Origin of the sequence: Mycobacterium lehmannii (assembly GCF_002245535.1) — a bacterium.
In the GTDB taxonomy this organism is placed as follows: domain Bacteria; phylum Actinomycetota; class Actinomycetes; order Mycobacteriales; family Mycobacteriaceae; genus Mycobacterium; species Mycobacterium lehmannii.
The window spans coordinates 1-57,671 of the sequence record NZ_NKCN01000009.1 but is presented as its reverse complement, the minus strand read 5'-3'; the positions used below and the strand labels follow the sequence as shown (position 1 = coordinate 57,671).

Here is a 57,671-nt window from a genome sequence, read left to right as displayed (position 1 = left end):
ATGGGAGTGTCCAGCAGCCGGCCCAGGCCGCGCTGGCCAAGTCGGCCTGCTGCGGTCGCGATGAGCACCAGGCCATGAGGGTCGATGGGCCTTTGGGCTTGGTGGCGGGCGAGGTAGGCCAGGGCCGCCATTCCGCCCATGGAGTGGCCGACGAAAGTTACTGCCCCGGCGACGTCCAGCGCGGAAAGTATGGCGGCGAGGTCGGCGCCGAGCTGCTCGACCGTGTAGCTGCGGATGGCTGCGCTGTCTGATGCGCCATGGCCGCGGTGGTCGTAGCTGATGACCCGTAGTGTGTCTCCGCAGCGCCTTCGCAGGTATTCGATTTGCCGCGACATCGATGCACCGGTCAGGCACAACCCGTGCAGGAAAACCACCGTGCGGTCTGCGCAGCGGTCACCGTAGTCGTGCACCGCCAGTTCGACGTCGTCACCGGCGGTGACCCGCAGTCGAACGTCTGCGGGGTGGTCATCGTGGCCAGCCCGTAGCCGATGCGGCAGGGCCCGATCTGACCCGGGACGGGGCGTGGCCGTGGTGGCGGCGAGGCTGGTCATTGTCGGCCCTCGGCGGGGCGCGCAGGTCGCGCTGTGTTCACCGGGCGGCCGGCGGGCTGATGATCAGCGGCGGCGCGTGGCGAAACGACGATCGCTTTGCGCAGCAGGTGCATGAAGTGGTGTCGCCTACTGGCCGGTGCAGCTGCTGAGGTTCGGGGCCGACGTCTTAGCCGCAGTATGTGGGGAGTGTGTAAGCGAAGCGCCGGAAGCGCCCGACAGATCTGCGCGGTGCTCGGCGGGGTGCCGGCGCTGATCATCAGCGCGGCGGTCCTGGCTTGACGCGATCGCTGTCGAGGCCCGCCGTGGTGGTTGTCCATGGTCGGACTGCCCCGGTCAGTCGTCGGTGTCGGGCTCGTCGCTGACGGTGAAGCCGCCGTGTGTGGCCAGTGATCGCAGTTGGCGCAGGGCGAACTTGCGGCCTCGGCCTTCTTTGGGGATGTTGACCCCCGACCACATACCCTCCGCGCCGGGTGTGTCGAGCGCGTCTTTGGCGCACTGCCAGCGGCGTGGGCAGCCGCGGCACAATGCCTTCAATTCGGGATCGTTGCCGCCGGCGGCCCAGCGATCGGGGTCCGCAACGCAGGGCTGGGCGCTGATGCCTACTGTCGGTCGCTCGAATGTCACTGTCACCGTCGCTCCTCCCACTGAGCTGATCAGAATGACCCGAACTTTAGCACCTAAATTAAGCGCCGCACTATCTAGCGCTAAATTTCAACGGTGAAGTTTTGCGCTTCCTTATCGCGGTGTCGGGCTGGGATCGTTAGCGCTGGGTTCACTGGATTTGAGCCGCGATGGGTGTCGCGATGTTCCGAAATGGTGATAACCGCTGGTTACACTGACGCAGTGCAGGACGGCGAATTAGACGACGGGATTGCCCGTGCCGGCGCCGCCGTCGCAGCTCGCCGACGAGAGTTGGGCATTTCTCAGCGCGAACTGGCTCGCCAAGGGATCATCACCGCCCCTGCCCTGATCCACTTTGAGAAAGGCCGCTCCTGGCCGCGCGAGCGCACAAGAGACACTCTTGAGAAAGTTTTGCAGTGGCCGGCCGGAACGATAGCGCGGATCCGCGCCGGGGGTTCGGCCGCTGAAGTCGTTACCGGCCCGGCCGAAAGCTCCGATGATGCAGTGCTGGTGGCCGACGCGCTCAGATTGGCGCTGAACCGGTTCGAGACCGCGATCGATGATCTGCCCACCGCATCGTCGCCGGACTTCGTCAAACGGGCGTCGTCCATCCTGGCCGACCTGCGCAAGTTGGAGGCGCTCGCGGTGCGCGCGATGCGCCACAGCCATGGGGCGCCGACGGAGGTGGTCAAGTCGCTGGGGCTGATTCGGGGCCGCTACGACGTGCTGATGCTGCAGACGGCGGCGCACCCGGCGGCCACGCTCGGCCAACGGCTGTATGCGGCGCGGCGGCGGGCGAACTTGAGTGCCGGTGAAGCCGCCACGCTGGGTGGGCTGGCTGCTGAGCTGGTCGAGGCTGCCGAAGCAGGACAGTTCGTCGACGCCGGCAGTGCTGCCCGTATCGAAGCGCTGATCGCCGAGTTGGTGGGGGAGTGAGGCCGCAGTATTTGTGCATGGTGTGCCTGCGCGCCGCGCGAAAATGGGTGAATGAGAACAACTTCGGTGGCCGCGGTGGGGGTGGTGTTGATGGTGATCGCACCTGTGTCGGCCTGTGCAGCTCCGGTCGATTCCGCACCTGCCACGGCTACGGTCCTGCGTGTGGTCGACGCCGACACCGTCGATGTCGACGATGATGTGCGTGGCCGATTGCGGGTGCGTGTGATCGACACTCCGGAGACCAAACGCCCGGGCTACACCGAGGCGGGCTGGGACCAGCAGGCCAGCGACTTCGCCGCCGCCACTTTGCTCGATCAGCGGGTGGCATTGGTCACCGATCCCACCCAGGATCTTCACGACCGCACGCTGGCTTACATCCAGACTGCCGGCGGTGATTTCTCGGTCCTGGCGGCGGGCGCCGTCGCGGGCCGCTCCTACATTTTCGACCCGTCGCGTCCGCCGCAGCGCGCCGCTGAGATTGCGGCCGCGGAGGCCTCGGCCCGCCAGGCCGGGCGCGGCTTCTGGGGCCCGCCGTGCTTCGGCCACACCGAATCCCAACCGCGATAACGCCGTTCAGCGCGGCCAAAATTGTGTCTGGGGGTTAGTGCGGGGTCGCTGATACTGGTTTCGTGTCGGTTGGCGCGGTGGTGGCTCAGGTCGGTGAGGTGCTGGGCCGCGCGCACGCGTTGTTCGGTGATCCGCCGGCATCGGGGCAGGGCCCGGCTTCGGGCGCGGTGGTCAAACTGTCGGGCGCCGGGCAGCTGGTGCGTTCCGGGCAAGAACGGATGGCTCCGCTGTCGGGGCAGCTGGCCACCAACTACGGCACCTTCGCTGGCGGCGCCGGGCCGGCCCTGGATTCGCTGGCCGGCAACGATCGTGCGTTGAGCACTCAACTGGATGAGGCCGCGCGCTCCGATCGCGCCGGGCGCTCCAACTCCGGCGGGGTGGTCAAGGGTGCAGCGGCCGACACTAACGGGCTGGCACCGTTAACGAACACCCCGGCCGGGCAGAAAGCGCTGCTGGCCGCGCTGCGCAACCGGGTGGCCCAACAACAACAAGTCGTACAGGCCTACAAAGCACGCGACGCGCAGCTGGCGGCCATGCTGCGGTCGATGGCCTACGGTGGGCGCGGCGCAGGGGGCGGGGGCAGCGCCGCGCCGATGAGCGGGCTCGGGGGCTTGTCGATGCCGCAGAGCGGCGGCGGCGGCGGTTTCGGACTTCCGTTGGGCGGCAGCGGGTTTGGAGGGCTGGGCTCGGGCAAGCACGGTTCGGGGGCAATCCGGGGCGGCCCAAGCCCCAGCATCGTGACCGGCCGGGGTATTCCGCCGGGGCGGGCTGGTGCAGCGGTGAAGGCCGCGTTGTCCAAGCTTGGTCGGCCCTATGTGTGGGGTGCTGAGGGGCCATCGTCGTTTGACTGCTCAGGCCTAACGGAGTGGGCGTGGCGCCACGGAGGTGTCCAGCTGGGCGACGACACCTACGCCCAGGTCAAACAGGGTGTGGCGGTGGCACCGAGTGAGGTGCGCGCCGGCGATCTGATCTTCCCGAAGTCGTCGTATGACAGCCGCGGCCCGGGCCATGTGATGCTGGCGATTTCAGCGACCCAGGTTGTGCACGCTCCCCAGACCGGGGACGTGGTGCGCATCGCGCCGATGCCATCTGGTTTTGTGGCCCGCCGACCGGTTGCCCTCGACTAAGCGCCGTGCTCGTCCCGCGAAAATCGTGCACGGCGGGCTATCTGGGCGGCATTAGGCTCGGTTTGAGCCGTTGAGGAAAGGATCTGGCCCGTGGAGTCTGGGTTGCAGCAACAAGCCAGCGAGATTTTGGATCTCGTGTCGCGAGCCAAGAAGGTGTTCGGCGGTGACTCGGTGCCTGAGCGGCCGCCGGCGTTCGCCCCGCCGGGTGACCTCGAGGAAGCAATTTCGCGTGACTGCTTCTGATTTCGCCGCCGCGATCAGTGTGTTGCATCGAATCCGACTGGGGCAGAAGGGGTTGAACCAGTGACCGATACCCGCAAGTTCGAGGAGCTGGTGTCCTGGCACGCCAAACCCGTGGCCGGGTTCGGCATGGGCTGGGATCCGGGGTGGCGCCCGAACGGGGGAGCGTTCACCCACAACATCAGTCCCTCGGACCCCTACTGGGGCGAGGTGCTGGAAAAGGCGCAGGCCGCCTACGGCGATCCGGGTATGCGGTTCAACACCTCCGATCCCACCGAGGATCGGTATCTGATGTTCAGCGATGGGACCCGGGTGCCCACGGATGGGTCGCTGGCCTACCGCGACAACGGCAACACCTATGTGCTCAACGACGACGGCTCGGTCTCGCTGTTAGGTGGTGGGGGTGAGACGGGGCAACCCTTCTTCCCGGAGTTCCGCCGCAACGATGCTGGGCAGTACGTGCCTGTCGATTCGCAGGGCCGGCAGGTGGCGCCGATGGCATCGTCCTACGTCGACGATCCCGCGACAGGCAAGCGCACCTACTACAACGCCGACGGCGACGTTGTGGGTGTTGAGCCGCAGCCGCGCAACGGCGCCCCTGCGGGCAGCGCGGCCGGCGTTGAGACCGACGAGCAGCAGTCGGGACGCACCGCAGAGGCGGTGCGCAAGCTGCACGAGGAGATGAAGGACCGCTACAGCAACCTCAGCGAGGCCGAGGGCAGGCTGAGCGAGGTGATGCTGACCGCGCGGACCACGACCGCGGAGGGCCAGCAGAAACTCAACGACATTCAGCAAAAGATCGTCGAGGCGGTCAACAATCCGGCGATGTCGTTGGACACCCCGGCCGGCGAGCAGGCGTTCTTGAAGTTCCTGCGCAGTCAGGTCGCCGCGATCGGTGAGGTGCTCAATTCGGGCACGCTGACGTCGCAGGATCATGCCAAAGCCGCCGGCGCTTTGGCCGAGCTGTACAGGTTGGACCATGGCGGCGCCCCCAATGAGAACGGAAACGCTGATCCTGCCGGTGAACCCGATGGCGCCGCGCCTGCTGCGCCGGCAGTGAGCGATCCCGGTTTCATCGACCCCGCTCTTGCCGAGGCCGCTCTGGGGCCGATGGAACCGATGCCCGATCCGTTGACGGACCTGGGAATGGGCGGCCCGCTGGGTCCAGATCCGCTGGCCGGGTTGGCCTCAGCGCTACCCGCCGCGATGAGCGCTTTCCCGCCGGGTGGGGGACTGGGCGGTGGCAGCCCGCTCGACGCGCTCACCGGCGCGGCGGCCCCGCTGGCGGGGCTGGCCTCACAGCTGGGCGAGCAGGCGGCCCGCCAGGAGCCAGACCCCGGCGTGGAGCCGGACGAGAACGAAGACGACGGACTCGACGACGAGGACCAGAGCGACTCCGTGGACGCCGAGCCGCCGCCGGCGACGTCGCCGCAGTCAGATACACCGCCAGAACCCGTGCCTGCGGACACCCCCGGCGACACGGCCCCGCCTGCCGCGCCGGGCCCTCCTCCGCCGCCGCCGCCGACCACGATTGCGCTGCCCGACGGGTCGACGGCCAACGCCCGCACCCCGGAGCTGGCGCAGGCTGTCAAGGCCCACCTGGAGGGCACGCCGCTGGAGGAGGCCTACCGCGCGCAGCACCTCGAGCTGCCTCCACCGGGCACGCCGGTCACCAACCCGGTGGACCCGTCACGTCTGTCGGCGGGAATGCTGGCGGTGTTCAACGATCACTTCGCAGTTGCGCTGAGCTCGGTGAAGGCGCTGGAAGACGGCCAGGTGGTGCCGGCATCGTCGATCGCGTCCCTCCCGGGTTTTTTGGGCTGGCTGGACCCCACCGCGGTCGGGGCGCCCGCGCCGACCCCGGCACCAGTCCCGCCGCCGACACCCATGCAGGCGCCTGCGGCCACGACCATGCCGACAGAGCCGGTGCCCACACCGACCGGATAGCTGCGCGCCGCATGACGGCGCGGGTGAAAATCGCGACAATAGCCAGATCGAAGGAGCCACACAGAGATGACCGACCCGATCCACATCGACCCCGAGGTGATGCGCACCGTCGCCAACCAGCACGACGACATCGCCGACCAGATCGTCCCGGCCCGCGAGGCCAGCGCCGAGATCCTCGCCGCGGTCAACACCTTCGGGCCGATCATGCACCAGTTCAAAGCCGCGGTGTCGGACCTGATGGTCAACCGCGACGCAGCATTGCTCGACCACGAACACACCCACCGCAACGCGGCGATCGGGCTGCGCCGCGAAGCGACCAACTTCGTCGCACGCGACGAAACCATTGCGGAGAACCTGCGAATTGAACACCCGTGATGTGCCGCTGAGCGAGCAAGCATTCATCGCCCGAACCCCCGACGATGCGGTCCTGGTCAGAGTCGCGGTGAAGGGCTGCATTCTGGGTGTTCAACTCGAACCCAAGGCGATGCGCTACAACATGAACGAGTTAGCTCAGCGCATCATGGCGTGTGCCGACGTGGCGTATCTTCAGGGGCAGGTGGCGCTGCGCGAGCAGATGGAGCAGGCCGAGCTCGACCCCGTCTGCTACGCAGACTTCCCCACCGAACGAGATCTCGCCGCCGCACGCGACCGACTGAGGATGCTGTAGACCGATGTTTGCTGTTGACCCGAGCGGGCTGGCCTCGGCGGCGCAACGGATCACCGCCGCGCTCTCAGAGGTCTCTGCAGCCAACCCTGAGCATCCGCCGCTGGCGGCCGACTCGGCCTCGGTGGGCGCAGCGACCCGGCTAACGACTGCGGGCTCGACGTTGGCCAGCGTGCTTGCCGAGCAGGCGGCCGGCCTGGCAACGACGGCCGAGCAGCTGGTCAACATCGCATCCGGTTTCACCGCCAAGGACAGCGCCAACGCTGCCAAGATCACCAGCCTGGACACCGGCAGCGACGGCGCCTCCGTTTCGGGCTGGGCGCCGTCCTCGCCGCCGGTGCCTCCTGACGCGCGGCCCATCCTGGTTCCGCCGCCGCCCGGTCCTGCCGAGGCGATCTCGCAGGCGGTGCACTCCGGGGCCGGCTCCGGCAATGAAGCGTTCATCGCCGGGTGGCGGCAGGTGGCGGGCTCGACTCGCGATGCCTCGGCGGTGGTGCGCCTGATTGCCGACAACTTGCCCGACAGCTGGGAAAGCCCAGTGGCCACCGAGAAAGTGCGAAGCCATCTGATCGGCTACGCCGACGCGCTGGAAACCTCGGGTCAGCGTGCCGACACCATGGCCGACCAGGCCAATCGACACGCCCAGGAGGTCACCCAGGCTCGCCGCGACATCCCGTCACCTGACGAGTTCGCAGCGATGAATCACCGGCTGCAGACCCTAGCTCAGGCCAACATTCAGACCGGCGGCCGGTTCGCGGTGCCGCTGGCCAATGCCTGGGAGGAAAAGGCGCAGATGGAGGGGCGGACTGCGCAAGGATTCGGTGGCTACTACACCGCGACTGAGGCCACGACGTCCGGTGAGATCGATCTCGACGGTGACGGCATCCCCGATGTTCCCGCCGACGATGCCGCCGCCGCGGTTGGCGAGGGGACCGGGTTGGCTGATGAGGCGGCGGAGGCGGGACTGCCGGGGTCACCGGATATGGCCGGCCAGCTCGCCTCGATGCTTCCGAGCATGATCCCCACCGTTATGGGCGCAGCTGGGGGGTTGCTAGGTGGAGTGGTGTCGTCGATGTTGAAGGGCCCCGAGTCTCTGATTCAGGCCGGCACCCAGGCGGTCGGGGCTGCCACTCAGGGCCTTTCTGGGCTGACGCAGCCCAACCTCGACGACGTCGGCGGGGAGGACCTCGGCCTGGACGACGCCCCTTTCGACGAGATGAGCGGCCTCGGCGGTGGTGCCGGCGCCACCTCGCCGGCGGCCGGTGGCGCCCCGTCGCTGCCGCCGGTGACTCCGTCCACCGGACCCAACCCCACCCCGCCGACCCTGCCCGCGGGTGGGTCCTTGCCGCCTCCGGTGACGCCCTCGGCGGGGCCCGGTGGGGCCGGATATATGCCGATGGGCATGCCGCTGGCGGGCTTGGCCGGCGCCGGCGGGCAAGGCGGCGCGAACGAGGAACGCAAGGGCAAGCCGAAACAGGTTGTGGCACGCGACATTCCGCACACAGAGTCGGTCACCGGTAAGGTCACCGAGGATCGGATCGCGGTGTCGGCGACAGCACCCAAAGAGCAGGCCGACGACCCGCCGCCTGGTAACGATGATCCGCCTCCGCGCAGCGAGGGCGCCCCGCTGATCCGCCGGATTACCACAGTCGGGCCCAAGGACGGCTCGTAGTGCTTGGCGGTGTGAGTTTCGATGACCTCGGCGACGCGGAGAAAGTCAAGTTCTCCGAAGCTGAGCAGGCGGCGACTCTGGAGCGCCTTGACAAAATGATCGCCCAACTGGGGGCGCTGCGCACGGAGGTTGAAGACCCTGATGGGTTGGTGCGTTTCACCCTCGGCGACGACGGCCGCCTACTTGAGTTGTTCATCCACGAAGCAGCCCGCACATCGCTGACCAACTTGGCGCTGGAGAAGAAGCTCAACGAACTTCTCAGTGCTGCCAACGAGGCAATGCTTCTGTCGCGCAAAGAATTCTGGGACCACTACAGCATCAACGACGTCTGAAATTCACAAGCGGGTGGTGTAATAGCACCGCGCCGCAACACATTTCGGGCCAATGGTGGACCCGCCGCAGCAGACGTAACCGTCGGCGAATCGGGTTGCGGGCTGATTGGCCAAGCGATCAGCTCGCAGGTACGCGCTCATCCCAGACGCGGTACAGCACAGTCAATCTCACGTCACTGGGAAGGTGAAGGGCCCGACCAAAGGGTGGGAGGAGTCGGGCCCCTCGGCTCCGATCGCAAGGGGCGCGACCGCAACAATGGGAACGCTACCGCACCCCCACAGACGCACCATGCACGAAATTTGCGTCGGTTCAGGTCCCAAGCGGCGCTTACCGTTGATACGTGACAGTAGGTGAGAATTATCAGGGTGGCCCCGGACAGCGCTACGCCATCTCGGCAACGCGTGGCCAACGGGCGCGTACGGTGCTCACTACCGTGAGCAGCCTCCTAGCTGTCGTGCTGGCCGCAGCGGCCCTTGTCGTGGCGCTGACCAACCGCAGTGGGGGTGAATCGAGCACGGTTGCCGCGTCTGCCGACGACCCCGACACATCTTCAACGCCTGCTTCTACAGAGAAGGCTGACCGCGCGCTCTGCACCGCGATCGCGCCGCTGATGGCCGAGTATGACAACACCTCGACCGCGTGGTTCGGACTTGGTCAGCCAGGAACGCCAGCGCGGGATAGCGCTCTGCCCGAGTTCGTCGATGACACCAAGGACTGGGTTAACCGCGTCGAGACGGTCATGAACGAGCATCCAGGTGTGCAGCCGCGCTTTACACGCACTCTGCAGCCCCATCTTGATGACCTGTGGCTCCTCGTAAACAACGTCGCCCCGGGCCCTGAGCGAATCTACGACAGCGCAGCGTGGGTTGACAGCCTGGTCGCTTACGGCGGACCACAATCCATCTGCAATGACGTAGGTATCAGCTGGTAGAACGTCAGGGAGGCTGATGCCAGTCTCAGGAGCTGGCCGCGTCGCGTTCCGAATTTAGCGGTGCCAGTCACTGGTGCTGACCTTTACCCTGGATACATGACTGCGGGTGGGAAGACCGACGCATATGTGCCGCCGGCGAACGGTGACCGGCTGCCGCCACCGCCGCCTGGTTACGGCCCACCTGGGTACACACCCCCGCCGAGCCCGCCGGTGTTTGCACCGCCCCGGCCGCGCCGGGCACGCACGGTGCTCGCGGCTGCCGGCATAGTCTTAGCGGTTGTTCTGGCTGCATCAGCCCTGGTAGTGGCACTTACCGGCCGCAATGGGGGTGAATCGGGAACAGCGCCCGCAGCGACTGGACCAGCCGCATCTTCAAACCCTGCTTCCACTGAGGAAGCTGACCGCGCGCTCTGCACAGCGATCGCGCCGCTGATGACCGACTTCGGTACGACGGCAAAGGAGTGGTTCGCGCTCGGCCAGCCAGGAACGCCTGCTAGAGACGCCGCACTGCCCAAGTTCATCAACGACACGGAGGACTGGATCGCCCGCGTTGAGACGGTCATGAACGAGCATCCAGGTGTGCAGCCGCGCTTTGAGCGAACGATGCGGCGTTACCTCGATGATCTATGGCTTTTCGTGAACAATGTTGAGCCCGGGCCCGAGCGAACCTATGACGGCGCGGCGTGGACGGACAGTCTTATTGCCTACGGTGGCCCACAGTCGATCTGCGATGACCTCGGGGCTGGGTGGTAAGCGGGTGGAGCGCACTATCTGATGCCGGCCTCAGCAGCTGTCGCCGCCGGCCCGGGAATGCCGGCGCGCCTTTACTCCCAGCGCATCCTTGGCGGCGTCTGGCCTACAACGTCGCCGGAATCCTGGTCGGAAACCGCGAGTGCTCTCAATCAGAAGAGCGCCGACTTGAGCTCGTCGGCATCGGCGATCCGAGGGGCTGCCGACACTCTGGGCACGCAGAACTCAGGGCAGACGATCGAGGCTATGTGCGAGCGCTCCTACCGCACCGCGCAAACGGTGATCAACCAATCCGACATGTACGGCGACATGTCGAAAGCGGTCAAGGAGACCGCCGAGCTGATCTGGCACGCCCGTGGTCGGCTCGACGAAATCGACCGTAAAGCCCACGAAGAGATCGACCGTCTCAAACAGCAGCTTCAGTCGGTGCGTGGCATAGGCGCAGGCGTGGCAATGGCGGCGATCCACGCGCAAATCGAAGAGGTGATCGCCCAGGCCCAAGCCCAAGCACATGCGGTAGGTACAGATACCGCCGCCGCGATCGCCGAGCAGGCAGCAAACATCGGCGGCCAAACTTCGACTCAAGCCACATCAGGCGGGCACATCCAACCAGCGGACCACGTCACCGGAAACGGCGGGACAGGTGACGACACCATGGCCCTGGACAACCCCGCAGGGTCAGGAAGCGCAGCGCCTCAGTCGCCAGTTGACAAACTCGTCGAATGGGGCGAAACAGATCAGGTCCCGGGTGACGAGATGCCAGGCGGTGGCATTACTGAACCTCAGCCTGGAGATATTCCAGGCGCACATGAACCGGGGCAGACACCTGGTGAGGGAGGAACGGCTTCGGGTAGACCTGGCGCCGAAGGAGGGACGCCCGGCAACCCAGTCAACTCCGCCGATCCACTGAAGGGTCCCGCGGGCGACATCCCGGAATGGGGTTCGTCGAGCCCCGGGGCAGTGGCTCCTCCTATCGCTCCTGTTTCGTCCCCTGGCAGTGGTGGTGGGGGATCGTCGTTGTCGTCCCTGGGTGGTGGTGTTAAGCCGCCGTCTGGGTCGGGCCTGTCGTCGGCTGGTGCGGGTGGGTTGTCGTCGGGTGCGCTTTCGCCTGGTAGCGGGTTGTCGTCGGCGCCGTCGGTGTCGCCTGCTTCGGGGTTGCCGTCTGCGGGTGGGGGTTCGCCGGCGGCGGCGACGCCGTCTGATTTCTCGCGGGGGTTCAATGCCGGTATGGGTGCTGGTGGCGCGGGTTCTGTGTTGCCTCCGCCTGTGGCTCCTCCGTCGGCGTCGCAGCCGCCGAGTTCGATGACCGGTGCGTACGGGCCGCCGGTGTCGTCGGGGCCGGCCCCGGTTTCTGCGGCGGGCGGCCCGGCTCATGCCGGCTCGGCGGCTTCTGCGCCGGCACCGATGCCGGCTGCGGGTGCGATGGGAGCTATGGGTGCTCCGATGATGGCGGCGCCTGCTGGTTCGGGGGGTCCGTTGCCGCCGTTCAATTCCGATATTCCGCCGCGGCAGGTGGCGCCCGCGTCGGCGGGTGCACCGCCTCCGGCTGCTGCACCCCCGCCGCCGGCCGGTTCTGGGCATGCGGCGCCGCTTCCTCCGGGGGTGGTGGCATCTGGTGTGGGTGCTACCGGGGTCGGTGCGGTGGCGGGGGCGCGTTCTGCGGCGCCGGATCCGTTGTTGGATCAGGCTTCTGAACTGGTTTATGAGCTGATGCACGCCTCGCGGGTGTATGGGTGCATCGATTGGTGTGTGGGGATGTTCAAGACACCTGGGCCTCCGCAGGCCTGGGTGGTCAGCAGCGAGGGCAGCGGGTTTATACCGCCGGGGGTGTTCTTGCCACAGTCTGCGCACCTGGTTTTCTCAGATCCGGGTTTGGATAAGGATTTTCACGCGCGGTGGTTCGGGTGGGTCAATCCCGCTCAGACGATGTTGGCTTACGGCCAGCTGGTCATGGAAAGCAACCCGAACGTTGAGTTGTGGGCGTTGGCGGTGTCAACTGATTATGGCGGCACCGCGGCGCCTGCGCTCAACGCCGGGTTGGTTCAGGTCGAAAACTGTTCTTTGGCAACGTCTCCGATCAAGGCCGAGGCGGCGCCGCCACCGTTGGACCAGTCACGCATGCATCGTTTGGAGACGATGGACCGCGCCGAGTACCTACGGTTGACTAGTGGGGGGGTGGACCGCTCGCAGTTGTGGGCGTTGACGGTTGCGGCTGTGCGTACAGCGTTGTCGAGAGCTTCTGAGCTGCTTGGTTTTCAGGTGCCTCCGGCTATTCGCCAGGTCGCTACGGCGGTTGAGAATGGGGAGCCTGTTTCCGAGGAGTTGTGGGATGAGCTCGAACTTGCTCGGCTCAACGCGATCTTGGATAGCGCTAGCCAGCGCCCGGGAAGGGTTGTCTCCGATGTGGGACCGTCGCCGTATGCGCGCTGTTTCCATAATGTGGCGCGGGCCGCGGAGTTGTTGTGTTGGTGGCGTGGCAGTACGCCGGAGTATGTCGAAATCGCCTACACGGCAAGGCAGATCGCTAAGGAAGCTGAACTATGGCCGACGATGGCCGCGTAGAGGGAGTTGACTGATGCCAGCAGTTCCAGGGGCAGCCAAACCGATCGAGGTCGTACCGGCCGAGGTGTCGGGGACGGCTCAGAGTATCGCCGGCGAGGTGACTCGTGCTGCGCAGCCGGGCGCGGTCCCGATGCCCGGTGTTGGGTCGACGATCGACGTGGCCGCCAATAGTGTCGCCGTGGCGGTGGCCAAGAACATCGCGCAGGCCTCGGCGACGCTGGCTCCTGAGCCGGTGGAGGGGGTGCAGAAGGCCGAGACTGCGATGACGGAGTTCAGGGGGCAGGACGTCGAGAGCGCCGCTGATATCAAGTCGGTGTCGCAGGGTATGGAGGCGATGCCGCCGGTCGGTGCGAGCGGCTCCCCAGGCATCGGCAGCGTTCGGCCCGCCGGGTTCAGTCCGAGCAGTGTGCCGGAGGGTCCGTGGGGGTTGGACGACGACGAATGGGAGCTCGATGAGTGGGGGACTCCACAGCCGATATGGCCGGGCGGCGACGGCGGTGGCGGAGCTGCTGGGGGCGGCGTCGGCGGGGTCGCCCCTATCTAGAAACCAGCATGTCGGGGCCGGTGAAATTGGTGCCGATATGTGGTTTGGGGCCGGGTTAGGGTTGGGTTCGTGACGACGCAACCTTTCAAGCGGCCCGGTCCGATCGCGCGCCCTCCAGCATTGGAGGGCGGCAAGATCGCTATTGATCCGCCGATCCCGGCGCCGATCCCGCCGCCGCGCAGCGTGTGGGGGATCGTGCTGCCGATCGCCCTCATTGTGGGTGTGGTCGGGTTCATTATCGCGATGTACGTGTCCGGAATGCGTAGTTTCGCATCGGGTTTCGGCATTTTCGGCATCATGATGCTGATCGGGATGGCGGGCATGCTGTTCCGCGGCCGCGGGGCCGCGCAGAAGATGTCGTGGGGTGAGTTACGCCAGTACCGCGCCAACTATTTCGCCCGCCAGGATGAGGTTCGTGATGAGATCGGGGTGCAGCGGCGCGCGCAGTTTGAGCGTCGCGAGCATTTCCATTGGGATCCGGGCAGGCTCGTGGCTGCGGTGGGCACCGAGCGTATGTGGGAACGCACGCCGGGGTCTGATCCGTCGACTGATGTGTTCGGTGAGGTCCGCGTCGGCATCGGCAAGGTGAAGCTGGCGATGCAGATCGAGAAACCGAAGATCCCTGAGGCCTCGCAGATCGAACCGGCTACCGGGCACGCTCTGCGCAAGTTCTTGCTGGAGCAGGAATACATCGACGACATGGCCAAGGTGATATGGCTGCCGCGTTTCGCCGGGGTGTCGATTGTCGGTGACATGGATCGGGTGCGTTCGCTGGTGCGGGCGATGATGTGTCAGCTCGCGGCGTTTCATAGCCCGTCTGATTTGCAGCTTCTGGTGGTCAGTGATGCGCCGGCGGTGTGGGATTGGGCGAAGTGGCTGCCGCATATGCAGCACCCGAGCAAGCGTGACGGCTGTGGTGAGCGGCGGCTGTTGTTTTCTTCGCCGGCCCGCCTCGAGGAGTTTCTCGATGAGGCGGAGATGCAGCGCAGCGAGTGGACGCCGCCGACGAGTGGTCTGCACGGCGCGGGATCTGTGACCGCGCTGCCGTTTCGGGTGATCATCGACGATCACTGCGGGACACCGGAGGATTGGGCGGGGCTGACGGGTAGCGCGGGTTATGCCGGTACCTGCTTTGTGCGGTTGGCACCTTCGGTGCCGTCGTCGCCGCAGGATGCTTTCGGCTCTAAGAGTTGGGTCGGGTTCTCTCCGGAGACGACGTACCGGCTGGTCGACGGCGCGTTGCGTAAGACGTTGCCGCCTGAGGATCTCACGGCGCACGGCGGTGTTCAGCATTTGTCGTCAGACGAGCTCGACGACGTGTTCTACGCCCAGGCCGATCAGATGACGGTGGCCGCGGCAGAACGGTTCGCCCGAGCGATGGCCCGCCACCGCGCCGGCGGGGCGCTGACCGTCACGGTCAGTGAGTCAAATCCGCAGCGGCGCACCCTGCTTGACGCGTTGTCTGTGCGCGATCCGCGCAACTTGGATGTCGACCGGTTGTGGTCGCCGCGGCGCAGCCAGGGCCCGGACTGGATGCGGTTCCCGGTGGGGTTGGATGAAAGCGGCCAAGTGGTGGAGCTGGATCTGAAAGAGGGCAGCCAGCAGGGCATGGGGATGCACTCGTTGTTCATCGGCACCACCGGCGCCGGCAAGTCCGAGGGCATCATCACTGAGGTGGCCTCGATGGCGCTGACGCACTCACCTGAGGTTGCGAATGTGGTGTTCTTTGACTTCAAGTTGAAGTCGGCGGCCGGGGTGCTCGATCAGTTCCCCCACGTGGTGGCCAGCGTCAGCAACCTGGGCGACGAGCGCCACCTGGTGGGACGCATGTATGAGGCGTTGGAGGGTGAACTGGATCGCCGGGGCGCGTTGTGCAACGCGGCCGGACCTGACGTGGTGGACCTGACGGTTTATAACCAGCGCCGCCTCACTGACCCGTCCCTGCCACCGGTTCCGGTGTTGTGGGTCATCGCTGACGAGTACCAGGAGCTGCTCAACGATACGGACTGGGGCGATAAGTTCCGCAGCCTGTTTTGGCGGATCATGCGCCAGGGCCGCGCTTATCACATGTTTCTTCAGTTGGTCGGCCAGACCGTCGATACGCAGAAGTTGCGTGACATCCGAAAGCTGTTGGGCTTCACCATCGCCGGGCGTACCGGCACTGAGGAGGATTCACGCGAGGCGATCGGCTCGACCATCGCGGCCAAGATCGACGAGAAGGGCGCCGAGGGAACCGCGTATCTTCGTGTGGCACAACGCCAGCCGCGTCAGTTCCGGTTCTTTTACTCGTCGGCCGACTTTGTGCCGCAGACCGGCCCGGATGAGAGCCGAGCGGTTGAGGCCGGCACGTGGTTTGAGCCCAGGCCGTTTACGGCCGAGCAGGCCCGCGACATTGACGGCCTGCTCGCCGAGCCCGTCGAGCACGACACCGCGACACCTGCACCGGCCGCTGAAGCGAGCGTGAAGATCGTCGACGCGGTGATCGGTTCGCTGCAGGCCACGGGGGCCGCCCCGCCACGGCAGCTGTGGCTGCCACCGCTGGGTGAGCCGCCGGCGGCCGATGATTTGGTGGCCCGCCTGCGCGGCAAGCCGTGGGATGTCGACTACGGCAACAATCCGGGGCTGGTGTTGCCGGTGGCCTTGGAGGACCGTCCACGCGAGCACCGCCAGGATGTGTGCTACCTGAACATGCTGGAAAGCAACGCGCTGGTCATTGGTGCCCCGCGCACGGGGCACACGACGGCGGTGATGACGATGATCACCGCCGGAGCGCTGATGTATCGCCCCGAGCGGGTGCAGTTCTACTGCATCGCCGGCAGCGGGCCCCAGTTGGCGTCGCTGAATGACTTGCCGCATGTGGCCGGGGTGGCCGCGCTGCACGATACCGAGGGGGTTTCTCGTCTGCTGGCGACGGTGCGCAACATCGTCGATGAACGCGAGCGGCTGTTCGCTGCGCGCGGGTTGGACATGAATCAGGTCCGAGAGGCCAAGTTCGGCCCGAACCCTAGCGACATCGGCGTGCCGGGGGGCGATGTCATTGTGGTCGTCGATGGCTGGGCCAACTTCAGCGACGCCTTCCCGAAGCAGGTTGAGCAGTTCAACTATCTGATGCGTGCGGGTAACTATGGGGTGCGCACGATCGTCACCCACACCAGCTACCTGTCGAAGATCGGAACACCGGTGAAAAACCTGTCCACCGAGCGGATTGAGCTGCGGATGACCGATGTCCGCGAGTCCGAGCTGGGCCGGCGTGATCCGACGGTTAACCGCGGTAAAGAGGTGCCGGTGACACCCGGGCACGGCCTTAGCGCCGCTGGATTTCACATCATGGTCGGAGAGCCGGCGCTGGCCAACGGTCCCACGGGCCGCATCGACGTGCGCGGCGTGGGTGCAGTGGTGCGGCAGGTGGCCGGGGTAGAGAAGTTCGCCGAGGTCAAGAGGCTGCCTCAAAAGGTGACGCTGGCCGAGGTGTTATATCAGCTCAATGGCGGTTCTCAGCGCGACCTGGTGCCGTTCGGGCTCTCGGAGGCCGATCTTGGTCCAGCGTTCATCGATTTCGCTGAGAACCCGCATGTCGTGGTGGTGGGGCGCGCGCAGTCGGGCAGGTCGGCGTTTTTGCGCACGATGATGCACAGCATCATGGCTCACTACACCCCTGACGAGGCGACGATCGCGCTGATCGATCCTCGCCGCCGCCATTTGGGGGTGGTGCCCGAGGACACGTGGCTGTCGCGCTATGCCTATACCCGCGGCGATATCGCGTTGGCCGCCGACGAGTTGGCGCAGCTGTTCGATAAGCGCACCCCGCCGCCGGGCACCAGCCCATCGGAGATGCTGAGCCGCCAGTTCTGGACCGGCCGCAAAATCTTCTTGGTGATCGACGACATCACGTCGTGGACGTCGGCGGAGAACCCGCTGTCGAAGTTGTCGGCCTATGTCGAGCAGGCCGACCAGTTGGGCCTGCACATCATCGCCGCGGCCGACATCAAGATGTGGAGCTTTCAGTCGGCGGGCTCGAGTGTGTTGGGCAGAATCGTCGGTGGACTGCAGCCGACGATCATTCTCGATGGCCGCCGCGAGAACGGGCCCATCATCAGCGGCGTCTACGCCGAGCCGCAGCGGCAGGGCAAGGGCATTTTCGTGCAGCCCGGCGGCACCGACGGCGTGCTGGTGGCCTGGACCCCCGAGCCTGCTCGGTTAACACCTGGGCGCCATTCCACAATCACACCGAACCCGTGACCAGCGATTACACGCAGAAAGCGCAGGCCAGCAGCAAATAGCAAGAGGCGTCAGAAGTTGGTGCGGCAAGCACCTGTGAGCGGCTCTAAACTAAGACACGATCACCAACGACAATCGGGGAGAACAACCATGACTGTGCCAATTGGCATCGATCCCGCGTTGCTGGGCATGCTGTCGGCGGCCGAGAGCGCCGGCGCGGCGACGATGGCCGCCGGAGCCTCGGGGGCGGCAGCTCCCATGACCGCGGTGTTGCCGCCGGGCAGCGATCCGGCGTCGATGGCTGCGGCGTCGGCGCTCAATGCCCGCGGTGCGGCGGCGGTGGCGGCGCTGACTCAGCTGACCATGACGCGGGCGATGTTCGCCAACACCGTGGGCGTCAACGGCGCCACCTCTGCGGCGATGGACGTGGTGCAGCAGACCGCGTTGACCATCTAGTCGACCTGACGGGTGACGTATGCCAGCGTTGGGGGATTCGGCACTTAACCCGCCGCAGGTCAACTACTACCAGTTGACCAGCGGCGATCACGCGGCCAGCGCGGCGGCCAGCGCGGCGGCGCATCAGGCGTGCGCGTCGATGCTGTCGGCCGAGATCGCCACGATGGGGGCGAGCACTTCAAGCACTGCGGCGGTGGGTTGGCAGGGCGCCGGTGGTGCGGCGATGACGATGACCGCCGGGGCTTACATGGCGATCCTGGGCACCGCGGTGGCCTGGTTCGAGGAAGCGTTCGCGCAGGCAACGGCGATTGTGGAGGCCTACCACCTGGCAGAGACGACGATGGTGCCAGGGCCGGTGTCTGACACCAACCGAGCCGAAACCGCCGCGCTGGTTGCGTCCAACATCATCGGCCAGAACACGCCGGCGATCTTGGTCAATGAGGCTGAGTATGACCGGCAGTGGATTCACAACGCCTCGGTGATGGCCGGTTTTCAGGCAGTGGTGTCAGCGGCGCTGGCGGTGTTGGCGACCCCACCGCCGTTTGCTCCGATGGCGCCCAATCCGGCGGCGGCGTTGGCGTCGTTGGCGTCGGCGGGGGCGCAGACCGGCGCGCAGGGCGCATTGCAGGCCAGTGCGCAGAGCATGCAGCAGGCCAGCACCGCCGCGGTGCCGGCCAGTGAGGCGGCTTCGGCGCCGGCGGATGCCCTGTCGGCGATGGGGGCGCCGATGGCGATGATGGGGCAGCTGTCGTCGGTGGCTGGAATGGCCGGCCAAGCCCCGCAGATGCTCGGTCAGGCCCCTCAGATGCTGAGCCAGTTCGTGCAGATGCCGATGGGTCTGCTTGGGCCGTTGTCGTCAAGCATGGGCGGATTGGGCGCCCCTGGAGCGTCTGCGTCTGCGGCGCCGCTGACCGGATCGCCGGTGGCGGCGGGAATGAGCGCGCTCAACGGCGGTGGCGGCGGGGCGGGCGGATTGGGTGCCGGGGGCAGTGGTGTCGTACCCACCAGTTCCTATACCCGGCCGGTCGGCAGCTTCAGTACACCGGCCGCTCCGAAGCTGCCTGGTGGGTTTGGCGGTGTGCCCGAACCGGTCGCCGGCGGCGTGCAGCCCTCCGGCGGTGCGGGCACGGGCGGGCTGTATGGCGCGCCGATGTCAGCGATGGGCCGCGGTGAGGGCGCTGCGGGGACCGAGCAGCGGCAGGGCCGCACAATGCAGGTCTCGCTGGCCAGATCGTCTGGTGACAGGGGGGACAGGTAACAGAAAATTAGCGCACGGCAGGGTGTGTAGACGCCCATAAACTACTTCCTAGATCGCAAACCGCTTTCCCAGAACAGGAGTTTTCATGGCCCAGCAAGTCATTGGGGCAGCCCAGATCCAAGCGACTGCCGATCAGCTCGATGATCTGAAGATGCAGGCGCTTGATGTGCTGTCTCGCTACATGCAGCATTCGACCGAACTGCAGGCCACCGGCGGCCTCGACGGGCGCGCCGGTGTCGCCAATGTTGTCACCGCAGAAGAGATCTCGACGGCGCAGCGCGAGATGAACATGCGGTGGGAGACGCTGATCGCCGCGCTGCGCAACAGCGCCCCGGATTTCACCAACATCGACGAGCAGAGCGCTCAGCAGATCACCTCCGTGGCCGGCGGCCTGCGTTTCACCTGATACCTGCAGCACTGACATCGAAAGGACTTCACCAACATGAGTGACATGATCAGGGTCAACCCCGCGGCGATCGTGGACTACAACGCCGCGCTGAACACGTTCAGCGGCGAGCTGGATGGTATCGCCGCGCAGGCGCAGAACCTGCTGGCCGGGATCTCGGAGTACTTCACCACCGAGCAGGCGTCGGTCAACTACGCGCAGGCGCAGCAGATGATCATCGACGCGACCAACGAGGGCAAGGAAGTTATTCACCGCCACGGCGCGGCGGCCGATCAGGCCGGTGTGGACTGGGTCTCCCAGGACGGCGCGTCGGCCGCCACGTTCATGGTGTAACGGCCCCCGCCAGGGAGTTCGTCGACGACAACGCCGAAAGGGGGCCAACTTCGGTTGGCCCCCTTTTCTGCTGCTTCGAGAAGTGAAAGGTGAAACGACATGGCGCTGACGACGACGGTGGGAGGCGTGTGGGTGCTGCAGGCGCTGCTGGGCGTGGAATCAATGCCGGTTGCTTTGCGGCTCAAGCCGTTTATCCCGTCTGTGCATGAGGATCTGATCGTCGACACCACCTCTGGGCCGTTGCCGATCGCCCAAACCGCCGAGTACCAGAGTTTGGTGCAGGCGGGAGTGATTGACGCCGCGGGCGCGATCGACGAACCGGTGCGCGACTGGATGACAGTGCTGGGCCGCCCTGATCGCCAGGTGGTGCTGGCCATCCGGCGTCCCGCCGGCGAGTCTGTCGATGACGGCCAGGGCCCGGCTGTCGATGAGCGCACGGTGGTGGTGTGCCGGTACCGCCGATGGTTGGCCATGGCTGCACGCGACGGCAACGACATGGTGATCGACGCTGTCGGTGAAACCGATGACGGTGCGGCGCAGGTGGATTTGACGTGTCAGACGCTGATGCCGGCCTTCGGCTGGGCCGAGCCGGCCGACATCGATGGGTTCAACATCCCGGCTGACCTGATGCAGTCAACGGTGAGCGCCGCCGCGCCGCACGGCCACGATGCGCTGATCGCCGCGGTGAGCCGGCTGGGGCTGCAACCGCAGCAGGCCGAGGTGCTGGCCGCCGCGGCGCGCCTGGACGAGTCGGCGATGGCCGTCGTGGCGGTCATCGACCACGGGATCGACCAGCGTGTGCATCCTCGCGTGTTGACCGTCGCCGACACCGAGTTCGGCCGGATCAGCATCACCACGACGGTGTCGGCGGACGGCAAGCAGTGGATGAGTGTGTGGCCGACGAGGCCCGAGGCGCTGCGCGAGGACCTCGCGCAGCTGCTGTCCGTGCCGCGCATGGCTGCTTGATTGTCAGCATGCGCGCACATGTCGGGGGGTCTGAAATTAGTGCCGATTTGGCGGTTTTGGCACTAGTAAGGTTGGCGCCATGGCGCTGAATCTGACCTCGCGACTGCAAGTCACGGCCCATTATTTTTGGAACCGCCGCAACGCCGCGGCGCTCAGTCACCACGGCGTACGCCTGGAATACGACCCCGAGCAGCGTCGCAGCGCGGCGTTGATCCTCGGGGTGACGTTCACGTTGCTGGCGATGGCGCTGATGTTCGTGCTGTCGTGGTTCAAGCCGGCTGGCCAAGTGGGGCAGTCGGCGATCCTGGCCGACCGCGACACCGGCGCGATCTATGTCAAGGTCGACAACCGTCTGCACCCGGCGCTGAATCTGATGAGCGCGCAGCTGATCTCCGGCCAGGCCAACAACCCGACCTTCGTCAAGGCCGCAGAGCTGGAGAAGTTCCCGCAAGGCCCGCTGGTGGGCATCGTCGGGGCCCCCATGGCGATGCCGGTGCGTAGCGCGGCTTCCTCTGATTGGGCGGTATGCGACACCGCACCCACTGCGACGTCGACCTCGTCGGCCGGATCAGAGCCGGTGGTGACCGCGATCGCGGGACCGCTGTCTGTGGGGTCGCGTTCGGCTGCCCTGCAGATGCCCAACGCCATCCTGGGCCGCTACGACGACCGTACGTATGTCATCTGGGACGGCCACCGTTCCGAGATCGACTTGAGCAACAAAGCCGTGGCCCTTGCGTTGGGTGTGGATTCCACCTCTCCTGACCCAATCCCGTTGTCGCGAGCGCTGTTTGACGCGACCCCGGCCACCGACGCGCTGGTCAGCCCGGCGATTCCGGGGGCGGGGGAGCGGCCGCGATGGGATATCGCCGAGGGTGCGGTGATCGGATCGGTGCTTTCGGTGCGTGAGTTGGGCCAGCCCGACAGCGACGAATCGCTTTATGTGCTGTTACGCGATGGCGTACAGCGGATTTCGCCGTTTGTCGCGTCGCTGCTTCGATCGGCGAACTCGTTCGGCGACGTCGCGCCCATCAATGTGGCACCCGACAAGCTCGCCGCGGTGCCGGTAGTGGATAGCTTGCCGGTGGCGTTTTACCCCGACGTCCGTCTGCGCCTGGTCGATACCGCTATCAACGCCACGACATGCCTGGCGTGGTCGAAAGGGGCTACCGACCGCGCCGCGGAGGTCACCATTCTGTCCGGGCAGGGGCTGCCGATCCCGTTGGGCGCCGAGAACCGTTTGGTGCGCCTCATCAAGGGTGTTCGAGACCCGGACTCGGTAGAGGCCGATCAGGTCTATATCGGCCCGGACGCAACCAACCTGGTGATGACGACCAGTGCCGCGCCGGCGGCGGCGTCGCGAGAGGCGATGTGGTGGATCTCCGATCAGGGTGTGCGCTACGGGATCGAATTGTCCGAAGAGGCCTTCGACGCGTTAGGCGTATCCGCGGCGCAGTCACGACAAGCCCCCTGGCCGCTGATCCGCCCTTTTGCGCCGGGTGCTGCGCTCACCCGCGCTGACGCGTTGACCCAGCACGACACCCTGACCCCGGTAGTGGGTTCTGAAGCGCTGCCCACACGGACCGCGGGAAGCTAACCCGGCACGAAATCGAGGGTGAAAAAACTAGTGCCGATATACGACATTTACGCTGATAGGATCGGACTGTGACTGACCGCGACCTTCCCCCCGAGCAGGCGAGCCCCCCTTCCTCGAGCGAGAGGGAGTCCCGCGACCGTGACCACCCCGGCGCGGCGCCGCCACCCACGCCGCTGACACCGCTGCCGGGCCACCTCCCGTCGGCGCCGCTGGCTGCCAGTGCCGAGCCGGGCGCGCGCCCACCACGCACTGTCGCGCCGCCGCCGGTCCGGCCGGGCCGCAGCCCCTTCACCGGGCAGCGTCAGCCGTCGCCTGGCCCTGACAACAGAGCCGCAGCCGACGTCGCGTCCGGCGGTCCTGCCCACACAGATCCCGACCTGGAGCAGACCACCAACTACCACGGCAACGACCCCACCGAAATCTATGACCGGGCCAACTTTCCTGCGCCGCCGCTTCGCGAAAGTCCTACCGCGCCGGGACATTCGGCAGATCCCGGCGCCGCCGGGCAGCACCGTCCGATCGCTGAACCGCCGCGCCACCAAGCCCCACCGTTTGGCCAGCCGCCGGCTCGCCAGCGGCCCCCGGCGCCTCAAGAATCCTGGGCCGATCAGTCCGCACCGCCGCAGGGCGATGCGCGGCCCTGGGGCGAACAACCTGCGCCCGGTTCTGCCAACTGGTCCTACGTCGACTCGATCCGCCCCAGCGAGCTCGTTCCGACCCGCAAACTGCCGTCGCGCAAGGGGTGGCGCAAGGCGCTGTACAAGGGCAGTTTCGGGCTGATCAATGTCGGCCAGTCACCCGATGAGCGGCGGTTGGCCGAATTGGAAGCCAAGATCCGCTCGCTGCTGCGGGGCCGTTACAAGATTGGCGTACTCGGCAAGGGAGGTGTCGGCAAAACCACCGTCGCCGCCGGTGTGGGCTCGATCTTCGCCGAGCTGCGCCAAGACGACCGGGTGGTGGCCATCGACGCCGACACCGCGTTCGGCAAGCTGGGCCTGCGCATTGATCCCAATGCCAAGGGCTCTTATTGGGAGTTGGCTGCTGACGAGTACTTGCGCACCTTCGCCGACGTGCGCTCCCGGGTGGGAAACAACGCCGCCGGGCTGTTCGTGCTTGCCGGAGAGTCATCGACGGCGCGCCGGCGGGTGCTCGATCCGTCGATCTATCGCGAAGCCACCGCCCGCCTGGATAACCATTTCACCTTGTCGATCATCGACTGCGGATCGACGATGGATTCGGCGGTGACCCGTGAAGTCCTGCGCGACCTGGATGCGTTGATCGTGGTGTCCTCGATGTGGGTCGACGGCGCGTCGGCGGCGGCTCAAACCATGGAGCTGCTGGCCAACACCGGACACACCGGCCTGCTGCATCGAACAGTGGTGGTACTCAACGATTCCGACGGCCACGCCGACAAACGCACCCGCGAAGTGCTTCACGAGCAGTTCGGCCAGCGCGGCCAGATCGTCGTCGAAGTGCCCTTCGATCGCCACCTGCGCCCCGGCGGTGTGATCGACATCCAGGGTCAGGTCGACAAGACGACCCGGCGCCGTTTCATCGAGATCGCCGCCGCGATCGCAGAGCACTTTCCCGCGACCAGCGACAACCCGAGGGGGCGCCGATGACCACTGTTAGGCCCTCAACTCCGCCGTCGGGGTCGCCGGCCCCGGGCGGGCCGCTGGTGCCCTCGTCGTGCCGGGTGTCGCTTCTGGTCGGAGACAGCCACCAGATTGACCTCGTGCTGCCTGCAGCGGTACCGCTGTCGGCGCTGACCGACTCGACCCTCGGCACGGTCAACCGGCTCCTGCGCGCCAAGGGTGAAGACGAACTACCTGTCGCCACATACGAATTCGCCCGCGCGGTCGGCATGACGCGCCTCTCGGATGAGGTGTCGCTGTCGGCGCAAGGCGTCTCCGATGGGGATCTGCTGGCCTTCGTTCCGCAAAAGACGGCGCGCCGATACACGCCGCTGATCGAGAACGTCTCCACCGCGTTGGCGCGCTGGGCCCATGCTCACTTCCCGCCGGTATCGCCCCACGACGCCGTGGTGGTGGCCGGCGCGCTGACCGCGGCGGCGCTGGCCGGCGCGGCGGTGCTGGTGTGGCGGATGCGCTGGGCGGCCCAAGACGTGTGGCTGAGCCCGGCAATCTTGGCCGGCGCCGCGCTGGTGCTGCTGGCCGCGGCGATGCTGACCGCACGCTCGGGAGCCAGCAGGGTCATCGTCGACGGCGCCGCGTGGGCCAGCCTCATCAGCTTCGTCGTCGCCGGCGCCACCGCACCGTACGGCGATCAACCCGGCGCCCCTCATGCCTTCCTGGCGGCGCTGGTCGCCGCCGTCGGTGTGCTGCTGCTGGCGCGCATGACCGGACGGCACTGGACGGCCGCTGCCGCCGTGGTCACGGTGGCCGTCGCAGTCATCGGCGCGGCGCTGACCCGGATGTTCTTCGACGTGCCCGGTCAACGCATCGCCATCGTCATGCTGATGGCGGTGCTGATCGCGTCACGAACATCGACCGCCGTTGGCCTGTGGATGTCGAAGGTGCCACGGCAGACCTTCGAATCCATCACCGGCCGCGACATGTTCTCCCGCGCGCCCGGCCAGCCCGAGGACACCTTGACCCCGGTGGAATCGGCGGCCCATGACGTGACGTTGCGCGGCGAGGAGGTCGCCGAGGTCGCCCGCCGATCCAACCGGGTACTGACCGGCACACTGCTCGGTATCGCCGCGGTGCAGCTGGCGTCGTCGTGGTGGGCCATCAATCCGGGGGCGGGCTCGCAGTGGCCCTCGATCGTCGTCGTCGTGGTCAGCGCGTTGTGTCTGATTCTGCGGGCCCGTGGGCTGCGCCACCGCCGCCATGCGGTCACGATCGTGTCCGGGTCGGCGCTGTCGTTGATGGCGATTCCGGTCCACTACGGCATGGCTGCTCCGGCCTCGGCCACCGGCGCTGTCGTGGTGGCGGCGGCCGCGGTGCTTGCCGTGGCGGTGGGCGGACTGCTGGCCGGTGCGGTGATTCCCTCGCGCAGCTTCTCCGAACCCATCCGCCAAGTCGTCGAATGGCTCGAATACATCGGCTATGCGCTGATCCTGCCGTTCGCGGCCTGGGCTATCGGCCTGCTGCAATACGTGAGGTTGCACTGATGCGAGCCAAAAGCGTCGCGGCTGCGCTGGCCGCCTCCGGGCTGTTGACCGCGAACCTGTTAGCACCGCCGGCGGCGCTGGCGGTCGCTCCACCGGTGATCGACCCCGCTGCGCTACCGCCTGATGAGACGCCCGGCCCCGCCCAAGAGATGCGCCAAACCAAGGCGTGCATCGAACCGGTGGTAGTGGGCGACCCCAACGTGACCCAGCCCGATCCGGGTAACACCATGCTCAACATAGAGCAGGCCTGGCAGTACTCCACCGGTGCCGGTGTGACGGTGGCCATCATCGACACCGGCGTCACCCCAAACCCGCGGTTTCCGCGGCTGTTCCCGGGTGGCGACTACGTCCAAGGGTTGGCGAACGGCGGTTTGACCGATTGCGAAAGTCACGGGACGATCGTCGCGTCGATCATCGGCGCGGCACCGTCTAATCCGGCCGACCGGCCCACGCCGCGTCCTGCTGGTGTGTCCGCGCCGCCGCCTCCACCGGACGTGGCGGCCAACCCTGCGCCTCCGGCGTTCCCGCCGCCGCCGACGATCACCGCGACGGCGACGGTGACCGCGCCGGCCCCCCCTCCTCCGCCGCCGCCACCTGCGGGTCCTCCGCCGGCGCAGGGGCCCGCCGACACTGGGGCGGCTCAGCCTCTGGTGCCCGGCCCGCCGCCGGGCGGGCCCGACGGCGTGGTGGGAGTGGCCCCCGATGCCGCCTTGATCTCCATTCGGCAGTCCTCGACGGCGTTCACATTGGCCCGTCCCAGCGCCGGCGATGTGGAAGGCCAGCGCAAAGCGGGAGACATCGTGACGCTGGCCAAGGCGATCCGCCACGCCGCCGATCTGCCGGGCGTGCAAGTGATCAACGTGTCGTTGGCCTCGTGCATCAACGCCGCCGCACCGGTCAACCAGGACCCTTTGGGCGCGGCAGTGCGCTACGCGGCGGTCGACAAGGACATCGTCATCGTGGCCGCCGCGGGCAACAAGGGCGAACCACAGCGGGGTCAGGACTGTGGCCAGAACCCGGCTTTCGACCCGCTCAATCCCGAAGACCCACGCGACTGGGCCGGTGTGCGCACCATCGTCACGCCGGCGTGGTTCTCCAACTATGTCCTGGCCGTGGGCGCGGTCACCCCCGAGGGGCTGCCGCTGCCTGATTCGATCAACGGGCCCTGGGTGTCGGTGGCCGCGCCGGGCTGGCGGATCATGGGTCTGGCCAACACCAACGGCGCGGCCGTCAACGCCCGCCCCGACGAGCCCGGCCTTGGTGCGGGCTTCTGGGGCACCAGCTTCTCGGCGGCCTACGTCAGCGGCGTGGTCGCGCTGGTCCGCGCGAAGTTCCCCGATCTGACCGCCGCACAGGTCATTCGACGCATCACCGAGACCGCCCACAACCCCGCCCGCGGGGTGGACAATAAGGTCGGCTACGGGGTGATCGATCCGGTTGCGGCGTTGACGTTCGATGTGCCGCTGGGAGATCCCAAGCCTGTCGAGCGGCTCAGCACCGACCTGTATGTCCCGCCGCCGGACCCGGGCCCGGATCTACGGCCGCGCAATACGGCGCTCATCGGTGGTGCGGCGGTGCTGCTGATCGCGGGCGGCGTGCTGGCCGTGACCGCGATGCGCAGGAGATTGCAGTGAAGGCGAGCACTGTAGGCGTGCGTGCGGGCACACCGGTGGTCGTGGCGCTGGAAGTCGTTGCGCTGGTTGCGTTTCTAGCCTTGCCTCCGGCCCGGTTCGGATGGTGGCCCGCGGCGGTGATCACCGCGGTAGCGCTGTTGCTGCTGGTGCCGACCCTGCATCGGCGCAACGCGCCGGCGTGGGTGGCGGCCGCGGCGCGCTGGCGTTCACAGCGCTCCCCACGGCGCGCCGCGGCCGCGGCGGTGGATGTGCCCCACGGCAACATCGTGTGCGGCGTACGGGTCGAGCCCTTCGAAGCGCTGACCATGATCGAGGTGACCGGCCAGCCGTATGCGTTGACCTTCCTGCGGGGGTCGACGGTGTCGCTGACCCGCAACGTGTTGCCGCTGGAGCTGCTGGCCGAGCTGCTCGACCAACCGGGCGGTCTCAAGCTGGGCATCGATGTGGTGCCCGCCGGGCACAGGGTACGCCGCGGCAGCGGCTATCCGCCGCTCTACAGCACCCTTCTGGCCGATCGCCCGGCCGCCGGTGTGCGCACCCTGCAGCTCATCGTGCGTCTCGACATTCAAGGCTCGCTACCGGGATTGCAGTATCGGCGTTCGATCGGCGCGGCTGCCGCAGCTGCCACCGAACGGATCATCACCGCGATGCTCGAGCGTGACATCCGCGCGACAGCCTTGACCGCTGAGCAACTCGACGCCGCGCTGGACCGGTTGGGTGCCCGTTTGCAGCAAGCGCCGAGCCCTCCGGTCATCGAAGGTGCCGACGCCGCGGCCGAACCGGTGCCGTTTCGCTCGACGAACCCCGCGACCCGCCGGCGCGCGCAGGGCGGCCCGGAGGTGGGTTGGCGCACGGTCAAGGGCCACCCCGGATTTTTTACGACGTACTACTTCTCACCCGAAGACATCACGACCGGTTCGCTGCATCAGATGTGGGCGCTGCGCACCGATGAGGTGGTGTTGACGCTGAGCCTGTTCAAGCGGCGATACACCGAAGCGCCTGACGGCGATGGGCCGGTGATGGTGGCGGCCATGGTGCGCACCAACGACCCTCAGCCACCGCCGCAGCCGCCGACGCTGTATCTCAATCCGTTGCCCGGCGATCAGTACGCGGCCGCGGTGCGTGCCGCCCCAGCGGCGCGGCCGCAGCATTTGCAGATCCCGGCGCGCCGACTCGATAACCCGGCCGCGCTGGAAATCCCGATCGGCTCGACGGGGATCTTGGTGGGGGCGGCGCTGCGTGACGACCGCCGCGCCACCCCGGAAGTGCAGCGCGACGACCTGGTCATGTTGTCGCTGACCGATCCGCAGCGCGCCACGCGCATCGTCATGGACGCCGGCGACTACTACGTGCGCCAACTTCTTATCCGCGCCGCGGCGGTGGGCGAGCGCATCGCGATCTATTCCCGCCAGCCCAACCGTTGGATTGGCTTATCGCAACCCAACATCGCTGTCGTCGACCGGCACCGGCCCGCGGAGTTCGTGCCTTCCATCATCGTCAACGACCGCCCGGTCATGCCGCCGCCGGCGGGACTGTCGTCGACGGTGATCACGCTGGGCCGCTCCCAGCCTGGGGGGCAACAACCCGACATCCATTTTCAGCAGATCTCGCGACAGACAGTGCGTATCAGCACCGCCGCCCAGTCCATCGAGGTCGCGATCGTGGCGTTCAATCAGGAACAGGCCTGGCTCGGCCTGTAAACCCGTGACCGTATTAGGAGTGCTGGCAGTCGCGCAGATAATCGGACAGTGTGTAGGACTGCCCCAATCTCCTTCTGCTCTCGGCCTTTTCGATTGTCCGTTTACGCTCGGGCGCTGAAGCGTGCACGAGCTTGCGGTACAACTCGTTGTCGACGGCATACACACCCGCGACGGGCTCGCGCAGGTGCCGACGGTAGACAACTTCGGCGTAGGCAAGCGGGTCCTCGCCGGCATTCTGGCGGCGAATGAACTCCTCTCCGAGCAGGCGCAGCGCGTCATCGGCGCTGGTGCCCGACACTGACCAGTCCGCGCCCGGATACATCGCCGCCCATGATTCGCCCCGCTGTTCAACCTGTGGCTCCATGTGGAAGGCGTATTGGCGCAGCTCGTCGGCGGACACCTCACCGTCGGCTCGAGTACTCATTTCTCCTCCTGACACCAGAATGCATCTTCACGGCAGCGATCCGCCAGTGTCGTCGCTCGGACTCCAGTAGGTGCCCACACTCAGGTCCGGGTAGAGCACCGAGCACCGCCAGAAACCAAACGTCCCTTGCGGTCTGACACACCACACGATTGGCCCAGCCGGAAATGGCGGCTCGAACAATGACGGTGCGACAGGGGGGTCGCTGCCGACGCCCTCCTGCACCGCGTGTAGGTCATCGGGCACCGCAGGGTCAGGGCGGTCAACAGGGTATGTGAGGCCGCGGATTTGGCCGGCTAGTCCGCTGGCTTGGGCTGTGGTGGCGGTGACGACGTCGTTGGCGCGCGAGAGCTGGGAGCGCAGGGCGAGCAGGATCGCCCGCTCGCCGGCCGGTGTCGATACGGTGGCAGCGGCCCGAGTGGTGGCGCGGGTTTCGGCGGCGATCGCGTCGAGCCGCCGGCCGCCGGTGTGGGTGAGCGCCGCCCCGCGTGCAAGATGTGTGTCGAGAACGGCCTCGGTGTGTCCAGCCTCACTGAGGGTGGCGGTGTTGTTGCGGGCGAACGTCTTGTGGTGCGCGACGAGGAGCCCGGAGTTGTGGCCGGTGATGTCAGCGGTGGCCGCGGTCGCCCACGCCGCGGCGGCCAGGCCGGCGGCCGCGCCGCCCGCGGGCGGTGCGGCGGTGGGCGCGAACAACAAGCGGGCACGCTCAATCACTGCCTCAGCTCGCACCACACTCTTGCACCACCGACATCAGCTAATTATCCGGCAATTTGCGGCGCGCCCGATCACCAAAACTCGTCAGTTGCGCACGGACGGCAGCCGCGTGCCGCATCGGTCTTCGCGCATAATCGATCGGCGCCCTCGGCATGCGCAAGAAAATTTGCGTCCCTCGCGGGGCTGGGTCGCCTCTAGCCTTAGTCTATGCCCGATGAGCAGCTCGCCCGCCCGCTATGCTTGGACTCGTTTCGTCGCCGAAAGGCGGCGGCCACGATGAGCGAGCTCGACGGACTGTTCACCATCGCCGACGTCGCCAAGGCGTGTGAGCTTCCCCAACCCGTTGTGGCACAACTTGTTCCGCGTACATGGACTGATGCTGGCTGGATGTATACCGCCGATCAACTGGAGTTTGCGGTGCGGATCGGTCCCGACGTGCGCGCCGGGCAGTACGTGTCGCCGCTGGACTGAACCGGCGGGCGAAATTCGTGCACGGGGCACTGTGCCGCCAGCCCTAGGGTCGAAGGTATGGGTGCGGCACCTGCAGCAACGACCAGCAGCTACCGCCCGCCGGTGACGCCTTTCGCCGGCTGGGTGCGCGATGAGCGCGACCGGCTGGTGCCTTTGGAGACCGCTCCGCATGTTGGCGCGTTCGCTCCACCGGGCACCGGTAAAACCCGCATGTGGCTGGCCCAGTCGGCGGTGCTGTGGCCTGGCGCGGCGCTGGTGTCCTCATCGAAGGACGACTTGATGCAGATGGTGGCCTCGCGACGCTATGGACCTGCCGCGCTGCTTGACCTGCGGCCGGTGGCGGCCCCGTACTATCCTGCCGAGCTGCGCCCCTACCGGTTCGATCCGACGGCTTGGATCAGCAGTTTGGAAGATGCCAAGGCTGTGGCACGCACGCTGTTGAGTACGTCGGCGGTCGCGTTGTCGGGTAGCTCGTTTCGGGGCAGCGATCCGGGCCCTTGGGACGATCTGGCGTTCGCCCCGCTGACCTGTCTACTCTATGCCGCCAGCCCGCAAGCGCTCGGTCTGGGCATCGACTGGGTGTTGGAGGCTGCTGAGGACGTCGAGTTGGTCAACCCGTGGCCGACGCAGATGGGCACCCACCCGTCGTGGGTGACGGCCGCGGTGTGGGCGGGTAACCGCTACTTTGAGGCGCGGGTGCGCAGCGTGTTGGGCATGGAGGCCAAGCAGCGCGATTCGGTCAAGATCACCGTGACGAAGGTGTTGACGGCGTGGCTGCAGACCATGGAACGCGACAAGGGGCTGCCGATCCTCGACAAGACGTTCTTGGAGGACGCGGCGGCCACGATCTATCTGCTCACCCCGTTCGACGGTACGGTGGCCGCCCAGGCGATCACGTTGATGGATCAGCTGATCAATCGGCAACGGGTGAAAGTGGCTCAGTGGGAGGAGTTTTCGCGGTTGGGGATGTTCCTCGATGAAATCACCAACACTCCCTTGCCGCGGTTGCCGCAGTACATCGCCGAGTCTCGCGGCTTGGGGGTGTCGTTGTGCTTCGCTGCTCAGGCCGGTGAGCAGCTAGACGCGATCTACGGGCCTTTGCAGGGTGCTGCGATCCGGGCGGTCGTGCCGGCGTCGCTGATCATGTACGGCTCGCACGAGAAGGATTTGATGGAGTCGGCGGCGTTTTGGGCCGGCAAGACGACACGCAGCCAACTGTCGTACGACCACAGCTTGGATTCCACCTCGACCGGCCGTAACTTCGGCAATGCCCTGGAGCCCGAAGAACTTATGCCTCCCAACAAGAACTTCGCGAGGCTGCTTATCCGCGGAACGCCCGGGCGGATGGTGAGCCTCATCGATTGGACCGAGTTCGTCACCTACCTCGACGAATTGCGGGCGGCGCGAATCCGGCGGCGAAGCGCCGACGACAGCTCTGGCGTGGTCGCGTCGATGCGATGACTTCGCCTGGGCCACAACACGATGTCCATGCCGCCGTCTCGGCAGCGCTGGTGCAGGCCCGACATGACCTGCAGACCGCGCTGACCGTGTTCCAGCGCGCACCGCCGCCGCCAGTAGCGCCTTTCGGGCCTCGACGAATCCGCCGCTGTGCTGGTGTCGGGCAACCCGGCGCCGGCGAGCGCCGTTGTGCCCGGCGTTGCCTGTTGGCGGCGCAAGCAGTTCGTGGGGGATAGCGGCGCGCAGTCGCTGCGGGCCGCCGCGCACTAACGTGGCGTGGCGCAAAAATAGTGCACGAGCGACCCTTTGGCCCGATTTAGGCTCGGATTATGGCCGATACCAGCGACAGGTTCGACGAGGTGCGGCGGGCCTGGATCGCCCGCCACCAGGGTTGGTCGCTGATTCAGCGCCGCCGCGCCGAGCAGCTTGGCCGCCGGGTGCGAGCCCGGCAGCGCAACACCGTCGCGGCGGTGCCAGACCCGCACGACGACACGTCGCTGCCACCGCTGATCCTGCGGGTGGCTAAGTCGCCAACATCACAGGTGGAGTTGGTGGCGGTAGTCCTGTTGGCGTTGTGCCTGCCGTTGGGATGGATGGGAGGCGTTGCGCTCAAATCGGTTCTGGTGAGCCGTGTTCCGGCGACCCTGCGCGCCTACCCGGTGGCTGCGTTGCTGTGGTCCGGTGTGGCGTTGGGTCTGCCGATCATCGTGCTCTACGATCCTGCGCCGTCGTTGTCTCAGATGGTGGTGGTGCCGTGGCTGTGCGCGCAGGTCGCCGCGGTACCCGCGGTGGCGGGTGTCTACGGAATCGCCGAGGGCTGGCTGGCGATCCCGGGCTCGGATCAGTGGTGGCCGCTGACGCCGCCGCAGCGTGAGCTCACTGCCGACGACGCCGCCGAGATTCTCGGGCACTATGAGGTGACCGCCCCTCCGGTGGTGGAGCCTCAACGGCTGCCCGAGCATGGGGAGCGGATGCCGCGATGAGCCCCGCCTGGTCAGTGTTGCGCGGTGCCGGTGACGGCGTCGCTGTCGTCGAACTCCGCGACCAGTGCGGGATCGACGCGGAACTCCTGCAGCAGCCGGTCGTGCACCGTGTAGAGGCGTTGCAGTCGCTCGTCGGCGGCGCGGACCTCGCCTCGGGCCCGCTCGATTTCGTCGTGCAGCTCGCCGAGGAGCCGGTCAACCACCTCGTCGGCGGTCATCGGTGCGGCCGATCGCTCCATGGCGCGAACGTTGCGGGTGGTGCGGGCGGTCACGCTCAACGGTGTGCCGCCCAACATGACCACGGCCGCCGAACCGGGCTGCCAGCCCAGGGTGCGGTCGATGCGCAGCAAGGTCCGCACGGTGGGGGTGTGCTGGGAGTTGCGGTCGCGGACCGCGGCCAGGGTGCTGGGGTGGGGAAAGCCTCGGCGGTTGGCCTCTTCCTTGCTCATCTTCAGCTGGCCCAGGCGGGCGTCGACGAAGTGCATGAGTCGGGCAACGCCGTCGGCTGGGACTGTCATATTCCGCACCCTACCGCACTCGATGTGCTAAGTCGGCGCACAGTTTGTGACCGCCGATATATGTCATACCTCGACGTTAGGTTGGCCCGCATGAAGACATTACTGGCTGTGTTCGCCATCTTCGCTGCACTGGTGGCGGTGGCTGCGTTGGCTGTGGTGCAGCTGATCATTCAGCTTGCCCCGGCGCTGATCGCGATCGCGGTCGCGATCTGGGCGGTGCGTGCGGTGCGCGCACGCAACCGCCCCGTCCCCGCGCCGCGACGGACCGCACTGCCGCCGGCGCGTCGTACCGATGCCACCCGCGCCGCCGCGCCGCGCCCGGTGGGGTGGGCGCCGAGTCAGCCCGGGGGCTGGGTGCTGCTGCCGGTGTGGATGGGTCCACCGCCGCCGGCGTGGCATCCGCCGGCCACGGTCATCGACGCTGAGGTGGTAGAGGACGATCGCCGTGGGTGAGGCTGCCGCGGCGGGGGCCTTGGACTCGGGCAGTGACGACCGCTGGGTTGATGACTTGCTGAGCGGTGTGGAGCCCGGTTGCACACCGGCTCCACAACCGCGCAATCCGGACGACGACGGGTTCGGCGTCGACGCCACCGCTCTCACCGGCGGCGAGTCCGGCGGTGCCGCTGAGCCGGTTTCCGATCCGAACCTGCAGCCGCTCACCTGCACCGTCGACGCCGCCCCGGTGGATCTCGACGCCGATGCAGCCGACGCGGCCGCGGCCAGCGACGCTCCGGGCGCCGACGCTGGCGCCAAGCGCACCGCTGTGGTGTTGGGTGTGGGCCTGGTGGTGGCGGTGACGGCGATTGTGGCCGCGTTGGTCATGTTCGGCGACGGCAGCACACCGCCCGAGCGGCGGGCCGACAATGCGCCGCGGCCGGCGCCGGTGGCCGCGGCGCAGCCGGTGCCTACCTCGCCGGTACCGGCGGTGCCGCAGGATCAGTCGATTCCGTTCACCGCCAGCGCTCCGTGCGCGGCGGGTTCGACCTCGGCGCAGTCGTTGACCGACACGGCCAGCGATTCGGCGTGGGTGTGTGCGCGCGCCACCCGCGACGAGGCCCTCGAGGGCAAGGTTCTCACCGTCGATTTCGGCAAGACCTACATGGTTTCCGGTGTCGAGGTCACGCCGGGGTGGGTCGCGAAAACCCCGGGCGGGCAGGGTCGTTGGCTGCAGCACCGGGTGGTGAGCCGCCTTCAATATGTTTTCTTCAACGGCAATGTGGTCTCCGACATCTACACCCAAGACACCGGCAATGTGCACGGGCCTGTCAGCGCGGCGCTGCCGCGTCGGGTGTTGGCCTCACGGGTCAACGTCGTGGTGTTGCAGACTTCGCGTCCGCCGAGCTCTCCGCTTCCGCCGGCAGATTCGGGCGTCCTACCGGAAACTCAGCCGGGGCGGATGGAGTCGCTGCTGGGGGAGGGCGGCGCGCCGTTGTCGCCGGAAACACAAACCGCTGAGCCGTACCCGGATTTGACCGTGCCCGACAGCGGCAGCGACCCCGTCGACAACACGTTCGCGATGAGTTCGCTGAAGTTCCTCGGTTATCAACCCTGAGAAAGAGATTCATTGTGGCCCTGTCGAGAACCTGGCAGCAGCGTCTTCACCGGTGGCGTGGCGGCGCGCGGCGGGCCGGGGTCGCCGCGTTGACAGTGGCGGCGATCTTTGGGGCCGCGGCTGGTTGCAAGGTGTTCTTGGCTCCGGATCGCCCCGACTTCGCTGGTATCGCCCAGCGTGAACGCAATCAGCAAAGCATTGTCGGCGCGTTCGCGTCCGATTTCGTGGTCGCGTGGCGCACGGCGACGGAGAGTCAGCGCGACAGCTTGCAGCGCTTCATGACCTTGCCGGAGCAGGGTTTGGCGCTGCCCTCGACACCGGCCGCAGTGATCACCGCGCCGCAGGTGGGGCCGGTGTTACGGATGGGCGCGGTCGGTGACGCCGAAATCTACACCGCGGTGATCTCGGTCAACGAACGTCCTTATGTCTCGGCGCAACCCACGCGCACGTTTTATCAGGTCGCGGTTTCGTTGTGGAACAGTCAACCGCGCGCGCTGGATTTTCCGGCCCAGATCAACGATCCGGGGCCGGGCGCGGACTTCAAGCTGGACTACCGCCACGCCCTGGCCGCCGACAGCCCCGTGTTCGCCGTGGTGGCCGGGTTCATCCGCACGTATCTGACGGCTACGAACGGGCTTGATCGGTATGTGGTTGCCGGTGCGCCACTGCGCCCGATCGGCGGCTACCAGAGCGCGGTGGTGTCGGCGGCCGCGACCAGCCGCAGCGTGCCCGACACACCCGCACCGGGCGAGCAGCTGCATGTTCGTGCCACGGTTGTCGCGCAGACATCGCAATTTGCGACGGTCAATTTGGTGTATCCGCTGACGGTCGAAAATAGCGGCGGAACATGGATGGTGGCGGCCATAGACTTGATTCCACAGGTCGGCACACAAACCGACGCCGACCCGGTCGCCAAACCACATCGATAACTGCGACACGAAAGGCGAATGCACATGATGGAGAACACCGACTTATTGGCGGCGTCGGGCCTTTTTGAGGCTGGCAATAAATTGGGTCTGGCTGTGCTGGGGTTTTTGGCGTTGGTCGCCCTGGTCGTCGGCAGTGTGTCAGCCATGCGCAAGCTCAAGGAGGGCTCGGGTGCCGCCATTACCTCCGAGATCGGCGTGATCGTGTTCGCGGTGCTGATCGGCTTGTCGGTCGGTATTGCCGCCGCGCTGACCCAGGAGGCCGAGGACTCCGGCATTCGCAACCCGGTGCGCGTCGATAGTGTGTGGGACCGCTGACAATGAGCACCGACGTCTCGGCCAAGATCTACTCCGATCAGCGCTCCCTGCCGATTCACCTGGGCGACTCCGGTGACGGGTTCACCTTGCCGTTCAAAGAGAAGTGGCGCGCCCCTGACGCCATCGCGGCGGTGACCGGATTCGTGGTGACAGGCTCGCTGGTCACCGCCAACATCGACTCCGGCAACGCTTTTCGCATCCTGGTCATCGGTGCGGTGCTCACCGTGGCCGCGGTCTGGCTGCTGTCGAAGCTGCCGGCCACCCGCCCGTCGCTGCGCACCCGCGCCCGGTGGTGGTGGGAGAACCTACGGCCGAAGGTGTGCTCGTCACACCGGCTCCGTTAAAGGGATTCGGTGATGTCTGCGCCCACCCCGATCCGCGCGATCGGCAATCTGCGGCTGACTTCCCAGGGTGTGTATGCCGACTATCTGCTGTCCGGTCAGCCGTTCATCTTCTTGTCCGAGGAGTGGCAAGACCGTGTCGCCGCCGAGCATGCCGAGCTGTGGCGGGCGCTGCCGTCGGGGTCCTCGATCAGCGGCCTGACTGTGCCCGTGGCGCCGCGCAGCACCGTGCGCAAGATGTTGCACAGCCATCCCGATCTGCGCCGCCGCCCCGATGGGGCAACCAGTGTGGCGCCGGCGGCGCGCCCGTGGGTGCAGCACTGCCGGACGTGGGAGCCAGCCATCGCCGCCCACCGTGCCCGCCGGCGCATCTACTGGCTGAGCCTGCCGCTGGATTACGGCCTGGGGGGACGCACCCCCAGCGGCATGTGGCGGCGCATGTTCGACGCCGCGCTGGGCCGCGACAAAGACACCGATTCCTCGATCGCCTACTACCGCGATCTGGCGGCCCAGATGATCGCCGAGCTGCCGAGCGTGTTTTTCCCCAAACCGGCCACGGTGGAACAGATTTGGTGGCACTGGAACTACATCGCCAGCCGCGGCGCGTGGGACGCCCCGCTGCCGAGCCAACCGTTTGACCCCGATGCCAGCCTGCCCGGCTCAGCGTTTACCCCGGTGCATCTGGATCCGGGCGCGGCCAGCGTGCGCGGCCGGCGCTGGCGCGGGGCCCGCGCCGACACCGACATCTTCGTGCGCACGTTTCGCGACCGCACCGACGGTGTCGCTGATTCGTATCAGGCGCTGCTGCCGTTGGACAGCTTCCCCGACACGGGGATCGCTTGGCCGCGTTCCACGCTGTTTAAGGTGCTCGACGATCTGACCACCCCGGCCACCGTGTTGGACTGGACGATCAACATCACGTTCACCACCGCCGAGGTGGCGGTGTCGAGCGCTGAAAACGTCATCGTCAACATTCGCGACCAGTACCGTCAGCGCGGCCGGCACGCGGCGAGCTCTGATGAGCTGCTGCGCAAGCTGGCCTCGGGCAAGGAGTTGGCCTCCGAACTCAAACGCGGCAGCGCCGAGCGCGGTGTCAACGCCGCCATCGTGGTCGCCGCCGCGGCCGCTGATCCCGACACCGTCAACCGGGCGGTCACCGAAGTGGCCCGCACGTTCCGCGGCCAAAACATCGGGTCCAAGCGGTGGCGCGGCAGCCAGCCCACCTTGTGGCGGGCCTTCAGTCCCGGCGGGGAACGCCGTGCCGCACTCGATGAGTTTCGCAACCCGACCACGACCAAGCGGTTCGCGCCGTTCGTGCCGCTGCTGGCCAGCAAGCTGGGCAACAACACCGGTGTGCCACTGGGCATGAACCTGACCAGCCCAGGGCTGCGCGACGTGGTGCTGCTCGATCTGCTCAACGCCCCGGCCCGGGAAAATCCGATGAACATGGTTATCTGCGGGTCGCCGGGCCGCGGAAAATCCCATGTGACGAAACTTCTGGATCGGTCATGGCTGAAACTCGGCGCGGGTCTGCATCTATTCGACCCCACCGATGCCCGCGAGCATGAAAAAGCGTTGGCCGATTTCGATGACAAAGTGGTTATCGACGTCGCTCGCATGAATTTCAGCCTCGACGGCTTAAAAATATTTCCCTTCGAGGAAGCCGCGGAACGCACGATCGACCATTTGCTACCGCAATTAGGGCTGTCGCCGCTGAGCCGCGGGGCCCAGCGGTTGTGGGGCCATCTGGCCCCCGAGTCGCGCGCCGCGCACGGCATCGGCAGCACCGCACAGCTGATCCGGTATCTGCGCGACCTGCCCGACGCGCAGCGCACCGACGCCGACACCGACCTACTGATCGGGCTGGAAGGCCTTGCCGCCCAACGCCTGTTGCGACCGCTGTTCGATGAGTCGCTGCCGGTGCCCGCCCTGGCCACCGCTCAATGTGTGATCTGGAATTTCGCCGGCCTCAAGCTGCCCACGGTCACCGAGGAATATCAAGCCCACCTGCATCAGCAGACCACCCCGGGCCAGCGCGCCGCCCAAGCGCTCTACGGTCTGGCCGCAGAGCTGGCCCAATCGATTTTCTTCTCCCGCCCCGACCAGCCAGACATGCTGGTCGTCGAGGAATGCGCGGCCTGGACCAATTCGCCCGGGGGCCAAAAATGCGCCAACACGATCATTCGCCAGGGCCGCAAGGCCTGGACGGGGTTGTGCGGCGTCAGCCAGCAGCCGATCAAAGACTTCGCCGTCCTCGAAGACGAGTTCATTGATCAACGGCTGTGCTTGGGGTTCAAGCGATCTGACATCGCCAAAGCGACGCTGCAGTGGTGTGACCGCGACCTGGACCGCCACCCCGAACTGCTGGCCAACTACGTCAACAACACCAGCCCCGTGCAGCTGGTCGACCACGGCGACGACGCGATCGACGACAAATACGGCCAGGTGATCCCGGGCCGCGAGGGCGAGGCGTGGTTCCTCGACGAGTTCGGCGGCTTCGGCAAGGTGGGGCTGTTCGCCGCCCCGACCGCAGCCCAGGCCGCGGTCTTCGACACCAACCCGCACCGCGCCAGGCAGCGCAGTCAGGCGCGGCGCCCATGATGGCCCGCCTGCATTTCTGGTATCTGACTCACCCGCGGTGGGGACGGCCGGCGCTGCTGTTGGCGGTCCTACACGCGCTGGCCATCACGGCGGTGGCCACAGCCCCGACAGCCACCGCGTCGACGAACGCGATGCTGCTCAACTGGACCGGCCTCAAAGACAGCTACGGGGTGCCGCTGGGCAACTACTACTTGAGCCTGCCCTCCATCCGCGAACAGATCACTCAAGCCGGACCCGACATCAGCTGGACTCCCGACAGTTGGATGGCCTGGATGCTGCACGCCATGGAGATGATGGCGTTCAACGTCACCTCGGCGACCATCCTCACCGGCGAAGCCGGTTTGTTCGTCGGCATCATCGCATTGGCGCTGTGGCTGATGAAACTGACCGTTAGCACGTACTGGCTGACTGTCATCGGTGAGATCGCCCGCGCGGTCACCAATGCGGTCATCACCGTCACCACCCAACTGGGTCTGCTGGCGATCGCTATACCGATCGGGGTGTTCGCCGGTGTGGTGACCATCCACCGTGGCGAAGCCGGCCGCGGCTGGACGATGATTCTGATCGCGCTGACCATGCCGGCGTTGTCGATCGCGATCTTCGCCAACCCTGCTGGCCTGATGTACGGCGAGGGCGGCCTGCTCGAGTTCGCCCGCCGAGTCGGGTTCAGCGTCGCCCAGGCCGCCACACCCGGCCACAACGGCGCCTTCGACGGCGTGGGCAGCACCGGACAGGTCGATGCGCTGACCGCCAGCCTGATCACCCACGCCGTGCGAGAACCGCTGCAGCTGTGGAACTTCGGCCAAGTCGTGGATCGTGTCGGCAGTTGCGGGGCCGCCTGGTCGGCGGCGGTCAACCGCGGCGCCCCTGACGGCCCGATTCGCGCCATGCAGTCGTGTGGCAACACCGCGGCTGTGTCCTACGCCCAGCACCTCGATGGCACCAATATCTGGGTCGGGTTGGTGTACGTCCTCGTCGCGCTGCTGCTGGGTGCGTTCATGGTGCTCTCGGGGTGGGCGGTGCTCAAGGTGTCGGTCAAGGCGATCTACACGACGGTGATCGTGTTGCCAACGCTGTGGCTCGGCGCGATCCCGGGGGCCCCGCAGCGCCGGGCTGCAGACGTGGTGTGGCAGTTCTTCCGGCATGCCATCGAGGTGCTGGTCTACATCGTGTTCGTCAGTGTTATTGGGTTGGCCGTGGAGTCGATCGTGGCGGGCCGGCTGCCGGTTCGTTTGGGTGGGGCCAACCCGTTCGCGCATGTGCTGATGATGGGTGCGGTGTCGATCGCGGCGATGATGCTGCTACGCCACATCCGCGCCGATCTGTCCGCTGAGCGGCGCGGTCCGGGTCTGTTCCGCCAAGCGGGCGGTGTCGCGATGGGCATGGGCATGCACGCGGCGATCGGTGGGGCTGGCGGCGCCGCGGTGGCCGGGGCGCGTGGGTTCGGCTCGCGTCTGCGTAACCGCGGCGAGACCACACCGTGGGACCAGCTCGACTCCGCGGCCAACAACGCCCGCCAGGTGCACGGTCAGCCCCAGCGAGGGTTTGAGCCCGTCCCTTCCGGCGGGCCCCCGACGTCGGGCACACCAAACTCTGACGGCGCGGCGGAAGCGGCCTCCACGCAGCCGCAGTCACCGGCCGGCGGAGTCGACCCGGTCGGCGGCGCTCCGGCCGCACCCGCCGGCGGGGCAGAGCCCGCGCTGTCGTCACCGCCAGCCAATGGCGGGGTGCAGGGCATGCTCAGCGGCTTGGGTCAGGCTGCGGCGCCCGCCCGCCAGCCCACCTCCGGGCGGCCCACTGGCGGCGAGCCGCTGACTGCCGACCTTGCCGGGTCACTTGGACTCGACGGGGCGCCGTCCTCACTGTCGCCGGTGCACGACCTGGCCGAGGCCCGCTATGAGGGAGTGCTACCGCCACCCCCGGAGCCACCGCCAGATGACGAGATCGGCCCGCCCGATGACGAGCCAGGACCTTCTGGCGGCGCGGCGACTACCGTCAACCCCATCACCGATAAGTAAGCGAACGCAGGAGAGCCACCAGCCATGACTTCGCCGACTGAACAGCGCCGTGCGTTTGACACCGCGATGGACAGCTACCGCTCCGGCGACCGCGCCTCGGCTCTGCGGATTTTCAGCCGCATCACCGCCGACAACCCGGCCATGGCCGATGCCTGGCTGGGTCGATTGGCGTGCGGCGACCAGGATTTGGCCGCGGTGGCCGGCGCGCACGAGCACTCCAAGGCGCTCTACCGCGAGACCCGCCGCATCGGGCTCAAAGACGGCGAGTTGCATGCCCAAGTGTCTGCGCCGATGTATGTGACGCTGCCGGTGTGGTCGCGCGCGACGCTGACCCTGGCCTATGTGTCGGCACTGATCGTTGACGAGCAGTACGGCCTGGCCGCCGAGCTGCTCGATGACCCGGTGCTGGCCGCCGACACCCAAGCCGCGCAGTGGCGTCAGTTCATCACTGCCACACTGCATTACCGCACGCGGCGCTGGCCTGACTTGCTGGCCGCGACGTCGGTGTCGCCGCCGGCGCAAGCAACCTATGTGCTCGACGCGGTCACCGAGGCGGTGGCGGCGCTGTCGGCGGCGGCGTCTGCAAGTCTGGGCCAGTTCCAGGCCGCGCTGCGCGAGGCCGACAAGATCACTACCTCCAACCCGTACATTGCCGCTGATGTCGCGCTGACCCGTGGCTGGTGCTTGCGCGAGCTTGGGGAGGAGGAGAGCGCCCGTACCGCGTTTCTCGCCGCCACGGTCGAGGGGCAGCTTCTGCCGGCCGCGCAGCAGGCGCTCGACGACGTCGGCTACCGCCTCGTGGTGACCGACGCCGAAACCATCGCCACCCGTACTGACGAATGGGACCCGGCTACCGAGACCAGCCGTGAGCAGCGCGATGCCGCCGCGCTGGCCGCTGAGCAGAAGGAGGTGCTGCAGCACGCCAAGCGCCGCCTGGACGAACTGATCGGTCTGGAAGGTCCCAAGCAGCAGATCGAGGTGTGGCGCACCGAGATTCAGATCGACCAGCTCACCGCGGCAGCGCAGGGGCAGGAGTCCACCGCGACGGGTGAGAACCATATGGTGTTGGAGGGCCCGCCGGGTACGGCGAAAACTACCTTCGCGCGGATCGTGGCTGAAATCCTGTTCGGGTTGGGCAAGATTCAGCGCCCCGAGGTGATGGAGGTCTCCGAAGAGGACCTCGTCGTCGGATATGTCTCTCAGACCGCGCAGCGGATGAAAGAGGTGTGCGAGGAAGCGCTCGGCGGGGTGCTGTTCATCGACGAGGCCTACCGGTTGGTGCCTGAAACCGAGGGGCACAGCTTCGGCAAGGACGCGATCAACACGCTGTTGAAGTACATGGAGGATTTTCGCGACCGGCTGGTGGTTATCGTGGCCGGCTACCCCAACGAGATGCGGCGGTTCCTGGCCGCCAACCCGGGTCTGGCGTCGCGGTTCAACTTCACACTGAGCTTCTCGAGCTACACCGCCGATGAAATCGTGGCGATCGGCCGCCACATCGCCGGCAAGGAGAAGATCGCGATCGCCGAGGAGGCCTGGCCGCTGCTACACACCGAGGCCTCTCGGCTGCGCGCCACGCCGACTGACGCCGGCACCGCTTTGGATATCGCCGGCAACGGCCGCTACGCCCGCAAGGTGGTCATCGCCTGTAAACGCGAACGCGCGCGTCGGCTGAGCACCAACACTCCCGAGGAGCTGTCGGCGCTGGCCGCCGCCGACCCGTCGTTGTTGGTGGTCAACGACGACGATATGAGCAGGGCGCTGGCCTCTTCGCTGGGCGGCGACATCGCCTGAAGCGCGCGCGCTCACAGACGTCGGGGTTGTGAAGGGGGAGTTGACAATTGGGACGGCGTAACCGAGTCACGATCGGTGCACCACGGGCCGAGGACTTCGACAAGTTACCGACATGGTTCACCCAGGCCGGTGTCGCCAGCAATGACCCCGACGCTGAGGCCGCACGCTACCGCGGGGCACTGACCGACGGCTACTTGGGTGTCGCGACCGCCGCAGGCTTCCAGAACAACCTCAGAACAGTTGAACAACTCCCGAACACTCAGTGGGCTTTCGCGCGGCTGATGGTGCGGGTGCTGCGCCTCAATGACACCGCGATCGGCGCGGTCATTATGGGCTCTCACGTCCGCCTCTGGGAGCTGCTGGGCACGCGGATGAACGGCGCCTCACTCGACTTAGTAAACCCGACGCCAGAGTCGATGAACTACATGATCGGTGTGTTGAAGGTGGCCAAGATTCACCTCCTGGCCGTAGACCCTGACCAGCAGGGCCGCGGCCACGGTGGGCGGCTGCTGCGCTCGGCCCTCGACGTCGCGACCCGAGACGGACTGGTCACGGTCTACGGCCAGTTCAGCGCCGACCGACCCCACCTGGCCGGCTTCTACGAGCGGGCAGGGTTCACCATCGGCGATCCTGGCGAGCCGATGTCGTTGACCATCATCACCGGAAACGCCGCCGACGCAATGGAAGTGCCGGCCTCGCATCGGCTCTTTGTCCGCGAACAGCCCCCAGCCGGCCGCTGAACGGCGCGAGCGACGCTTATCGGTTGTTCGAGGGAGGGGTTTCGCGCGGCTTGCGGTCACGCGGTGGGATCTTGGGCAGCTGCGAAACAGGCTTGCTGCCCGACGGGTAGCCGCCCCTCTTGTCGTTGAATCCGCCTTGGTCCGCTCTGTGATCGGCTTTACTCACCATTGCCGCTGGCCTCCTCACTCACCCGCGGGCGACGGGTGGTCGCCGCTACGGTCTTCCAACAATTCTAGATAGGTGATCTCATCCCACCGGATGAGCAACGACCAGCCAGTCAGTTCAGGCTCACCGGCCTCGTCGGTCTCGAAACGGCCGCCATCGCTGATAGCCGCCTGGTCGCTTAGATACAGCTCTTGCGGCTCGGGATAACCGCTGGCGTAGGACGGATACGGGGTGCCAGGTGCACGATTCCACGGCCCAGCGCGCCACGTGCCATCCTTGAGCTTCAGGCGCACCCAGCCGGTGAGCTCGGGTCGCGAAAACGCCATGTCCCATGCACGCGGTTCGGGCGCCTGATCGGTGAACCAGCCCACCACGGACTTCGTGGACCGCTTGAGCCAGTTCGACTCGGCGCTCCATTTTCGACTATTGGCGGTCAGTGCCCCCAAGATGTAGGGCAGGACCACGTAGACGAACAGGACTGGCCACCACCACCACTCAATCGGTCGGCCGTGGGCCAGCCGACCACTGACGACAGCGTGTACGTATACCCAGTACGTCAGGGGCGCGTAGATCGCATGAAATACCGCCGACACACCAAGAAATCCGATGAGTCGGCTGGTGATGTCACCCCTGGCCCACGAGGCGCTGCGGTGCTCGCGGGCGATCGTGTAGAGCGCGCCCGGCAGCACCGCGATGAGCGCGACCAGTAGCGCCTGGAATGTGCCAACCATCGATCGGTAGTCAAACACACCGTTCAGGTGTCGGTGACGTCCGACGAACATCGCAACGCGGTGCCAGGCCACGCCTTGCCAAGGGGGTTAATACAAGCGGGTCTACGCTGCCGCCGACCGCGGGCGCGTAGGCGTCCGCTTTCAGCACGCTCAGCGCGGGTGAACGCGCGGATGGCTTCGGGTCGACCCGGTACGCGAAGCAGCAGCTCCAGGTCCTCCAGCCCCACCTTGTTCCGCTTCGGGGAATCTCGGCTGGCCCTCGCTCACGGACCCATTATTGCCCGTCAGGCGGCCTGGCATCGCGCCGCAGCGACGCCAAGGGCAGGCGCACGAGGCGGCGGCCAACTATCACGCCTCAGTGTGCGCAGCGGCGGCGTCGGCGCCCGGCTGCTGGTCGTAGGCAGCTACAGTCGGCGCGAGCGCTAGCGGTGTGTTCGACCGGACACGGCCAGGCGGCCTCGTAAGGTTTGTTCTGGCACCGCCGGCGTGGCGGGAAAGAGCGGGAGGGCACAGAGCCAACGTGTCTAGGCTGACCGAGCTAATCAGACAGGCCAAGCTGAATGACCCCCAGTTGGGTACCGACCTCGAGCGCGAGTTCAAGGTACTGTCCGGTCGCCGAGCGTTTGGTCTCAATTTTGAGCGCCACCGCCCTGAAACCGTTGAACTGCCGCACCGCCCAGTGCGTAGGGGCGACAAGGTACGAGTCCTGCCGTCGCGACGATCGACCACGCGCGCTGACCAGCGACTGTGGTTGGTGAAACGGATCGAGAAGACCAATGATGACCGAGTCGCACATCTTGAGCTGGTCGGCGTGCCCGAACGGCGCCGATGTGAAGCCGCTGTCAACGACTTGGTGGTCGTTGCAGCGTTCCGGGACCTGATCTACCCCGGCCTGGAGTCCACCGGCAAGGTCGAGCGTGGTGGCGACAAGCCATTCCACACGGTTATCAATGCCGAGAACTACCTCGCGCTCAAAGCGCTCACCTACACCCACCGCGGGAGCGTCGACGCCATCTACATCGACCCTCCCTTCAACACCGGCGCTCGGGACTGGAAGTACAACAACGACTACGTCGAATCGGATGACCACTACCGCCACTCCAAGTGGTTGGCGTTTATGGAGCGGCGACTGCTGTTGGCGAAAGAGCTTCTTAATCCAGAGAATTCGGTACTCATCGTCACGATCGACGAGAAAGAATACTTGCGCCTGGGGCTGATATTGGAGCAGACGTTTGCAGATGCTCGAATCACGATGGTGACGAGTGCTGTCGCGTCCAGTGGTACACGGAGAGGCACCTTCGGGCGCGCCGCGGAGTTTATCTACTTCGTTCAGTTCGGAACTAGCCGGCCGATCGCGCTTCAGCTCGATGGTGATTGGAATCCTGTAAAGACTAAGAACAAGACCGACGTTCGCTGGTGCCTGCTGCTGCGCAGCGGAACCAACGCCCTCAGGGCGGATCGACCGAACCAGTTCTACCCGGTATTCGCTCGCGGCACCGCAGATGGCCCGGTGTTTGCAGGGGTCGGAACGCCGTACTACGGATCGGACACCTCAAGCATCCAGGCGCCTTCTGGGTGCGTAGCAATCTGGCCGATTCGACGTTCCGGAGAAGAAGGCCGCTGGCAGGTGAGCCACGACCAGTTCGCCAAACTCATCGACGGCGGCTTCGCAAGGCTTGGGCCGTGGCGAGGCCCGGACACGTCGGTGTACTACCTCAAAGACGGAGAGCGGAAGAAGGTCGCCGACGGTACATTTCAAACGGTCGGTCGGCGTGCTGATGGGTCGGTTGTCACTGACGCCTCCGACTACACGGCACGGTTCGTGCCGACTGATATCTGGCGAATTACGAGCCATGACGCTGGAAACGGCGGCAGCAGACTGATCGAACGGTTCATCCCGGGAAGGAAGTTCCCGTTTCCAAAGTCGCTCTACGCGGTCGAGGACGCGTTGCGGTTCTTTGTCGCCGATAAGCCAGAAGCTATAGTGCTCGACTACTTCGCCGGCTCCGGCACAACGGCGCACGCCGTCATGCGGCTGAACCGACAAGACGGGGGGCGCCGACAGACCATTCTAGTTACCAACAATGAAGTCAGCGCAGATGAGCAGACTTCGCTACGTCGCCAGGGCCTGCGCCCTGGCGACCGCGACTGGGAACAACGCGGGATCTGCGAGTACATCACCAAGCCACGGATCGATGCAGCGATCACCGGGGTGACCCCCGAAGGCGATCGCATCAGCGGGGACTACCGATTCACCGACGAGTTCCCAATGGCTGAAGGCTTTGAGGAGAATGCAGAATTCTTCACGCTGACGTTCGAATCGGCCGTAAGGGTCAGCCACAACCGCGCGTTCAGCCGAATCGCTCCGCTGCTCTGGATGCGCTCCGGCTCCGTGGGCGAACGCATTGAAGCTATCTCCGACCAAGGATGGGCGGTCGCCGACAGCTATGGCATCCTATTCGACCTCGACCAAACGAGTGCGTTCTGCCGAGAAGTCGAAAAGGCCGACAGGCTGCGAATCGCTTATCTAGTCACTGACGACGACCGTCGCTTTCAGGCTGTCGCACAACGGTTACCAGACGCCGTCGAGCCCGTTCAGCTCTATGAGTCCTACCTGTCGAACTTCCGCTTTGCGAATGGTGATTGACGGATGAAATTCACCCTCAAGGACTATCAGGACGATGCGGTGCGCGACGTGCTCACGAACCTGCGCAAAGGGGCAAAGCGCTGGCGCGAAGACGGCGACAAGCACGCCTTTTCACTCACCGCCACTACCGGCGCAGGCAAAACGGTGATGGCAGCAGCGGTATTTGAAGCCCTGTTTCACGGCAACGACGACGTGGATTTTGCACCAGACCCGTCCGCGGTTGTCATCTGGTTCAGCGACGACCCGTCACTCAACGAGCAATCGCGGTTCCGGCTCCTTGAAGCCTCCAACAAACTCACCCAGTCTGACCTGATCGTGGTGCCAACCTCATTCAACCAAGAGCGGTTACAGGCCGGCAAGATCTACTTCCTCAACACCCAGAAACTGAGCAGGAACAGCCTGCTGGTAAGGGGCCACGGCGGTGGAACCGATGAATCTCAGCCCGGCACGCCGCCATTCGAGGGGCTCCCAGAAGGACACTCGCACACAATCTGGGACACCATTAAGAACACTGTCGAAGACCCTGACCTGACCCTTTACCTCGTACTCGACGAGGCTCACCGTGGACTGAGAACCAACGGAAAGACCACCCAAGACGAAAAGCCAACGATCGTTAGTCGCCTCATTAACGGGAATGGATCGACACCCCCAATCCCGGTGGTCTGGGGCATCTCAGCAACAGTTGAGCGTTTCAACGCCGCGATGGCCGGAGCCGAAGGCCGCGGCACCCTTCCGAACGTTGTGGTAGACGCCGCCAAAGTGCAGGAATCCGGGTTGCTCAAGGACACGCTGGTCCTGGACATCCCCGACGAGGCTGGACAGTTCGACACCGTTCTCGTGCGTCGTGGGACCGACAAGCTGGTCGAACTCAGCGCAGCGTGGGCCGCCTATGCTACCCAGCAGAACGACGCCGACACAGTCGAACCGCTCATGGTGCTCCAAGTGCCAAAGACCCCGGATCATAACGAGATCGGAAAGCTGCTCGACACGATCTTCCAGCGCTGGCCAGAACTGCCTACCGAATCGATTGCTCACGTCTTCGGCGAACACACGTTGCAGACGTTTGGCAGCTACCAGGTCGCCCACATCTCGCCCGAACGAGTGCAGGAATCCACTTGGGTGCGCGTCCTTATCGCGAAAGACGCGATTTCGACAGGTTGGGACTGTCCCCGTGCGGAAGTCATGGTCTCGTTCCGCACCGCACGTGATCGGACACACATCACCCAGCTCCTCGGGCGCATGATTCGAACCCCTCTCGCGCGGCGCATTCCCGGCAACGAGCGACTCAACTCCGTTGACTGCCTGCTGCCGTTCTTCGATATCAAGTCCGTCGAGGCGGTGGCCGACGCACTCATGAGCGGCGGCGGAGAAGCTGGCGACGTGCCGCTGCCAGGGCGGCGGGTGCTCATTAATCCAATCGAGGTCGTCGCCAACCCTTCTGTGCCAGAGGATGTTTGGGACAAGCTGCTAACACTGCCCGCGCAGTCCCTGCCGAGGCGGGGGGTTAAGCCTGTGAAGCGCCTCACCGCACTCGCTCAGGAACTGGCCACGGACGGACTCCTTGCCGACGCCGGCAAGATCGCGCACGCCGAGCTGCACAAGGTGCTCGACGCCGCGAAGGCGCGCTTCATCCACGAGATCAACACCGCACGAAAGGCCGTACTCACCGTCGAAGGCAAGACCCTCACGTCCGAACTCTCCGGCACATCCAAATCTTTCGACGACTTCGTAGAGGAAGCCGACTACGCGGTCATTGATGACGCCTACAAGCGTGCTTCGCGAACGCTTGGAGCCGATGTGTGCCGGACGTATGCCGAGCACCTCGCGGATGCGAACAGCGAAGCTGACTCCGATGAGGACGCTCTGTTAGAAGCGCACACCGATATCGGCGCGCTCGGGCTTGTTGCCGACGTAAAAACCTATCTCGACGAGGAAGCCGACAAGCTGGCCAAGACGTGGCTGGACCAGTACCGGGTTCCGATCAAGGCACTCACCGACGAGCGCCAGGAAACCTATCGACAAATCAAGGAGCTCAGCGTCGATCCGCAGGATATTGACCTGGCCAAACCTTCATCGCGGATGGAACCCACAACGGTACGCGCAGCCGACGGTACCGAAACGGCCCTGCCCACGCTCGAGCACCATCTCATGTGCGGTCCCGATGGGAGCTTCCCATTCGACCTCGGCGGCAACACCTGGGAGGCGGAGGTCCTTGCTAAGGAGATGGCCAGGCCGGGTTTCGTTGCCTGGTATCGCAATCCGTCACGGGCGAGCCGGGAGTCCCTCGGCGTGGTTTACGACAGCGGCGCCGGCATGAAGCTGGCCCGGCCTGATTTCCTGTTCTTCACCAGGAACGCAGATGGCACCATCGGCGCGGCCATCGTCGACCCGCACGGCACTCAGTACGGCGACGCACTTCCCAAGTTGCGCGGCCTCGCGCGTTACGCAGCCGATCACGCCGACATCTACCAGCGAATCGAGGCGGTGGCCAAGATTGGCGGCACGTTCCGAGTGCTCGACCTGACCGACGTGGCGGTCCGCGCCGCGGTTTTCGATGCCGTGGATGCCAGGACGCTCTACGAAAGCCCGCACGCCGTCGACTACTAGCGAGCTGAGCATGGGTCGCGGCGACCATCAGCACCCCGATCCGAGCGCGCCGCGGGGCGCGCTAATTGCTAATGCTAGTCACCACTGCTGCGCTCAACTTGTGCGGTCTCCGCGCCCGTTCGTTTTTCGATCAGGTCGGCGAGGTCGCCGTCACCGCGCGCGCGCAACACTGCTGCGGCGACGTCGGCCCGGCGGCTTCCCAGACTCGCGGCGAGTGCCGCGGCCGGAACGCGAACCGCGTGACCGAGTAGTCGGCTCAGCCGCTCGACCCCAGTTATTTCTGCGCCGATTCGTTCCACCTCGACCGACTCTGCATCAACATTGAAGACCAGAACGAGGGTGTCGGTTGGGTCAGCGTCGAGGGCTTTGGCTGGTGCCCGCACGGAGCCGATGCTGGGTCCGTTTGTCGAGAACAGCCGCCAGATCACCGGCAGCGGTCCGTGAGGGTTGGAGAAAAGGCGACGCTGCCCCGGGGTGACGCCCAAAGCGGCGGCTATTGCGGGATGGATCGGCTGTCCCGACCCGCGTAGCACGTCGGCGTTGACCGGCATTGCCAACCGTATTTCCTTGTGGCCGTTGCGGAAAGCTCCCCGCGCGTGACGCAGATGAGGAATCGGCGGCCATTCGTCGGTGTCGGTTCGCCGCCGAACCGTGGTGCCGTCGGTGATGAACGCAAGACTGGTGATGTTGGTTCTGATGGAGCTCTCTGCCACGTCGGGGAAGCGTGACCGTATGTCAGCGATCAGCTCATCGACCCTCATCGTTCCGCCTGCCGTGTCGATGCGGGCGGCCATTTCCTCGGGAATGCTGCCGGCGTACTGCTCAATCCCCCAGGCGCGCAGACCCCAGGTCTGCACGCTGGCACGCACGAATCGCTCGTCGCGACGCAACGCTTCGCGTACAGCATTCAAGTTTGTGGGGCCGGCGCCGATGGCGGCGACGATTTCCTCCGGGGTCGCAGGCGCACCTCGCACGTGCAGGACTGCTTCAGCCCGACTGGCTGCAGAATCACCCCACCGCACCCACACATCACCGAAGCAGCGCAAATCCTGTCGGGAACGTATGTAGGTGTACGCGACGGCCAGCGGCATACCTTCCACGACGAGGGCATGCAACAGCGACTCCGTAGACGATGCGGGACTGCGATCAAAGACGGCGGCGACGGCGGCCCCAACCTGTTGGGCCCCGCCGGTTGTCGTGTTCTCAAACCAGTCGCCGCGCCCCGTATACGGGCCCGCCAGGTGCAACAGTACTTGCGCGGCCTCACTCGTCGGGTCAACGTCAAGACCAGACAGTTCTGCGGGAACAACGTCCGCCGGTACATAAGGGCCGAGACGGCGACCAAGCGCGGCGGCGTGCTCGCTGACTTCGTGGTGGACGGGCTCGGCGAGCAGTTCCGCGAACCTCGCCAGGGCCCGGGGCTGGTGGCGGCCGACCCACCTCTTGGCCACACCGAGACGCTGCGCCACCATGCCCTGGGATCGCGGCGGCTCTGCCCACAGCCGAGCCGAGACCATAACCCGATCGCGCTCGTCAAGATCATCGAGGAGTCGGTCGACGGCAGCGGCCGCCCCCACTCGTTCGCCGGTTGCGGCGGCCCGATGTCGGGCGACCGCCTCTTTGGCAGCGGCCACCAGCGCATCCATCGTGGCCTCGCCCGCCCACAGCGAAGCAACGGTCTGGTCAGCAATGTCCGACCACCGCTCGTACTGCGCGGCGAACGCAGTCGCAGCCCTTCGCGGCAGCCGCGCATATGGAATCGCCACCGGGCCAACATCGTCGAGGCCAGGGACGAGGGCACGCAGTGGTGTGTGCGCGATCTCCGGTGTCACCACCTGGCCCGCAACTTTTATCGGCTTCGGCACGTCGTCACACCGCCCTCTGCCAGGCACACATCGAAGGCGACACCACGGCGGCACGCGGCCCGCAGCGCCGACTCAGGAGTTTGTGCGGCGGGGCTTCGGCAGTGGTGAACCACCCTCAAAGACTTCGAGATATGTCGAGTACAAGCGCCGCGCAGTCACGATGAACATCATCGCCAGGTAGACGGTGACCGCAACAATCAAGCCCGACAGGGCGATGTGCCACCACCGCTGCACATCACTCATGACAACGGCGAGAACGCCGAGCAGCAACGCGTCGAAAAGTGCTGCGACAGCGGCAAGTAGCAATCCGCTGAGCGTCTCCCGGATGAATGCGCTGACGCGTTGATCGGATGACAGTGTCAAGGAGTCAGCGATGCGTCCGCGCAGAGTGATTACCTGACCGGCGGCGGCGAGCAGTACTCCGGCGAGAAGGCTCACCGCAGGCAGCAGCGCGACGGGTGTCGTGATGACGAGATGGAGAGGGAATATAGCGAGACTGCCGGCGATGATGGGCGTGCCGAAGATAACGACAATCGCGTATGTGTCGCGGTGCCCTGTCCGGTAGTGATTGAGCGACCGCCAATGGTCTACGCGGACCGTCCGAAGGCTCAGCCTGTCCGGGATCATCGAGATCGGCATGGAACCCTCCTTTAGAACCGCCAGCCTACGTGTTCAGTTGTAGTCCCTGCACCTGATCCAACAGGTCCAATGCAGTTCCCTCTGCCGACGAATAAAACTCCTCGTCAGACGGATATCGGTCGCTGATGCCATATGTGAAACGTCCGAAATCGCTGAGCGGGTTGTATGTCTTCGACGCGCCGTGATTATCCAACTCGACACTGACATCTGTGAAATCGATATCGACGTCGCCCTCCCGGTTCGCGAAGACCGTCTGCTTGAGGACGTCCGCTTCTTCGTGGGCGACCTTGCGCCCCGTGAGGCGGCGCTGGATACGGGCCCGCCTCTTCTCTTCCTCTAGTTTCTGCCGGATTTGCCGTCGAACCTCTTTCTTTTCCTCCGTCGACATCTTGGACATGTCCGGCAGGTTGGCCTCTTCTACTTCCTTCTCGGTTACATGCTCCTTGAGGAAGCCGAAGTACTCGCGGGCCCACCGTTTCACCCGCTCCTTGACAGCCTCTCCCTCGATCTCCGTGAGCACAGCCATCGAGACTTCCTTGCGATCCCTCGCACCGTCGGCCTCATAGCTCCATTGATCAAAGCTGACTCGCTTGACCTCGGACTGGCCTATGAAAGTGATCATCGCGGCTTCTCCGGCAAGGTGTGAGATCGGGCGAAGCCGCCAATTGTCCTCGCTGACGCCATTCAATCCGCGGATCACCGAGGACATGGGGCAGCTGCGGCCCCGCGCCTCGACGGCCAGGAGTCCACGCGTCAGGTCAGGGCGAGTGATCAGTGTTGCGCGGAAGGGGTGCAAGGTCGACTTGCCTCTGAGCGCGATATCGGCGGTGTCGGGATCCTCGGGATCGATGAGCGTCCCGTCTGCGTGTCGAACCCCGAATTCGAATCTGAGGCGCAGGCTCCCGTTCTCGTCACGATCCGCTGACAGAAAGCGAATCGAGGTACCCTGCGCAGCCGCCGCGCTCTCGTCGTCGTCGCCTCTTGTGAGGCCGAAATTGTGGATTCGGTGCGCGGCAGCAGTTACGTCGCGCCTCGCCGCAGCGATGTAGTCGACTTCGCGGACTGCATCGGTGCTCGTCTCGTCGACGTCGTCCCCCTCCTTCTTGTAGGGAAGTTGAGCTGCGCCGAACGCGTGCTGCTTGCGTTTGAGTCCGTGGTGCAGTTCCACCGCCCAGAGACGGTACCCGTAGCCAGCCAATTGCTTGATTCCCCTCTCGGCTGGCGATCGTATCGGGTGAGGCGGCAGCTGGCGGGCAATTGACCCGCGCGTCGAGGAGGTCGTCCATCGGTTTGCTCCCCGGCATCGGACGCCGGGCAGGTCACCGAGGAAACGAGCGGCTGCGCCACCGGGGACCGTACTGAACAAGCAGCCCTGTCCGAGCGATACTTACGCTGGTTACAGGCGGCCTGCTTCCCAGTGGCCCAGGATCAGTCCTGGGCTGCCGTCGGGCAGAGTTTCGAATCGCGCGCTGAAGCCGACCGGGTTGAGCGTCCAGTAGTGCGCTTTGTCGGGCGGGAGGTCGGCGGCGTCGGGGTGTGCGATCAGGTTCGGCGGGGTCCAGAGCATGCGGTCCATGAGTTTGCGCCCGGCGGGCTCGTTGGGTACGAATTCGACGGTTCCGATTGAGGCGGGCCGGAAGATGACTACGGTGTCGCGGCTGGGGTTTTCATGGCGGGCGCGCACAACCTGCCCTGTTTCAACGAATTCCATCCAGGTCGCCACGATTTCGTCGATGTGGTGGTCCAGGAACGCCAGAAAGCACGGCATACCGGTGCCGAAAACGATGGTGTCCATGTGTCTCCTCGCAGTTGTTCGTGTGCGGTTCTACAGTTCAAGGCCGCCGATGTCGCGTCCACGTTCGCGATCGCGTTCACGTTGGGCGATGTCTTTCGCGACGGTGGCCATCCGCGCGTAAGCCTCGGCCGCGGCGCGGCCGGCGGCGGTGTGTTCGCGCCACACGGCGCGCCGAGCGCTGCGCCGGTGTTCTTGGGCGACCAGTAGGTCGGCGACGGGCTCGGGCAGGAGGTGGCGTTCGGTGCGTTCGGCTTCGGTGTGCATGGTGCGGGGCCGGTCGTCGTTGGCCAAGATGGTGCGGAAGTGGTGTGCGGCTGAGTATTTGTTGCCGCGGCGCAGGACGTGGATGTCGGTGCCGGACACGATGCGGGAGTGTTCGTGGTCGGCTTCCCCGGTGATGCGCTGATAGATATAGGCGTGGTTTTCGTCTTTGGCTCGGGTCATGCCGACGTAGGCCATGGCGCGGCTGGAGGTGTCCGACAGGATGGAGTGGCACACTCCGGGGGTTGTCTTGCTGCCGACGGTGACCCCTTGGGCTGAGTGCACGGTGACGGCGTAGCCAAGGGTGACGTTTTCGCGTAGGTAGTCGCCCTCGAAGACGACGCGGGCTTTGTCGGTGAGCCGTTCGGCGGCGACCCGGTTGGTTTTCTCGTCGATGCCTGCGACTCGCCACCGGTTGCCGTTGCGGACCTGGTCGACGGGCTGGCTGATGGGGTGCTCGGCGCCGGGGCGCACGGTGATGCTGATGTCGTTTTCGCGGCTGACGATGATGTCGCCGACGGCGATGCGCTGGTCGCGTGCGGCTCGCACCGAGGGGCCGTCGCCGACCAGAGCCTTGTGGATGCGGAGGTTCAGTGCGTCGGCCATCTCCCAGGAGTCGCACACCATCAGTGAGTCTTTCCCGGCGGCGCGGTCGGCCAGGTAGGCGTCGCCGGCGTCGTTGGCCATGGCGATCGGGTCGCCGGTGTGTAGGCGGCCGTGGTTTCGGTACCAGCCGACGGCTTTGCGTAGCCGGTTGCCGTGACCGGAGCGCAGCGCCAGTGAGACGTCACGTTCTGCGGCGGTGCGCATGCGCCACACTTCGCCGAGCCGCTGCGACCAGGGCAGATCGCCGCATAGGTGTTCGAACATGCCGCCGCGGGCTTTCACCGGCGCTAGCTGGTAGGAGTCGCCGACGAGGACCATCTTGGCGTGCCCGGCCACAGCGCAGGACAGTAGTTTTTTCAGCTCGGGGGTGCCGACCATGGAGGCTTCGTCGACGACGACGACGGTGCGTCGGTCGATGGCCAGCGTGTTGTCCTCAATGAGTTTGAGCGCCTTGGCCACGGTCAGCCCGCGGTCGCCGGCTTCTTCCTGCATCGCCTCGTCAACGGCTTTGCCGGTGGGCGCCAACACGAGCACCTCTTTGTTCGCGCGGTGCGCTGCGGCGCGCAGCGCTTTGAGCGAGTGTGTTTTGCCGGCACCAGCCGGCGCCTGCAACGGCTGTACCAGAAACGGTGAGACGGCGATGTTGCGGATGGCGCGTTCCTGGTCGGGGGAGAGGTCGCCGAGGTCGGTCGCACGCACATCGAGTCTGCTGCGGTTGTCGGCGGTGTCGACCATGTCGAGGATGCGCGATTCCTCGATCATGATCGCGTCGACGGTGTACTTTTCGTGGCCTTCGCGGTGGTGGCGTTCGCGCGGCGCGCTGATGCGCACACTCACGTCGTCGACGAACGCCTCGATGAGCGCGCGCGGTTCACCGGGCACGTCGACGGGTAGTTGCGCGCCGACAATCTCGACCATGTCGGCGCGCGTGAACGCGGCCTTGTCGATGCGTGCGGCCATGCGCGTGATGCGCGCCCGGTCCAGGGGAGTGCGCACTGCGCGGCGGCGCTCGTCGCGTGCGGCGAAGTGCGCATCGCGCTCCAGAGTCAGACCGCGCGTATCGGCGCGCCACATCGCTTTGAGATCCTCCCACGCCAAATTTTCGGGTTTGGTCGGCCGGGTCGCTTTTTGCGCGGTCGCCAGCTGCGCGGCGGTGGGTTCCCCGTCGACGACTACTAGGTTGTCTTTGGCCCATTCGCGTAGTCGGGTGGAGCGCTGCGACCAGGCCTTGATGCTGTCCTTGGACACGCCGGCGACCTCGGCCATTCCGGAGTGCTCGTCGACGTGCTGCCATTCGAAGCCTCGCTCGGCGTGCAGCTCGTGGCGCAGGGTGGCCTGGTAGATGATTCCGGCGGCCTTGGCTTCGTGATACAGCGACTTGGAGTCGATTGACGCCAACTTGCCGTCGGCTCTGACCTGGCGGTTCGGCACGATGACGTGGGTGTGTAGGTGGGGATCACCGCACCGCGACGTCTCGTGCTGGTAGGCGATGGCCACTAGTCCGGGCAGCCGTTGTAGGTCTTTGTTGCTGGTCAGCGGGTTGTGCACGCGTGTGTATCCGGCGTGCTCATGCAGGTAGGTCATGGCCGCTTCGACGGCTTTGACGTGGGCGTTCTGCATGACCTTCTCGGCCACGTCATCGGTGAGCGACCGCAGCAGCGACACGCTTTTTGGGGCGGCGAACATCAGGTCAAATCCGTGCACCCCGTTGGTTCCGAACGCTCGACCCGACGCCCCGTTGGGGGCAACTCCGTCATCGAGCCACCGGGCGGCGGTCTGGGTGTCAGCAAAGCCGCCGTCGAGGGCGGCCCCGTCCAGTCCGGTGCCTGCCCCGACTGCCGCCTTGTCGCCGACCACCACCCAGGTCGGGACCCGGGTGTCACCTTCGGAGTAGTACTCGCCGAGTCCGCCGCCCGCGGCCTGGCGGTCCATCGCCGCTTGGCGGGCTTGGCTGGCGGTGTCGTTGTAGTAGTTGATGCTCCAACGCGACAGCCGCGAGATCGTCAGCACGGCCGCACCATGATCGACCACCTCACCAAGCCGGACAGGCCGCCGTCAGGCGGCCGGGGTTCGGGCGCGCCAGCGCCCGAACCCGAGTGTTGCACAAACGTGTGCCAATGTGCCGGAAGTCTGTTGGGTGGGAGCGGAGCGGAGGCGGAGTGGGTGTGCTGCAAGGGGGGTGGTGGTGAGGAATTGGTGCCAGTGTGTGGTGAGGGGCGGGCGTAGGGCTGTGTATTATACACGTTTGACGCTGACGACTGGGGCTTGGGTGGAGAGTTCGTGACTAGGTACAGCGTGAGAATGAACGGACGAGTGAGATCTATGACTGTAGTAGCGCAGTCTCATGTACGTA

At 66.2% G+C, this 57,671-nt stretch carries 50 protein-coding genes (1 of these 50 running past the window's edge); 38 read left to right on the top strand and 12 right to left on the bottom strand.

The genetic code is table 11. The features are described 5' to 3' along the window. Together CEX87_RS12125 and CEX87_RS12120 are read right to left on the bottom strand one after the other, a co-directional pair. Positions 1-551 carry the beginning of an alpha/beta fold hydrolase gene (locus CEX87_RS12125; RefSeq protein WP_094287371.1) on the bottom strand. It extends 568 nt beyond the left edge of the window, so the window shows 551 of its 1,119 coding nt (coding positions 1-551); it begins with the start codon at positions 549-551; its stop codon lies beyond the left edge, outside the window. A 333-nt stretch (positions 552-884) separates the two neighbouring features. Next, positions 885-1,181, bottom strand: a complete 297-nt coding sequence (locus tag CEX87_RS12120) for a WhiB family transcriptional regulator (RefSeq protein ID WP_094287369.1) — start codon at positions 1,179-1,181, stop codon at positions 885-887. Between the two features lie 213 nt (positions 1,182-1,394). On the opposite strand from CEX87_RS12120, the gene CEX87_RS12115 reads away from it, so the two are divergent. From CEX87_RS12115 to CEX87_RS27540, 11 genes are all read left to right on the top strand, one after another. After that, a complete protein-coding gene (locus CEX87_RS12115; protein ID WP_233151361.1) occupies positions 1,395-2,108 on the top strand; it encodes a helix-turn-helix domain-containing protein in 714 nt (237 codons plus the stop codon). A gap of 51 nt (positions 2,109-2,159) precedes the next feature. Then, positions 2,160-2,675 (top strand): thermonuclease family protein, encoded by a 516-nt coding sequence (locus CEX87_RS12110; RefSeq protein WP_094287365.1) that lies wholly within the window; start codon positions 2,160-2,162, stop codon positions 2,673-2,675. A gap of 62 nt (positions 2,676-2,737) precedes the next feature. Further along, the gene (locus tag CEX87_RS12105) at positions 2,738-3,802 is read left to right on the top strand and encodes a C40 family peptidase (protein ID WP_233151360.1); all 1,065 of its coding nucleotides are present in this window, start codon (positions 2,738-2,740) and stop codon (positions 3,800-3,802) included. 90 nt (positions 3,803-3,892) lie between these two features. Next, positions 3,893-4,045, top strand: a complete 153-nt coding sequence (locus CEX87_RS27215; protein WP_158220767.1) for a hypothetical protein — start codon at positions 3,893-3,895, stop codon at positions 4,043-4,045. A 60-nt stretch (positions 4,046-4,105) separates the two neighbouring features. Then, positions 4,106-5,989, top strand: coding sequence for a DUF4226 domain-containing protein (locus CEX87_RS12100; protein WP_094287363.1), 1,884 nt, complete (start codon positions 4,106-4,108; stop codon positions 5,987-5,989). 66 nt (positions 5,990-6,055) lie between these two features. Further along, a complete protein-coding gene (locus CEX87_RS12095; protein ID WP_094287361.1) occupies positions 6,056-6,364 on the top strand; it encodes a type VII secretion target in 309 nt (102 codons plus the stop codon). Further along, a complete protein-coding gene (locus tag CEX87_RS12090; protein ID WP_094287359.1) occupies positions 6,351-6,656 on the top strand; it encodes a DUF2694 family protein in 306 nt (101 codons plus the stop codon). Before CEX87_RS12095 ends, CEX87_RS12090 begins: the two co-directional genes overlap by 14 nt. A gap of 4 nt (positions 6,657-6,660) precedes the next feature. Then, positions 6,661-8,325 (top strand): PPE domain-containing protein, encoded by a 1,665-nt coding sequence (locus CEX87_RS12085; protein ID WP_094287357.1) that lies wholly within the window; start codon positions 6,661-6,663, stop codon positions 8,323-8,325. Then, positions 8,325-8,657, top strand: a complete 333-nt coding sequence (locus CEX87_RS12080; RefSeq protein ID WP_094287355.1) for a hypothetical protein — start codon at positions 8,325-8,327, stop codon at positions 8,655-8,657. Before CEX87_RS12085 ends, CEX87_RS12080 begins: the two co-directional genes overlap by 1 nt. A 341-nt stretch (positions 8,658-8,998) precedes the next feature. Continuing rightward, positions 8,999-9,589, top strand: a complete 591-nt coding sequence (locus CEX87_RS12075; protein WP_142301089.1) for a hypothetical protein — start codon at positions 8,999-9,001, stop codon at positions 9,587-9,589. Between the two features lie 432 nt (positions 9,590-10,021). After that, a complete protein-coding gene (locus tag CEX87_RS27540) occupies positions 10,022-10,342 on the top strand; it encodes a hypothetical protein (RefSeq protein ID WP_233151359.1) in 321 nt (106 codons plus the stop codon). Between the two features lie 222 nt (positions 10,343-10,564). Here the strand turns inward: CEX87_RS27540 and CEX87_RS27535 are convergent, their stop codons facing one another. Continuing rightward, positions 10,565-10,912 carry a hypothetical protein gene (locus CEX87_RS27535; RefSeq protein WP_233151358.1) on the bottom strand — a complete coding sequence of 116 codons (348 nt, stop codon included), beginning with the start codon at positions 10,910-10,912 and terminating at the stop codon, positions 10,565-10,567. A 1,104-nt stretch (positions 10,913-12,016) separates the two neighbouring features. Here CEX87_RS27535 and CEX87_RS27530 point away from each other — a divergent pair. The 13 genes from CEX87_RS27530 to eccE all read left to right on the top strand — a co-directional run bounded on the left by CEX87_RS27530 (position 12,017) and on the right by eccE (position 29,146). Beyond that, entirely contained in the window at positions 12,017-12,901 is an 885-nt protein-coding gene (locus CEX87_RS27530) for a hypothetical protein (protein WP_233151357.1), read from the top strand. Between the two features lie 13 nt (positions 12,902-12,914). Further along, positions 12,915-13,445, top strand: a complete 531-nt coding sequence (locus tag CEX87_RS12060) for a hypothetical protein (RefSeq protein ID WP_094287347.1) — start codon at positions 12,915-12,917, stop codon at positions 13,443-13,445. A gap of 69 nt (positions 13,446-13,514) precedes the next feature. Next, a complete protein-coding gene (gene eccCa / locus CEX87_RS12055) occupies positions 13,515-17,684 on the top strand; it encodes a type VII secretion protein EccCa (protein ID WP_094287345.1) in 4,170 nt (1,389 codons plus the stop codon). Between the two features lie 129 nt (positions 17,685-17,813). Continuing rightward, a complete protein-coding gene (locus tag CEX87_RS12050; protein ID WP_094287343.1) occupies positions 17,814-18,119 on the top strand; it encodes a PE domain-containing protein in 306 nt (101 codons plus the stop codon). Positions 18,120-18,138: 19 nt separating this feature from the next. Next, positions 18,139-19,377 carry a PPE domain-containing protein gene (locus CEX87_RS12045; RefSeq protein WP_094287341.1) on the top strand — a complete coding sequence of 413 codons (1,239 nt, stop codon included), beginning with the start codon at positions 18,139-18,141 and terminating at the stop codon, positions 19,375-19,377. A gap of 85 nt (positions 19,378-19,462) precedes the next feature. After that, complete coding sequence (locus tag CEX87_RS12040; RefSeq protein ID WP_094287339.1) at positions 19,463-19,783, top strand: hypothetical protein; 321 nt, start codon at positions 19,463-19,465, stop codon at positions 19,781-19,783. Positions 19,784-19,819: 36 nt separating this feature from the next. Next, entirely contained in the window at positions 19,820-20,116 is a 297-nt protein-coding gene (locus CEX87_RS12035; RefSeq protein ID WP_094287337.1) for a hypothetical protein, read from the top strand. A 99-nt stretch (positions 20,117-20,215) separates the two neighbouring features. Then, positions 20,216-21,082, top strand: a complete 867-nt coding sequence (locus CEX87_RS12030) for an ESX secretion-associated protein EspG (protein ID WP_094287335.1) — start codon at positions 20,216-20,218, stop codon at positions 21,080-21,082. Between the two features lie 79 nt (positions 21,083-21,161). After that, on the top strand, positions 21,162-22,676 hold the full coding sequence (gene eccB, locus CEX87_RS12025) for a type VII secretion protein EccB (protein ID WP_094287333.1): 1,515 nt from the start codon (positions 21,162-21,164) through the stop codon (positions 22,674-22,676). Between the two features lie 68 nt (positions 22,677-22,744). Next, positions 22,745-24,298: a MinD/ParA family ATP-binding protein gene (locus CEX87_RS12020; protein ID WP_094287331.1), complete on the top strand. Its 1,554-nt coding sequence runs from the start codon at positions 22,745-22,747 to the stop codon at positions 24,296-24,298. Beyond that, on the top strand, positions 24,295-25,812 hold the full coding sequence (gene eccD / locus CEX87_RS12015; RefSeq protein ID WP_094287329.1) for a type VII secretion integral membrane protein EccD: 1,518 nt from the start codon (positions 24,295-24,297) through the stop codon (positions 25,810-25,812). Before CEX87_RS12020 ends, eccD begins: the two co-directional genes overlap by 4 nt. After that, positions 25,812-27,446 (top strand): S8 family serine peptidase, encoded by a 1,635-nt coding sequence (locus tag CEX87_RS12010; RefSeq protein WP_094287327.1) that lies wholly within the window; start codon positions 25,812-25,814, stop codon positions 27,444-27,446. The genes eccD and CEX87_RS12010 overlap by 1 nt, the downstream gene beginning before the upstream one ends. Continuing rightward, complete coding sequence (eccE, locus tag CEX87_RS12005) at positions 27,443-29,146, top strand: type VII secretion protein EccE (RefSeq protein WP_094287325.1); 1,704 nt, start codon at positions 27,443-27,445, stop codon at positions 29,144-29,146. Before CEX87_RS12010 ends, eccE begins: the two co-directional genes overlap by 4 nt. Positions 29,147-29,159: 13 nt before the next feature. On the opposite strand, the gene CEX87_RS12000 is transcribed toward eccE, so the two are convergent. Beyond that, positions 29,160-29,570 carry a hypothetical protein gene (locus tag CEX87_RS12000; protein WP_094287323.1) on the bottom strand — a complete coding sequence of 137 codons (411 nt, stop codon included), beginning with the start codon at positions 29,568-29,570 and terminating at the stop codon, positions 29,160-29,162. A 27-nt stretch (positions 29,571-29,597) separates the two neighbouring features. After that, entirely contained in the window at positions 29,598-30,281 is a 684-nt protein-coding gene (locus CEX87_RS11995; RefSeq protein WP_158220766.1) for a DUF4226 domain-containing protein, read from the bottom strand. Positions 30,282-30,488: 207 nt separating this feature from the next. Here CEX87_RS11995 and CEX87_RS11990 point away from each other — a divergent pair, with 207 nt between their 5' ends. The 3 genes from CEX87_RS11990 to CEX87_RS11980 all read left to right on the top strand — a co-directional run bounded on the left by CEX87_RS11990 (position 30,489) and on the right by CEX87_RS11980 (position 33,193). Next, positions 30,489-30,752 (top strand): hypothetical protein, encoded by a 264-nt coding sequence (locus CEX87_RS11990; protein ID WP_094287319.1) that lies wholly within the window; start codon positions 30,489-30,491, stop codon positions 30,750-30,752. A gap of 57 nt (positions 30,753-30,809) precedes the next feature. Beyond that, positions 30,810-32,213: a type IV secretory system conjugative DNA transfer family protein gene (locus tag CEX87_RS11985; protein WP_094287317.1), complete on the top strand. Its 1,404-nt coding sequence runs from the start codon at positions 30,810-30,812 to the stop codon at positions 32,211-32,213. Positions 32,214-32,539: 326 nt separating this feature from the next. Next, complete coding sequence (locus tag CEX87_RS11980; RefSeq protein WP_094287315.1) at positions 32,540-33,193, top strand: hypothetical protein; 654 nt, start codon at positions 32,540-32,542, stop codon at positions 33,191-33,193. 11 nt (positions 33,194-33,204) lie between these two features. On the opposite strand, the gene CEX87_RS11975 is transcribed toward CEX87_RS11980, so the two are convergent. Next, positions 33,205-33,711: a hypothetical protein gene (locus CEX87_RS11975; protein ID WP_094287314.1), complete on the bottom strand. Its 507-nt coding sequence runs from the start codon at positions 33,709-33,711 to the stop codon at positions 33,205-33,207. Between the two features lie 90 nt (positions 33,712-33,801). On the opposite strand from CEX87_RS11975, the gene CEX87_RS11970 reads away from it, so the two are divergent. The 9 genes from CEX87_RS11970 to CEX87_RS11930 are packed head-to-tail and all read left to right on the top strand — an operon-like array spanning position 33,802 to position 44,001. Next, positions 33,802-34,164, top strand: a complete 363-nt coding sequence (locus CEX87_RS11970) for a hypothetical protein (protein ID WP_094287312.1) — start codon at positions 33,802-33,804, stop codon at positions 34,162-34,164. Then, on the top strand, positions 34,157-35,263 hold the full coding sequence (locus tag CEX87_RS11965) for a hypothetical protein (RefSeq protein WP_233151356.1): 1,107 nt from the start codon (positions 34,157-34,159) through the stop codon (positions 35,261-35,263). Before CEX87_RS11970 ends, CEX87_RS11965 begins: the two co-directional genes overlap by 8 nt. A gap of 14 nt (positions 35,264-35,277) precedes the next feature. Then, positions 35,278-36,192 (top strand): conjugal transfer protein, encoded by a 915-nt coding sequence (locus tag CEX87_RS11960; protein ID WP_094287310.1) that lies wholly within the window; start codon positions 35,278-35,280, stop codon positions 36,190-36,192. 24 nt (positions 36,193-36,216) lie between these two features. Next, the gene (locus tag CEX87_RS11955; RefSeq protein WP_094287573.1) at positions 36,217-36,507 is read left to right on the top strand and encodes a hypothetical protein; all 291 of its coding nucleotides are present in this window, start codon (positions 36,217-36,219) and stop codon (positions 36,505-36,507) included. 2 nt (positions 36,508-36,509) lie between these two features. Further along, entirely contained in the window at positions 36,510-36,851 is a 342-nt protein-coding gene (locus CEX87_RS11950; RefSeq protein WP_094287308.1) for a hypothetical protein, read from the top strand. 12 nt (positions 36,852-36,863) lie between these two features. Beyond that, entirely contained in the window at positions 36,864-39,449 is a 2,586-nt protein-coding gene (locus CEX87_RS11945) for an ATP-binding protein (RefSeq protein ID WP_094287306.1), read from the top strand. Next, on the top strand, positions 39,446-41,467 hold the full coding sequence (locus CEX87_RS11940; protein WP_094287304.1) for a hypothetical protein: 2,022 nt from the start codon (positions 39,446-39,448) through the stop codon (positions 41,465-41,467). Before CEX87_RS11945 ends, CEX87_RS11940 begins: the two co-directional genes overlap by 4 nt. 24 nt (positions 41,468-41,491) lie before the next feature. After that, complete coding sequence (locus tag CEX87_RS11935) at positions 41,492-43,261, top strand: AAA family ATPase (RefSeq protein WP_094287302.1); 1,770 nt, start codon at positions 41,492-41,494, stop codon at positions 43,259-43,261. 47 nt (positions 43,262-43,308) lie between these two features. After that, complete coding sequence (locus tag CEX87_RS11930; protein ID WP_094287300.1) at positions 43,309-44,001, top strand: GNAT family N-acetyltransferase; 693 nt, start codon at positions 43,309-43,311, stop codon at positions 43,999-44,001. A gap of 183 nt (positions 44,002-44,184) precedes the next feature. On the opposite strand, the gene CEX87_RS11925 is transcribed toward CEX87_RS11930, so the two are convergent. After that, positions 44,185-44,898 carry a DUF6338 family protein gene (locus tag CEX87_RS11925; protein ID WP_142301088.1) on the bottom strand — a complete coding sequence of 238 codons (714 nt, stop codon included), beginning with the start codon at positions 44,896-44,898 and terminating at the stop codon, positions 44,185-44,187. 520 nt (positions 44,899-45,418) lie between these two features. Here CEX87_RS11925 and CEX87_RS11920 point away from each other — a divergent pair. Next, positions 45,419-47,545 (top strand): site-specific DNA-methyltransferase, encoded by a 2,127-nt coding sequence (locus CEX87_RS11920; protein ID WP_094287296.1) that lies wholly within the window; start codon positions 45,419-45,421, stop codon positions 47,543-47,545. 3 nt (positions 47,546-47,548) lie between these two features. After that, positions 47,549-50,152: a DEAD/DEAH box helicase gene (locus CEX87_RS11915; RefSeq protein WP_094287294.1), complete on the top strand. Its 2,604-nt coding sequence runs from the start codon at positions 47,549-47,551 to the stop codon at positions 50,150-50,152. Positions 50,153-50,226: 74 nt separating this feature from the next. Here the strand turns inward: CEX87_RS11915 and CEX87_RS11910 are convergent, their stop codons facing one another. The 5 genes from CEX87_RS11910 to mobF all read right to left on the bottom strand — a co-directional run bounded on the left by CEX87_RS11910 (position 50,227) and on the right by mobF (position 57,328). Then, a complete protein-coding gene (locus CEX87_RS11910) occupies positions 50,227-51,798 on the bottom strand; it encodes a hypothetical protein (RefSeq protein WP_233151354.1) in 1,572 nt (523 codons plus the stop codon). Positions 51,799-52,089: 291 nt separating this feature from the next. Next, positions 52,090-52,656, bottom strand: a complete 567-nt coding sequence (locus tag CEX87_RS11905) for a hypothetical protein (protein ID WP_094287292.1) — start codon at positions 52,654-52,656, stop codon at positions 52,090-52,092. A 25-nt stretch (positions 52,657-52,681) separates the two neighbouring features. After that, entirely contained in the window at positions 52,682-53,824 is a 1,143-nt protein-coding gene (locus tag CEX87_RS11900; protein ID WP_094287290.1) for a hypothetical protein, read from the bottom strand. Positions 53,825-54,052: 228 nt separating this feature from the next. Continuing rightward, positions 54,053-54,451: a hypothetical protein gene (locus tag CEX87_RS11895; protein ID WP_094287288.1), complete on the bottom strand. Its 399-nt coding sequence runs from the start codon at positions 54,449-54,451 to the stop codon at positions 54,053-54,055. Positions 54,452-54,481: 30 nt separating this feature from the next. Next, positions 54,482-57,328, bottom strand: coding sequence for a MobF family relaxase (gene mobF, locus CEX87_RS11890; RefSeq protein ID WP_094287569.1), 2,847 nt, complete (start codon positions 57,326-57,328; stop codon positions 54,482-54,484). Between the last annotated feature and the right edge of the window lie 343 nt (positions 57,329-57,671).

What these genes read in the sequence shown, in the direction of transcription:
- CEX87_RS11990 (WP_094287319.1), top strand. Translation starts at nt 30,489, where the DNA reads ATGCCCGATGAGCAGCTCGCCCGCCCGCTATGCTTGGACTCGTTTCGT.
- CEX87_RS11895 (WP_094287288.1), bottom strand. Translation starts at nt 54,451, where the DNA reads ATGGACACCATCGTTTTCGGCACCGGTATGCCGTGCTTTCTGGCGTTC.
- CEX87_RS12035 (WP_094287337.1), top strand. Translation starts at nt 19,820, where the DNA reads ATGAGTGACATGATCAGGGTCAACCCCGCGGCGATCGTGGACTACAAC.
- CEX87_RS12010 (WP_094287327.1), top strand. Translation starts at nt 25,812, where the DNA reads ATGCGAGCCAAAAGCGTCGCGGCTGCGCTGGCCGCCTCCGGGCTGTTG.
- CEX87_RS12030 (WP_094287335.1), top strand. Translation starts at nt 20,216, where the DNA reads ATGGCGCTGACGACGACGGTGGGAGGCGTGTGGGTGCTGCAGGCGCTG.
- CEX87_RS11985 (WP_094287317.1), top strand. Translation starts at nt 30,810, where the DNA reads ATGGGTGCGGCACCTGCAGCAACGACCAGCAGCTACCGCCCGCCGGTG.
- CEX87_RS12060 (WP_094287347.1), top strand. Translation starts at nt 12,915, where the DNA reads ATGCCAGCAGTTCCAGGGGCAGCCAAACCGATCGAGGTCGTACCGGCC.
- CEX87_RS11945 (WP_094287306.1), top strand. Translation starts at nt 36,864, where the DNA reads ATGTCTGCGCCCACCCCGATCCGCGCGATCGGCAATCTGCGGCTGACT.
- eccD (WP_094287329.1), top strand. Translation starts at nt 24,295, where the DNA reads ATGACCACTGTTAGGCCCTCAACTCCGCCGTCGGGGTCGCCGGCCCCG.
- CEX87_RS27540 (WP_233151359.1), top strand. Translation starts at nt 10,022, where the DNA reads ATGACCGACTTCGGTACGACGGCAAAGGAGTGGTTCGCGCTCGGCCAG.
- CEX87_RS11970 (WP_094287312.1), top strand. Translation starts at nt 33,802, where the DNA reads ATGAAGACATTACTGGCTGTGTTCGCCATCTTCGCTGCACTGGTGGCG.
- CEX87_RS11905 (WP_094287292.1), bottom strand. Translation starts at nt 52,656, where the DNA reads ATGCCGATCTCGATGATCCCGGACAGGCTGAGCCTTCGGACGGTCCGC.
- CEX87_RS11925 (WP_142301088.1), bottom strand. Translation starts at nt 44,898, where the DNA reads ATGGTTGGCACATTCCAGGCGCTACTGGTCGCGCTCATCGCGGTGCTG.
- CEX87_RS11915 (WP_094287294.1), top strand. Translation starts at nt 47,549, where the DNA reads ATGAAATTCACCCTCAAGGACTATCAGGACGATGCGGTGCGCGACGTG.
- CEX87_RS12045 (WP_094287341.1), top strand. Translation starts at nt 18,139, where the DNA reads ATGCCAGCGTTGGGGGATTCGGCACTTAACCCGCCGCAGGTCAACTAC.
- CEX87_RS12095 (WP_094287361.1), top strand. Translation starts at nt 6,056, where the DNA reads ATGACCGACCCGATCCACATCGACCCCGAGGTGATGCGCACCGTCGCC.
- CEX87_RS11935 (WP_094287302.1), top strand. Translation starts at nt 41,492, where the DNA reads ATGACTTCGCCGACTGAACAGCGCCGTGCGTTTGACACCGCGATGGAC.
- CEX87_RS11950 (WP_094287308.1), top strand. Translation starts at nt 36,510, where the DNA reads ATGAGCACCGACGTCTCGGCCAAGATCTACTCCGATCAGCGCTCCCTG.
- CEX87_RS11940 (WP_094287304.1), top strand. Translation starts at nt 39,446, where the DNA reads ATGATGGCCCGCCTGCATTTCTGGTATCTGACTCACCCGCGGTGGGGA.
- CEX87_RS12050 (WP_094287343.1), top strand. Translation starts at nt 17,814, where the DNA reads ATGACTGTGCCAATTGGCATCGATCCCGCGTTGCTGGGCATGCTGTCG.
- CEX87_RS12110 (WP_094287365.1), top strand. Translation starts at nt 2,160, where the DNA reads ATGAGAACAACTTCGGTGGCCGCGGTGGGGGTGGTGTTGATGGTGATC.
- CEX87_RS11980 (WP_094287315.1), top strand. Translation starts at nt 32,540, where the DNA reads ATGGCCGATACCAGCGACAGGTTCGACGAGGTGCGGCGGGCCTGGATC.
- CEX87_RS11910 (WP_233151354.1), bottom strand. Translation starts at nt 51,798, where the DNA reads ATGGATGCGCTGGTGGCCGCTGCCAAAGAGGCGGTCGCCCGACATCGG.
- CEX87_RS12040 (WP_094287339.1), top strand. Translation starts at nt 19,463, where the DNA reads ATGGCCCAGCAAGTCATTGGGGCAGCCCAGATCCAAGCGACTGCCGAT.
- CEX87_RS11955 (WP_094287573.1), top strand. Translation starts at nt 36,217, where the DNA reads ATGATGGAGAACACCGACTTATTGGCGGCGTCGGGCCTTTTTGAGGCT.
- CEX87_RS11975 (WP_094287314.1), bottom strand. Translation starts at nt 33,711, where the DNA reads ATGACAGTCCCAGCCGACGGCGTTGCCCGACTCATGCACTTCGTCGAC.
- CEX87_RS12085 (WP_094287357.1), top strand. Translation starts at nt 6,661, where the DNA reads ATGTTTGCTGTTGACCCGAGCGGGCTGGCCTCGGCGGCGCAACGGATC.
- eccB (WP_094287333.1), top strand. Translation starts at nt 21,162, where the DNA reads ATGGCGCTGAATCTGACCTCGCGACTGCAAGTCACGGCCCATTATTTT.
- CEX87_RS12000 (WP_094287323.1), bottom strand. Translation starts at nt 29,570, where the DNA reads ATGAGTACTCGAGCCGACGGTGAGGTGTCCGCCGACGAGCTGCGCCAA.